This window comes from Streptomyces lichenis (assembly GCF_023218175.1).
Classification (GTDB): Bacteria; Actinomycetota; Actinomycetes; order Streptomycetales; family Streptomycetaceae; genus Streptomyces; species Streptomyces lichenis.
The window spans coordinates 57,194-112,336 of record NZ_JALPTH010000012.1 but is presented as its reverse complement, the minus strand read 5'-3'; the positions used below and the strand labels follow the sequence as shown (position 1 = coordinate 112,336).

The 55,143-nt window shown below is 73.9% G+C and carries 53 protein-coding genes and 2 pseudogenes (2 of these 55 only partly in view); 27 read left to right on the top strand and 28 right to left on the bottom strand.

The genetic code is table 11. The annotated features are described in order from the left end of the window. Both M1O15_RS14350 and M1O15_RS14345 read left to right on the top strand, forming a co-directional pair. On the top strand, positions 1 to 936 hold the 3' portion of the coding sequence (locus M1O15_RS14350) for an ROK family protein (protein ID WP_248634193.1). 222 nt of this gene lie to the left of the window's left edge; only the last 936 of its 1,158 coding nucleotides appear in the window; its start codon lies beyond the left edge, outside the window; the stop codon is at positions 934 to 936. A gap of 156 nt (positions 937 to 1,092) precedes the next feature. Further along, positions 1,093 to 1,470, top strand: coding sequence for a cupin domain-containing protein (locus tag M1O15_RS14345; RefSeq protein WP_248634271.1), 378 nt, complete (start codon positions 1,093 to 1,095; stop codon positions 1,468 to 1,470). 50 nt (positions 1,471 to 1,520) lie between these two features. On the opposite strand, the gene M1O15_RS14340 is transcribed toward M1O15_RS14345, so the two are convergent. Further along, positions 1,521 to 2,267 (bottom strand): GntR family transcriptional regulator, encoded by a 747-nt coding sequence (locus M1O15_RS14340; protein ID WP_248634192.1) that lies wholly within the window; start codon positions 2,265 to 2,267, stop codon positions 1,521 to 1,523. Between the two features lie 304 nt (positions 2,268 to 2,571). Here M1O15_RS14340 and M1O15_RS14335 point away from each other — a divergent pair, with 304 nt between their 5' ends. Together M1O15_RS14335 and M1O15_RS14330 are read left to right on the top strand one after the other, a co-directional pair. Continuing rightward, positions 2,572 to 3,402: an alpha/beta fold hydrolase gene (locus M1O15_RS14335; RefSeq protein ID WP_248634191.1), complete on the top strand. Its 831-nt coding sequence runs from the start codon at positions 2,572 to 2,574 to the stop codon at positions 3,400 to 3,402. Positions 3,403 to 3,713: 311 nt separating this feature from the next. Then, positions 3,714 to 5,201: a GNAT family N-acetyltransferase gene (locus tag M1O15_RS14330; protein WP_372499469.1), complete on the top strand. Its 1,488-nt coding sequence runs from the start codon at positions 3,714 to 3,716 to the stop codon at positions 5,199 to 5,201. On the opposite strand, the gene M1O15_RS14325 is transcribed toward M1O15_RS14330, so the two are convergent. Further along, complete coding sequence (locus M1O15_RS14325; RefSeq protein ID WP_248634189.1) at positions 5,092 to 6,345, bottom strand: trans-sulfuration enzyme family protein; 1,254 nt, start codon at positions 6,343 to 6,345, stop codon at positions 5,092 to 5,094. The genes M1O15_RS14330 and M1O15_RS14325 overlap by 110 nt on opposite strands. 59 nt (positions 6,346 to 6,404) lie before the next feature. Between M1O15_RS14325 and M1O15_RS14320 the strand changes: the two genes are divergently transcribed. After that, positions 6,405 to 6,968 (top strand): Lrp/AsnC family transcriptional regulator, encoded by a 564-nt coding sequence (locus M1O15_RS14320; protein ID WP_248634188.1) that lies wholly within the window; start codon positions 6,405 to 6,407, stop codon positions 6,966 to 6,968. A gap of 143 nt (positions 6,969 to 7,111) precedes the next feature. Beyond that, the gene (locus M1O15_RS14315; protein WP_248634187.1) at positions 7,112 to 8,800 is read left to right on the top strand and encodes a DUF885 domain-containing protein; all 1,689 of its coding nucleotides are present in this window, start codon (positions 7,112 to 7,114) and stop codon (positions 8,798 to 8,800) included. Positions 8,801 to 8,865: 65 nt separating this feature from the next. On the opposite strand, the gene M1O15_RS14310 is transcribed toward M1O15_RS14315, so the two are convergent. From M1O15_RS14310 to M1O15_RS14285, 6 genes are all read right to left on the bottom strand, one after another. Beyond that, positions 8,866 to 9,720, bottom strand: a complete 855-nt coding sequence (locus tag M1O15_RS14310; protein WP_248634186.1) for an SDR family oxidoreductase — start codon at positions 9,718 to 9,720, stop codon at positions 8,866 to 8,868. 83 nt (positions 9,721 to 9,803) lie between these two features. Continuing rightward, positions 9,804 to 9,938 carry a hypothetical protein gene (locus M1O15_RS31855; RefSeq protein WP_372499466.1) on the bottom strand — a complete coding sequence of 45 codons (135 nt, stop codon included), beginning with the start codon at positions 9,936 to 9,938 and terminating at the stop codon, positions 9,804 to 9,806. A gap of 120 nt (positions 9,939 to 10,058) precedes the next feature. Beyond that, positions 10,059 to 13,076: an AAA family ATPase gene (locus M1O15_RS14300; protein WP_248634185.1), complete on the bottom strand. Its 3,018-nt coding sequence runs from the start codon at positions 13,074 to 13,076 to the stop codon at positions 10,059 to 10,061. 46 nt (positions 13,077 to 13,122) lie between these two features. Continuing rightward, a complete protein-coding gene (locus M1O15_RS14295) occupies positions 13,123 to 14,292 on the bottom strand; it encodes an exonuclease SbcCD subunit D (RefSeq protein WP_248634270.1) in 1,170 nt (389 codons plus the stop codon). 363 nt (positions 14,293 to 14,655) lie between these two features. Next, positions 14,656 to 15,354: an alpha/beta fold hydrolase gene (locus tag M1O15_RS14290; RefSeq protein ID WP_248634184.1), complete on the bottom strand. Its 699-nt coding sequence runs from the start codon at positions 15,352 to 15,354 to the stop codon at positions 14,656 to 14,658. Between the two features lie 141 nt (positions 15,355 to 15,495). Next, the gene (locus M1O15_RS14285; RefSeq protein WP_248634183.1) at positions 15,496 to 16,122 is read right to left on the bottom strand and encodes a YigZ family protein; all 627 of its coding nucleotides are present in this window, start codon (positions 16,120 to 16,122) and stop codon (positions 15,496 to 15,498) included. A 148-nt stretch (positions 16,123 to 16,270) separates the two neighbouring features. On the opposite strand from M1O15_RS14285, the gene M1O15_RS14280 reads away from it, so the two are divergent. From M1O15_RS14280 to M1O15_RS14270, 3 genes are all read left to right on the top strand, one after another. After that, the gene (locus M1O15_RS14280; RefSeq protein WP_248634182.1) at positions 16,271 to 16,645 is read left to right on the top strand and encodes a CU044_2847 family protein; all 375 of its coding nucleotides are present in this window, start codon (positions 16,271 to 16,273) and stop codon (positions 16,643 to 16,645) included. 46 nt (positions 16,646 to 16,691) lie between these two features. Then, positions 16,692 to 21,005, top strand: a complete 4,314-nt coding sequence (locus tag M1O15_RS14275) for an nSTAND1 domain-containing NTPase (RefSeq protein ID WP_248634181.1) — start codon at positions 16,692 to 16,694, stop codon at positions 21,003 to 21,005. A 195-nt stretch (positions 21,006 to 21,200) separates the two neighbouring features. After that, positions 21,201 to 21,623, top strand: a complete 423-nt coding sequence (locus M1O15_RS14270) for a CoA-binding protein (RefSeq protein ID WP_248634180.1) — start codon at positions 21,201 to 21,203, stop codon at positions 21,621 to 21,623. Between the two features lie 18 nt (positions 21,624 to 21,641). Here the strand turns inward: M1O15_RS14270 and M1O15_RS14265 are convergent, their stop codons facing one another. Together M1O15_RS14265 and M1O15_RS14260 are read right to left on the bottom strand one after the other, a co-directional pair. Continuing rightward, positions 21,642 to 22,247 (bottom strand): helix-turn-helix domain-containing protein, encoded by a 606-nt coding sequence (locus M1O15_RS14265; RefSeq protein ID WP_248634179.1) that lies wholly within the window; start codon positions 22,245 to 22,247, stop codon positions 21,642 to 21,644. Between the two features lie 106 nt (positions 22,248 to 22,353). Continuing rightward, entirely contained in the window at positions 22,354 to 23,139 is a 786-nt protein-coding gene (locus M1O15_RS14260; protein WP_248634178.1) for an acyltransferase, read from the bottom strand. A gap of 160 nt (positions 23,140 to 23,299) precedes the next feature. Between M1O15_RS14260 and M1O15_RS14255 the strand changes: the two genes are divergently transcribed. Further along, complete coding sequence (locus M1O15_RS14255; protein WP_248634177.1) at positions 23,300 to 23,833, top strand: gamma carbonic anhydrase family protein; 534 nt, start codon at positions 23,300 to 23,302, stop codon at positions 23,831 to 23,833. A gap of 19 nt (positions 23,834 to 23,852) precedes the next feature. Here the strand turns inward: M1O15_RS14255 and M1O15_RS14250 are convergent, their stop codons facing one another. Further along, on the bottom strand, positions 23,853 to 24,548 hold the full coding sequence (locus M1O15_RS14250) for a DedA family protein (protein ID WP_248634176.1): 696 nt from the start codon (positions 24,546 to 24,548) through the stop codon (positions 23,853 to 23,855). A 154-nt stretch (positions 24,549 to 24,702) separates the two neighbouring features. Next, positions 24,703 to 25,155, bottom strand: coding sequence for a DUF4442 domain-containing protein (locus M1O15_RS14245; protein ID WP_248634175.1), 453 nt, complete (start codon positions 25,153 to 25,155; stop codon positions 24,703 to 24,705). 94 nt (positions 25,156 to 25,249) lie between these two features. On the opposite strand from M1O15_RS14245, the gene M1O15_RS14240 reads away from it, so the two are divergent. Together M1O15_RS14240 and M1O15_RS31850 are read left to right on the top strand one after the other, a co-directional pair. Then, positions 25,250 to 26,350, top strand: a complete 1,101-nt coding sequence (locus M1O15_RS14240; protein ID WP_248634174.1) for a DUF8017 domain-containing protein — start codon at positions 25,250 to 25,252, stop codon at positions 26,348 to 26,350. Then, a pseudogene (locus tag M1O15_RS31850) lies at positions 26,347 to 26,547 on the top strand (hypothetical protein); the annotation flags it as partial. The gene M1O15_RS14240 and the pseudogene M1O15_RS31850, both read left to right, overlap by 4 nt. A gap of 19 nt (positions 26,548 to 26,566) precedes the next feature. On the opposite strand, the gene M1O15_RS14235 reads toward M1O15_RS31850, so the two are convergent. From M1O15_RS14235 to M1O15_RS31415, 4 genes are all read right to left on the bottom strand, one after another. Then, positions 26,567 to 26,944 (bottom strand): hypothetical protein, encoded by a 378-nt coding sequence (locus tag M1O15_RS14235; RefSeq protein ID WP_248634173.1) that lies wholly within the window; start codon positions 26,942 to 26,944, stop codon positions 26,567 to 26,569. A gap of 355 nt (positions 26,945 to 27,299) precedes the next feature. Then, positions 27,300 to 27,485: a hypothetical protein gene (locus M1O15_RS14230; RefSeq protein ID WP_248634172.1), complete on the bottom strand. Its 186-nt coding sequence runs from the start codon at positions 27,483 to 27,485 to the stop codon at positions 27,300 to 27,302. 346 nt (positions 27,486 to 27,831) lie between these two features. Continuing rightward, on the bottom strand, positions 27,832 to 28,380 hold the full coding sequence (locus M1O15_RS14225; protein ID WP_248634171.1) for an RICIN domain-containing protein: 549 nt from the start codon (positions 28,378 to 28,380) through the stop codon (positions 27,832 to 27,834). Positions 28,381 to 28,618: 238 nt separating this feature from the next. Beyond that, positions 28,619 to 31,996, bottom strand: coding sequence for an RHS repeat-associated core domain-containing protein (locus tag M1O15_RS31415; protein WP_282576731.1), 3,378 nt, complete (start codon positions 31,994 to 31,996; stop codon positions 28,619 to 28,621). A gap of 506 nt (positions 31,997 to 32,502) precedes the next feature. On the opposite strand from M1O15_RS31415, the gene M1O15_RS14210 reads away from it, so the two are divergent. Beyond that, the gene (locus M1O15_RS14210; RefSeq protein ID WP_248634170.1) at positions 32,503 to 32,892 is read left to right on the top strand and encodes a peptidase inhibitor family I36 protein; all 390 of its coding nucleotides are present in this window, start codon (positions 32,503 to 32,505) and stop codon (positions 32,890 to 32,892) included. 119 nt (positions 32,893 to 33,011) lie between these two features. Here the strand turns inward: M1O15_RS14210 and M1O15_RS31845 are convergent, their stop codons facing one another. From M1O15_RS31845 to M1O15_RS14200, 3 genes are all read right to left on the bottom strand, one after another. Then, positions 33,012 to 33,266 (bottom strand): nSTAND1 domain-containing NTPase, encoded by a 255-nt coding sequence (locus M1O15_RS31845; protein WP_372499465.1) that lies wholly within the window; start codon positions 33,264 to 33,266, stop codon positions 33,012 to 33,014. Between the two features lie 144 nt (positions 33,267 to 33,410). Then, positions 33,411 to 33,962 (bottom strand): hypothetical protein, encoded by a 552-nt coding sequence (locus M1O15_RS14205; RefSeq protein ID WP_248634169.1) that lies wholly within the window; start codon positions 33,960 to 33,962, stop codon positions 33,411 to 33,413. Positions 33,963 to 34,031: 69 nt separating this feature from the next. Continuing rightward, a complete protein-coding gene (locus tag M1O15_RS14200; RefSeq protein ID WP_248634168.1) occupies positions 34,032 to 34,568 on the bottom strand; it encodes a DUF4142 domain-containing protein in 537 nt (178 codons plus the stop codon). Between the two features lie 344 nt (positions 34,569 to 34,912). On the opposite strand from M1O15_RS14200, the gene M1O15_RS14195 reads away from it, so the two are divergent. The 5 genes and pseudogenes from M1O15_RS14195 to M1O15_RS14175 all read left to right on the top strand — a co-directional run bounded on the left by M1O15_RS14195 (position 34,913) and on the right by M1O15_RS14175 (position 38,566). Continuing rightward, positions 34,913 to 35,200, top strand: coding sequence for a type 1 periplasmic-binding domain-containing protein (locus M1O15_RS14195; protein ID WP_248634167.1), 288 nt, complete (start codon positions 34,913 to 34,915; stop codon positions 35,198 to 35,200). A 67-nt stretch (positions 35,201 to 35,267) separates the two neighbouring features. Beyond that, positions 35,268 to 35,531, top strand: a pseudogene (locus tag M1O15_RS14190) (Mur ligase domain-containing protein); the annotation flags it as partial. 136 nt (positions 35,532 to 35,667) lie between these two features. Further along, positions 35,668 to 36,411, top strand: a complete 744-nt coding sequence (locus M1O15_RS14185; protein WP_248634166.1) for a DUF8817 family protein — start codon at positions 35,668 to 35,670, stop codon at positions 36,409 to 36,411. Between the two features lie 359 nt (positions 36,412 to 36,770). Next, entirely contained in the window at positions 36,771 to 37,769 is a 999-nt protein-coding gene (locus M1O15_RS14180; protein WP_248634165.1) for a dihydroxyacetone kinase subunit DhaK, read from the top strand. A 65-nt stretch (positions 37,770 to 37,834) separates the two neighbouring features. After that, on the top strand, positions 37,835 to 38,566 hold the full coding sequence (locus tag M1O15_RS14175) for a DAK2 domain-containing protein (protein WP_248634164.1): 732 nt from the start codon (positions 37,835 to 37,837) through the stop codon (positions 38,564 to 38,566). Positions 38,567 to 38,599: 33 nt separating this feature from the next. On the opposite strand, the gene M1O15_RS14170 is transcribed toward M1O15_RS14175, so the two are convergent. Continuing rightward, the gene (locus M1O15_RS14170) at positions 38,600 to 39,367 is read right to left on the bottom strand and encodes an HAD family hydrolase (RefSeq protein ID WP_248634163.1); all 768 of its coding nucleotides are present in this window, start codon (positions 39,365 to 39,367) and stop codon (positions 38,600 to 38,602) included. Positions 39,368 to 39,884: 517 nt separating this feature from the next. Between M1O15_RS14170 and M1O15_RS14165 the strand changes: the two genes are divergently transcribed. Then, positions 39,885 to 40,610, top strand: coding sequence for a ScbR family autoregulator-binding transcription factor (locus tag M1O15_RS14165; RefSeq protein WP_248634268.1), 726 nt, complete (start codon positions 39,885 to 39,887; stop codon positions 40,608 to 40,610). Positions 40,611 to 40,977: 367 nt separating this feature from the next. Here the strand turns inward: M1O15_RS14165 and M1O15_RS14160 are convergent, their stop codons facing one another. Further along, entirely contained in the window at positions 40,978 to 41,127 is a 150-nt protein-coding gene (locus M1O15_RS14160) for a hypothetical protein (RefSeq protein ID WP_248634162.1), read from the bottom strand. Positions 41,128 to 42,028: 901 nt separating this feature from the next. Between M1O15_RS14160 and M1O15_RS14155 the strand changes: the two genes are divergently transcribed. Then, positions 42,029 to 42,889 carry a trypsin-like serine peptidase gene (locus tag M1O15_RS14155; RefSeq protein WP_248634161.1) on the top strand — a complete coding sequence of 287 codons (861 nt, stop codon included), beginning with the start codon at positions 42,029 to 42,031 and terminating at the stop codon, positions 42,887 to 42,889. Positions 42,890 to 42,907: 18 nt separating this feature from the next. Here M1O15_RS14155 and M1O15_RS14150 read toward each other — a convergent pair whose 3' ends face one another. Beyond that, complete coding sequence (locus M1O15_RS14150) at positions 42,908 to 43,201, bottom strand: hypothetical protein (RefSeq protein WP_248634282.1); 294 nt, start codon at positions 43,199 to 43,201, stop codon at positions 42,908 to 42,910. A gap of 318 nt (positions 43,202 to 43,519) precedes the next feature. Here M1O15_RS14150 and M1O15_RS14145 point away from each other — a divergent pair, with 318 nt between their 5' ends. Continuing rightward, positions 43,520 to 43,945: a hypothetical protein gene (locus M1O15_RS14145; RefSeq protein WP_248634160.1), complete on the top strand. Its 426-nt coding sequence runs from the start codon at positions 43,520 to 43,522 to the stop codon at positions 43,943 to 43,945. Positions 43,946 to 44,132: 187 nt separating this feature from the next. Here M1O15_RS14145 and M1O15_RS14140 read toward each other — a convergent pair whose 3' ends face one another. Together M1O15_RS14140 and M1O15_RS14135 are read right to left on the bottom strand one after the other, a co-directional pair. Then, positions 44,133 to 44,837, bottom strand: a complete 705-nt coding sequence (locus M1O15_RS14140) for a hypothetical protein (RefSeq protein ID WP_248634159.1) — start codon at positions 44,835 to 44,837, stop codon at positions 44,133 to 44,135. 316 nt (positions 44,838 to 45,153) lie between these two features. Further along, positions 45,154 to 45,576, bottom strand: coding sequence for a hypothetical protein (locus tag M1O15_RS14135; RefSeq protein WP_248634158.1), 423 nt, complete (start codon positions 45,574 to 45,576; stop codon positions 45,154 to 45,156). A gap of 22 nt (positions 45,577 to 45,598) precedes the next feature. Here M1O15_RS14135 and M1O15_RS14130 point away from each other — a divergent pair, with 22 nt between their 5' ends. Then, a complete protein-coding gene (locus M1O15_RS14130) occupies positions 45,599 to 46,849 on the top strand; it encodes an MFS transporter (RefSeq protein WP_372499468.1) in 1,251 nt (416 codons plus the stop codon). A gap of 28 nt (positions 46,850 to 46,877) precedes the next feature. On the opposite strand, the gene M1O15_RS14125 is transcribed toward M1O15_RS14130, so the two are convergent. Beyond that, complete coding sequence (locus tag M1O15_RS14125; protein WP_282576756.1) at positions 46,878 to 47,669, bottom strand: spermidine synthase; 792 nt, start codon at positions 47,667 to 47,669, stop codon at positions 46,878 to 46,880. Between the two features lie 227 nt (positions 47,670 to 47,896). On the opposite strand from M1O15_RS14125, the gene M1O15_RS14120 reads away from it, so the two are divergent. Together M1O15_RS14120 and M1O15_RS14115 are read left to right on the top strand one after the other, a co-directional pair. Next, positions 47,897 to 48,688: a TVP38/TMEM64 family protein gene (locus M1O15_RS14120; RefSeq protein ID WP_248634155.1), complete on the top strand. Its 792-nt coding sequence runs from the start codon at positions 47,897 to 47,899 to the stop codon at positions 48,686 to 48,688. A gap of 176 nt (positions 48,689 to 48,864) precedes the next feature. Further along, complete coding sequence (locus M1O15_RS14115; protein ID WP_248634154.1) at positions 48,865 to 49,740, top strand: undecaprenyl-diphosphate phosphatase; 876 nt, start codon at positions 48,865 to 48,867, stop codon at positions 49,738 to 49,740. Positions 49,741 to 49,758: 18 nt separating this feature from the next. Here the strand turns inward: M1O15_RS14115 and M1O15_RS14110 are convergent, their stop codons facing one another. Beyond that, positions 49,759 to 49,974 (bottom strand): hypothetical protein, encoded by a 216-nt coding sequence (locus tag M1O15_RS14110; protein ID WP_248634153.1) that lies wholly within the window; start codon positions 49,972 to 49,974, stop codon positions 49,759 to 49,761. 128 nt (positions 49,975 to 50,102) lie between these two features. Between M1O15_RS14110 and lnt the strand changes: the two genes are divergently transcribed. Then, positions 50,103 to 51,653 carry an apolipoprotein N-acyltransferase gene (lnt, locus tag M1O15_RS14105; protein WP_248634152.1) on the top strand — a complete coding sequence of 517 codons (1,551 nt, stop codon included), beginning with the start codon at positions 50,103 to 50,105 and terminating at the stop codon, positions 51,651 to 51,653. Between the two features lie 207 nt (positions 51,654 to 51,860). Here lnt and M1O15_RS14100 read toward each other — a convergent pair whose 3' ends face one another. Further along, a complete protein-coding gene (locus M1O15_RS14100) occupies positions 51,861 to 52,769 on the bottom strand; it encodes a Gfo/Idh/MocA family protein (RefSeq protein ID WP_248634151.1) in 909 nt (302 codons plus the stop codon). Between the two features lie 58 nt (positions 52,770 to 52,827). After that, positions 52,828 to 54,063 carry an FAD-dependent monooxygenase gene (locus M1O15_RS14095; RefSeq protein WP_248634150.1) on the bottom strand — a complete coding sequence of 412 codons (1,236 nt, stop codon included), beginning with the start codon at positions 54,061 to 54,063 and terminating at the stop codon, positions 52,828 to 52,830. Positions 54,064 to 54,202: 139 nt separating this feature from the next. On the opposite strand from M1O15_RS14095, the gene M1O15_RS14090 reads away from it, so the two are divergent. Together M1O15_RS14090 and M1O15_RS14085 are read left to right on the top strand one after the other, a co-directional pair. Then, a complete protein-coding gene (locus M1O15_RS14090) occupies positions 54,203 to 54,853 on the top strand; it encodes a TetR/AcrR family transcriptional regulator (RefSeq protein ID WP_308282317.1) in 651 nt (216 codons plus the stop codon). Between the two features lie 38 nt (positions 54,854 to 54,891). Next, positions 54,892 to 55,143 carry the start of a hypothetical protein gene (locus M1O15_RS14085; RefSeq protein ID WP_248634149.1) on the top strand. 255 nt of this gene lie beyond the right edge of the window, so 252 of the gene's 507 nt are visible here — the first part of the coding sequence; its start codon is at positions 54,892 to 54,894; its stop codon lies beyond the right edge, outside the window.

The window sequence follows — 55,143 nt, the reverse complement described above, 5'->3', positions numbered from 1 at the left end:
CCGGCGCGCCGGTTCCGGTTCCGGGCGGAGGCCGGGCATCTGCTGGGCATCGAGATCGGTCCGCACCGGGTGGCCGCGCTGCTGTCCGGGCTGGACGGGCGGATCATCGGCGCCGGTTCGCGGGCGGTCTCCGAGACGGCGTCGGCGGACGAGCGGCTGGAGCGGGTCCGGGCGGTCGTGGCGGACGTGTTGCGGCGCACCGGTGTGTCGCGCGGCAATCTGCGGGCGGTGGGCGTCGGCACGCCCGGGGTGGTGGAGGGGGACGGGACGGTCCGGTTGAGCACGGCGCTGCCGGGCTGGACCGGGCTGGCGCTCGGCGAGCGGCTGAGGCGGTCGTTCCGCTGTCCGGTGCTGGTGGAGAACGACGCCAACGCGGCGGCGGTGGCCGAGCAGTGGAAGGGTGCGGCGACCGACTCGGACGACATCGTGTTCGTCCTGGCGGGGTTGAGTCCGGGGGCCGGTTCGCTGATCGGCGGGCGGCTGCACCGGGGGTTCGGCGGGGCGGCGGGCGAGATCGGGGCGCTCCATCTGCTGGGCCGGGAGGTCACGCCGGAGCGGCTGCTGTCGACCACGGACGAGCCGCTGCATCCGCTGGACGAGCAGGCGGTGGCCGAGGTCTTCGCGCTGGCCCGCAAGGGCGACGAGCGGGCCCGGGCGGCGGTGGATCGTTTCATCCAGCGGCTGGTGCACGATGTGGCGGCGCTGGTGCTGGCGCTCGACCCGGAGCTGGTGGTGGTGGGTGGCTGGGCGGCCGGACTGGACGGGGTGCTCCAGCCGCTCCGTGAGGAGCTGGCCCGGTTCTGTCTGCGGCCGCCCCGGGTGGCGCTGTCGCTGCTCGGTGAGGCGGCGGTGGCCACCGGCGCGCTGCGGCTGGCGCTGGACCATGTCGAGGAGCAGCTGTTCGCCGTCGAGGGCACGGTGACGGCCCGGCGCTGAGCGGGACAGGGGCCAGGTGACGGCCCGGCGGTGAGCGCGATAGGGGCTTGGTGACGGCCCGGCGGTGAGCGGGACGGGGCCTGGTGACGGCCCGGCGGTGAGCGGGGCGTGCCGCTTGGTGGGCGGTTGGTAGCGTCCGGCCGTGTGAACGACGGCGTGGACGACGGTGTGTATGTGAGCCATGCGGGCAAGGACGCGGCGCTGGATCGGGGGTGGCTGCTCGGCCATGTCAAGGACGCGGACGATCCCCGGCACAGCGAGGCGGTGGAGGTCAAGTGGGGTGTCCACCCGCGTGGTGAGCGGCGGGCGCGGTGGGTGGAGGGCGAGGAGCGGACGGCTCTGCTGGTGCTGGTCAGCGGGCGCTTCCGGGTGGAACTGCCGGGCCGTGACGTGGTGTTGGCCGAGCAGGGCGACTATGTGGTCTGGGGCCGCGGGGTTGGCCACTCCTGGTGCGCCGAGGAGGAGTCGGTGGTGCTGACCGTCCGGTGGCCGTCCGTGCCGGGGTACGCGGTGGAGGCGGACCCGGTGGGGTGATGCGGGACTCCCGGGGGCCCCAGGGAGCTCCCGGGAGGTGACCGCGGTGTTCAGGAGGCGATCTGGAGGTCTCCGGCGTCGCCGAAGGTGAGGCGGCAGGTGTCGGCGCGGTAGGTGCCCAGGGAGAGGGCGGCGGTGCGGCCGGCGGAGAAGTAGCGGGTGGTGACGACCAGCACCGGGGCGCCGGGCAGCCGGTCCAGCTCCTTGGCGTCCTCGGCCCGGGCGGAGCCGAGTTCGACGGCGCGGTCCTGGCCGTCCAGGGTGAGCCGCTGGAGTTCGCGCAGCACGGCGCGGGCCCTGGTGGGCCCGGACGGGGCGTCGATGGCGGTGAGGGCGGGCACCGAGGAGGCGGGGACGTAGAGCTGCTCGGCGGCCACCGGCTGACCGTGGGTCAGCCGGATGCGGCGGACCATGTGCACGGGCGCGCCGGCGGCGGGGTCGAGGTCCAGCAGGCGGGCCACCGCGGCGGGGACCTCGGGCAGACCGCAGTCGACCGGGCGCCAGCTGTCGTCCGCGGCGCCGGGCCACCGGTGCCGGGTGGTGGAGACGTCCACGCCGACGCGGGGCGGGGCGACCGTGGTGCCGACGCCGCGGCGGCGCTGGAGGCGGCCTTCCAGTTCGAGCTGCTCCAGGGCCTGGCGGAGCGTGGCGCGCGCGACGCCGAACCGGGCGGCGAGGTCGCGTTCGTTGGGCAGGATCTCGCCCACCGAGAAGTCGGTGTCGAGGGCTTCGCCGATGACGGTCTTCAGGTGCCAGTACTTCGGCTCCGGCACTGAATCCAGCTGCGTGGTCCCCACCCTGATCCTCCGCAATTCGCCGGCCGTGAGGCGGCTTTCCGTGCCTTGTTTATTAAAGGTTCCTGCACTAACTCTGCGACCATAGGGCGGCGCACCCCCTTGGTCAAGACCAATCCTCGGACGGTCACGGAGCGGAATCGCCCTCTGTCGCAGAGCGTTCACAAGGTGTTCGCGCCCCTGGAGGCCCCCTGGAGGCCCGGCGGCGCGGGCGCGCCTCTTGTCGTCGCGGGCGCCGGTGCGGAATTCTTGCTGACATCGCGTCTAAGGCCGGACGGGTCGGGACAGGGCAGGGACGGAGCGGCGGATGGCCGAGCGGGTCACCTTCGGTGTCGAGTCCGCGGGCGGCGCGGGCACCGTGTCGGTGGAGTACGAGCGGCTCGGCGCGGGCGCCCCGCTGCTCCTGCTGCACGGGATAGGGCACCACTGGCAGGCGTGGCAGCCGGTGCTGGAGATCCTGGCGGGCGAGCGCGAGGTGATCGCGGTCGATCTGCCCGGCTTCGGCGCCTCCTCCGCGCTGCCTGCGGGGTTCGCGTACGACCTGGCCACGGTCGGACCGGTGCTCGGGGGCCTGTGCGAGGCGCTGGACCTGGACCGGCCGCATGTGGCCGGAAACTCGCTGGGCGGGCTGCTCGCCCTGGAGCTGGGGCGGCGGAAGCTGGTCCGCTCGGTGACGGCGCTCTCGCCGGCCGGTTTCTGGAACGAGGCGGAGCGGCGGTACGCCTTCGGCACGCTGATCGCCATGCGGCGGGGCGCCGAGGCGCTGCCGCTGCCGACCATCGAGTGGCTGTCCCGCTCCCCTTCCGGGCGGGCGGCGCTGACCAGCACCATCTACGCCCGTCCCGGGCGGCGGTCGCCCGAGGCGGTGGTGGCCGAGACGCTGGCACTGCGCCGGGCGACCGGTTTCCGGGCGACGCTGACCGCCGGGCGCCGGGTGCTGTTCACCGACGATGTGCCCGGCCTTCCGGTCACCGTCGCCTGGGGCACCCGGGACCGGCTGCTGCTCCGCCGCCAGGGGCCGCGCGCCAAGCGGGCGCTGCCCGCGGCGCGGCTGGTGCGGCTGCCGGGGTGCGGGCATGTGCCGATGAACGACGACCCGGCCCTCGTGGCCCGGGTCCTGCTGGACGGGAGCCGCTGAGGGCGCCGGAGTCGGGGGTCACGGACCGCGGCCCCGCGCTCCCTGCATCAGGGGAGGGCGGGGCCTCGGATCCGGCAGCGCCGCAGCCAGCAGGCGCGAATGGATGGCTCCAACGTAGTGGGCGCCACTGACAGCCGGCCGGTTCGCGCAGCTCAGGGGGGTGGGAGGGGCGCGGGACGAGGTCCGGGGACAGATCGCGCCGGCGCCGCCCGAAACCGGCCATCACCTACCCAAATCCCCGCTTAACCGATCAGTCACAGAGCGTTTGTGATCGCGCAACACCGCTGGGTCACAGTGAGGTCATGGCTGAGATGACCGATGTGACGACCGACCCGACGACCGAAGCGACCCGGACGAGCGACCCGCGGGGGAAAGCGGCCTCCGCCCGCCGGCACCACTGGCGCCGCGACCTGGTGGAGCTGGCCGCGATGTTCGCCGCCGTGGCGGTGGTGGACCTGGTCGCCAAGATGGTGGCGCACGGGCCGGACGGCCCGTATCTGCTGGGGATCTCGGCGGTCGCGCTGGTCGCCACGGCGGCGTTCCACACCTGGTGGGCGCGGCGGCACCACAGTCATGCGCCGCCGCTGCTGGATACCGGGGCCGGTCCGGAGGCGGCCACAGAGGCGGTGGCCGGGCGGGCGACCGTGCTGTGGCGGATGCGCACCACCGTACGGGACGAGCCGGGCAGCCTGGCCGCGCTGTGCGGGGCGCTCGCCGGGCTGGGCGTGGACATCCTGACCCTGCAGACGCATCCGCTGGCCGACGGCACGGTGGACGAGTTCCTGCTGCGGGCGCCCGCCGGGCTGCAGGCGGCGGAGCTGTCCCGGGCGGTGGGCGCGGCCGGCGGCCGGGACACCTGGACCGAGCGGGCCGACGCGCACGACCTGGTGGACACCCCCGCCCGGGTGCTGGGGCTGGCCACCCGTACCGCGCTGGACGCGGCCGAGCTGCCACTGGCGCTGCGCCAGCTGCTGGGCCGCTGCACCATCCACTCGCTGCCCGCGGTGTCGCTGTCCGGGCGGCCGACCGGGGTGAGCGCTCCGGTGGAGGGCGCCTTGGAGGACGGCGACACGGTGATGCGGCTGCGCGATCCGCGGGGCGGGGTGCTCACCATCGAGCGGGCCTATCTGCCGTTCACCCCGACCGAGTTCGCCCGGGCGCGGGCGCTGGTGGAGCTGGACGCCCGGCTGGGGCCCCGGCTGCCGCGCGGCCGGGACACCCTGACGCTGCCGGAGGGCGGCGGTGAGATCACCGTGCGCCGGGTCGACCAGAAAGACGCGGTTGCGGCCCGGGCGATGCACGACCGGTGCTCCGACCGGACCCTGGCCGCGCGCTACCACGGCCCGGTCGGTGACGCCAGCCGCTATCTGGACCATCTGCTGAGCCCCCGCTTCGGCCGCACCCTCGCGGTGGAGGCGGCCGACGTGCCCGGCGGCCCGCGCCGGCTGGTCGCCCTCGGGCATCTGCTGTGGGACGGCGACGAGACCGAGGTGGCGCTGCTGGTGGAGGACGACTGGCAGCGCCGGGGCGTCGGCTCCGAGCTGCTGGGCCGACTGGTCGCGCTGGCCCGGGAGGCCCGCTGCGAGAGCGTGTACGCGGTGACCCAGTCGTCCAACACCGGGATGGTGGCGGCGATGCGTGCCCTCGACCTGCCGCTGGACTACCAGATCGAGGAGGGCACGCTGGTGATCACCGCCCGGCTGTCCACGCCTCCGGCAGCGGACCGCCGACCGCCTGCGGAGGAGCGTCCGCCGCATGCCCTGCGGCAGCCGGCCGCCGGTGGTCCGGCCGCGGGCTGAGCGCCTCGGTGAGGTCGCGCCACAGGTCCTCGACGTCCTCCAGGCCGACCGACAGCCGCAGCAGCCGGTCGCTGACCCCGGCGGCCCGCCGGTCGCCCTCGTCCACGATCCGGTGGCTGATGGAGGCCGGGTGCTGGATGAGGGTGTCCACGCTGCCGAGGCTGACCGCCGGGGTGATCAGCCGCACCCCGGCGATCACCTCGTGCGGGTCCCCGTACACCTCGAAGGCGACCATGGCGCCGCCGATCTCCGGGTAGTGGACGCGGGCGATCCGCGGGTCCGCGGAGAGCCGGCGGGCCAGGTCGGCGGCGGTCGCGGAGGCGGCCCGCACCCGTACCGGCAGGGTGGACAGGCCCCGCAGCAGCAGATAGCCGGCCATCGGGTGCAGCACCCCGCCGGTGGCGAAGCGGATGCGGCGCAGATCGGCGGCGAACTCCTCGTCGCAGGCGACCACCCCGCCCAGCACGTCGCCGTGGCCGCCGAGGTACTTGGTGGCGCTGTGCAGCACGATCCGCGCCCCGTGCTCGACCGGGCGCTGGAGCACCGGGGTGGCGAAGGTGGAGTCCACCAGCAGCGGCACCTCGCCGCAGGAGTGGGCGACGGCGCGGATGTCGGTCTCGGCCAGCGTCGGGTTGGCGGGCGTCTCCACCATGACCAGGCCGGTGTCGGGGCGGATGGCGTCGGCGATCCCGGCCGGGTCGGTCCAGGTGACCTCGGTGCCCAGCAGCCCGCCCTCCAGCAGATGGTCGCTGCACCCGTACAGCGGGCGGACGGCGACCACATGGCGCAGGCCCTTGCTCGCGCGGACCAGCAGTACGGCGGTCAACGCGGCCATGCCGCTGGCGAAGGCCACCGCGCTCTCGGTGCCCTCCAGCCTGGCCAGCGCGGTCTCGAACCGGGCGGTGGTCGGGTTGTCCAGCCGGGCGTAGACCGGCGGCCCGTCGGGGCGGGCGCCGGTGGCGGCGAAGGCGTCGATGCGGGCGGCCTCGGCGCGGGAGTCGGCGGAGGGGTAGGTGGTGGAGAGGTCGAGCGGCACGGCGTGCAGACCCTGGGCGGCGAGGTCCTCGCGCCCGGCGTGCACGGCCTCGGTGGCCAGCGCCCGGGTCGGGGCCGGGGAGGCGTCGTCGTACGGCGTGGCATCCATGGCGGCACTGTGAACAATTACCGGGTGGTAGGGCGATTGTCCCGTGCTACGTTCGGCCAATGACCGATTCCGTCGTACTGGACACGGTCGATCTGCGCATCCTGCGGCTGTTGCAGAACGACGCCCGGACCACCTACCGGGAGCTCGCCGCCGAGGTGGGCGTGGCGCCGTCCACCTGTCTGGACCGGGTGGCCCGGCTGCGGCGCACCGGGGTGGTGCTGGGGCACCGGCTGCGGCTCGATCCGGCCAAAATCGGCCGCGGTCTGGAGGCGTTGCTGATGGTGCAGGTGAGGCCGCACCGGCGGGAGTTGATCGGGCCGTTCGTGGAGCGGGTGCGGGCGCTGCCGGAGTCGCGGGCGCTGTTCCATCTGACCGGCGTGGACGACTATCTGGTGCATGTGGCGGTGGCGGACCCGGCGGACCTCCAGCGGCTGGTGCTGGACGAGTTCACCTCGCGGCGGGAGGTGGCCCGGGTGGACACCCGGCTGATCTTCCAGCAGTGGGAGTGCGGTCCGCTGCTGCCGCCGCAGCCCCTGCCCCCGCAGCCTCAGCCGAAGGGCGCGGTTCCGGCGCAGTCGTCGCCGAGCGGTACGGCGTCGCCGCCGGCCGCCGGTACGGCATAGCCACCTGCAGCGGTACGCCGTCGCCGGGTGCGGTGCGCGCGGCCCACCTCGAAGAGGCCGCGACCGGCGTCGAGGGGTCGGATGCGGCCCGGCCGGTTGCGGTGGGGTGGTGCGGGCCTCGGGCCCGTACCAGGATGGCCGGCATGCCAGCCACCTCCAGCGAAGCGCTCCCCCGGCAGGTCGCCGACGCCCATGTCGCGGAGCTCGTCGAACTCGACCCGATCACCGGCACCCATCTCGGGGTCGCCGCCAGCGCCGGTCTGCTGCCGGACTTCTCCCCCGCCGGTCAGGAGGAGGTCGCCGCCCTGGCCCGGCGGACGTTGCGCCGGCTCGACCGGGCCGAGGAGCTGCCGGGTGCCGGCGAGGACGCCGAACGGCGCTGCGCCCGGCTGCTGCGGGAGCGGCTGACCGCCGAACTCGCCGTCCACGAGGCGGGCGAGGGCCTGCGCGCGGTGAGCAACCTCCGCTCCCCGGCGCACAGTGTGCGGGTGGCGTTCACCGTGATGCCGACGGCCACGGCCGGGGACTGGGCCGCCATGGGCGAGCGGCTGCGGGCCGTGCCCGCGGCGCTGGACGGCTACCGCGAGGCGCTGGCCGAGGGCCTGGCGCAGGGGCTGCCGGGTGGTCCGCGGGCCACCGCCGTGTTCGGCGAGCAGCTGGCCGAGTGGTCGGGCGGCGGCGCGGCCGGCGGCTGGTTCGAGCAGCTGGTGGCGGGCGCCCCGGCCGGGGCGCGGGTGGAGCTGGACGCCGCGGCCCGGCGGGCCACCGCCGCGGTGGGCGCGCTGCGGGAGTGGCTGCGGGAGGTGTACGCCCCGGCGGTGCGGGACGCGCCGGACACCGTGGGCCGTGAGCGGTACGCCCGCTGGGCGCGCTACTTCAACGGCACGGACCTCGACCTGGACGAGGCGTACGCGTACGGCTGGGAGGAGTTCCACCGGCTGCTGGCCGAGATGCGCACCGAGGCCGGGCACATCCTGCCGGGCGCCGGTCCCTGGGAGGCGCTGGCCCATCTGGACCGGCGCGGCACCCACCTCAAGGGCGCCGAGGAGACCCGGGCCTGGCTCCAGGAGCTGATGGACGAGGCGGTCGAGGCCCTGGACGGCCGCTACTTCGACCTGGCCGGGCCGGTACGCCGGGTGGAGTCCCGCGTGGCGCCGCCGGGCGGGGCCGCCGCCCCGTACTACACCGGCCCGTCAGAAGACTTCTCCCGGCCCGGGCGCACCTGGCTGCCGGTGGACGACCGGGACCGCTTCCCGGTGTACGAGCTGGTGTCGACCTGGTACCACGAGGGGGTGCCCGGCCACCATCTCCAGCTGGCGCAGTGGACGTATGTGGCGGACCGGCTCTCCCGCTACCAGGCGACGGTGGGGCGGGTCAGCGCCAACCTGGAGGGCTGGGCGCTGTACGCGGAGCGGCTCATGGACGAACTGGGCTTCCTGCCCGACCCGGAGCGGCGCCTCGGCTATCTGGACGCCCAGATGCTGCGGGCCTGCCGGGTGATCGTGGACATCGGCGCCCACCTGGGGCTCGCCATCCCGGCGCACTCGCCGTTCCATCCCGGGGAGCGGTGGACGCCGGCGCTCGCGGAGGAGTTCCTCCACGGGCACTCGGCCTTCCCCCCGGCGTACGCGTCGAGCGAGTTCACCCGCTATCTGTCGATGCCGGGGCAGGCGATCGGCTACAAGCTGGGCGAACGCGCCTGGCTGCGGGGCCGGGCGGCCGCCCGCGCGGCACACGGCGACGCCTTCGACCTGAAGCGCTGGCACATGGCCGCGCTGTCGCTCGGGTCGCTCGGCCTGGACGACCTGGAGGACGAGCTGTCCCGGCTGTGAACCCCCGTACGGGACGGCCGGTACGGGCCAGCCGGGTCAGCGGACTCCCGTACGGGGCGGCCGGGTCAGCGCCGGAAGCCGCCCTCGGAGTCGACCACCTGGCCGGTCACCCACCCGGCCTCGTCGGTGGCCAGCCAGGCGATCAGCCGGGCCGGGTCGTCGGGCAGCCCCCAGCGGCCGGCCGGGAAGAGCCGGGCCATCTCCTCGTACGCCTCGCCGTCCAGGTAACCGGTGTCCACCGGGCCCGGGTTGACGGTGTTGACCGTGACGGCGAGGTCGGCGAGGGAGGTGGCGAGGGTACGGGTGGCGGAGGCGAGCGCCCCCTTGGCGAGCGCGTACGCCACCTCGTGCGGCATACCGGCGCCGTGGTCCTGCCCGGAGGTCATCATCACCACCCGGCCGCCGGGGGCGCCCTGGGACTGCCCGGCCCGCAGCCGGGCGTACGCCTGGACCAGCAGGACCACCGAGCGGGTGTCCACCGCCCAGTGGGCGTCCAGCATGGCGGCGTCGATCTCGTCCAGGGTGCCGTCCCGCCCGCTCAGCGCGTGGTTGGCGACCAGGATGTCGATCCTGCCGCCCAGCGCCTCGGCGGCGGCTGCCACCAGCCGGGCCGGGCCCCGCGGGTCGGCGAGGTCCCCCGGGCCGTGGTGGACGGCGGCCGCCGGGTCGGCGAGCACCGCGCGCACCCCCTCGGCGACCGCCTCGGGGCCGTCGGGGTCGGCGCCCCATGGCTGGTCGGCGTCGTGCGGGACATGGTGGTGGAGGTAGACGCTCGCCCCATACGCGGCGAGCCGCCGGGCCACCGCGTAGCCGATGCCCTGGCGCCGGGAGGCCCCGGTGACCAGCGCGGTGCGCCCGCGCAGCGGCAGCGGATCGCGGCGGAGGGAGTCGGCCGGGGGGATGGCGTACGGGCTCGTCATACCGCCCATGATCGGTGCGGCGCCCCGGGCCGGTCACCCGGTTTTCCGGCCCGCGCCGCGAACCGCTGCCGACGGTGGCGGCGTCAGCAGCCGCAACCGCGGTCGCCGTCAGCGGCGTGGGCGGGGGCGGTCAGCGGGTCGACAGGGCCGGTGCGGGTGCCGTCGGCGGTCCCGTAGGCGAAGCCCTCCCGCGCCCAGGACTCGAAGCCGCCGAGCATCTCCGCGACCCGCTGGCCGACATCGGAGACGTCCGTCCGGAAGGCGAGCAGGACGGTGAAGTGGGCGGCGGCCTCGGCCCGTGCGGCGGGCGGTCGGCGGCTGAAGGGAGGCGCCGCGGTTCAGCCGCCGAGCGCGCCCGCACCGGTGCGCAGCCGGACGGTGGAGCCGGAGCGCCCCTTGACGACCTCCAGTTGGACCGGGACGCGGCGGCGGAGGTCGGCGACATGGCTGACGATGCCGACGCTGCGGTCCCGCTCGCGCAGGGAGTCCAGGACGTCCAGCACCTCGTCGAGGGTCTGGTCGTCCAGGCTGCCGAAGCCCTCGTCGATGAAGAGGGTGTCCAGCCGGACCCCGCCGGCCTCGTCGGTGACCACGTCGGCCAGGCCGAGGGCCAGGGCGAGGGAGGCGAAGAAGGTCTCGCCGCCGGAGAGGGTGGCGGTGTCCCGTTCGGCGCCGGTCCAGGCGTCCACCACATGCAGTCCGAGGCCGGCCCGTTTGGTGCCGGAGCGGGCGTCGGAGTGGACCAGGGTGTAGCGGCCGGCGGACATCCGCTGGAGACGGGCGGTGGCGGCCGCGGCGACCTGTTCCAGCCGGGCGGCCAGCACATAGGACTCCAGGCGCATCTTGCGCTGGTTGTCGGCGGAGGTGCCGGCGGCCAGTCCGGCGAGCCGGGCCACCCGCTCGTACTCCTCGCGCAGCGGCCCCAGCCGCCCTGCCTCGGTGGCGGCCTCGGTGGAGAGCCGGGCCAGCTCGGTGACCCGGTCGCGGTGGGCGGCGAGGGTGGCGGCCGCCTCCCGGACGGCGCGCTCGGCGGCGGTGTACGCGGCCTCGGCGGCGGCCGTGCCGGCGGGCGGGCGCGCGGCGGCGGCCCGGATGTCCGGCTCGGCGAGCCGGTCGGCGACCGCGGCGGCCTCGGCCCCCCAGGCGTCCAGCCGGCGTTGCAGCTCGCGGTGCTGCTCGTCGGTGAGCAGGGCGTCCTTGGCGGCGGCCGGGGTGTCGAAGCCGGCTCGGTAGGCGGCGTCGCCGAGCCTGGCGTCGGCCTCCTTCAGCCGGCGCGCGCTCTGCTCCAGGGCGCGGACCGTCTCGGCGGCCTCGGCGAGCCTGGCGATGTGCGCCTCCAGGGCGGCGGCCCGTTCGGCGACCCCGCCGGCGGCGCCGCCCAGCAGCCGGGCCAACTCGGCGCCGAGAAGAGCCCGCTGCTCGTCCAGGGACTCCCGGCGGGAGGTACGGGCGGCGGCGCGCCGCTCGGTGTCCCGGCGGTCGCCGAGCCGCTGGTCGTGCTCCCGCTCGGCCGCGGCCAGCGCCTCCCGGGCGGCGTGCGCGCCACCGGCGAGCCGCCGGGCCTGGGCGAGGCCCCGCTCCAGCTCCGCCATCTCGGCGGTGAGCACGGCCACCGGCTGGTCGTCGGCCTCGGCCCGGGCGGCGGTCAGCGCCTCCTGGACGACGGCCGTCTCCTGCTCGGCGGCCGAGCGGGCGGCGTCCGCCTCGGTGTGGACGGTGTAGGCCACGTCCTCGGCGGCCCGGTCCACATGGCCGTCGCCGGGGCGGGCCGGGGCGGGGTGGTCGGGCGAGCCGCAGACGGCGCACGGCTCCCCGGCGGCGAGCCGGCCGGCCAGTTCGGCGGCGATGGAGCGCAGTCGGCGCTCGCGCAGGTCGAGCCAGGTCTCCTTGGCACCGGCGGCCCGTTCGCGGGCCTCGGTGAGCCGCTGGTGGGCGGTCTCGGCGCGGGCGGTGAGCTGGTCGCGGCGGCGGGCCGCGGTGAGCCGGCGCCCGGTCGCCTCCAGCCGTCCGGCCAGCTGCTCGGCGCGGGTGGCGGCCTCCTGCGCCTCCTCGATCCGGCGGTTCAGCTCGGGGCGGGTGGTCTCCCAGCCGTCCAGCCAGTCGGCGGTCTCCCGCAGCGCCTCCTCGTCGGCCCGGGCCTCCCGGTCGAGCTCGGCGCGCTCCCGGTCCAGCTCGGCGGCGCGCCGCTCGGCGCCCCGGGCGCCCTCCAGCGCGGCCAGCTCCTGGCGGGCCTCGCGCTCCCGGGCGGTCAGCCGCTCCTGGCCCGCGTCGGCGAGGGAGGCGGGCAGCATGGCGGCGGCCCGGTCGCGGGCGGCGCGGGCGGCCCGGTGCTCCTGCTCGGCCTCCTCGCGCAGGGCCAGGGGGCCGGCGACCCGCTCGGCCTTGCGGCCGCGGTCCAGCCGGGCCTGCCAGGCCTCGTACTCGGGGCGGCGGGTGTCCAGCTCGGCGCGGCGCCGCTGGGCCTCGGCGTGCCGCCGCTGGGCCTCGGCGAGCTCCCGTACGCCGTCCAGGGCGTCCCGGGCTTCGGCCTGGCCGTCCTCGACGCGGGCCAACCCGGCCTCGGTGTCGGCCAGTTGCTCCCGGGCTGCGGCGCGGGCGACGGCCGCCCAGCCGAGGACCGCCTCGGCGAGGCCCGGTTCACCGGGGCGGGCGTCCGGGGTGGGCCGGTCGGCGGCCACCGGTCCGGCGGCCTGGGCCATCCGGTGGGCCAGGGCGAGCAGTCTCTCGTCGCCGCTCTCGACCTGCCGCTGGGCGGACTTGCGCAGCTCGGCGAGGCGCTCCTCGACCTTCTGGAAGCGCGCGGTGTCGAAGAGCTTGCCCAGGAGCTTGCCGCGGGCCTCGGCGTCGGCGCGGAGAAAGCGGGCGAAGTCGCCCTGGGGCAGCAGCACGACCTGGCAGAACTGCTCCCGGCTCATGCCGACCACGGCCTCGATCTCCTTGCCGATCTCCTGGTGGGAGCGGCTGAGGTCGGTCCAGCGGCCGGTGCCGGGGCGGTACTCGCGCAGCCAGGACTGGGCGCGCTCGGTGGTGAAGCCGGAGCCGTTCCTCTTCCGGCGCTGCTGGGCGGGGCGGCGGGTGATCTCCAGCCGCCGGTCGCCCACGGTGAGGTCGAGCAGCACCTCGGTGCTGGTGCCGGCCGGGGTGTGGTCGCTGCGGAGCGGGATGCCGGCCGCCTGGCGGGCACCGGGCACCGCCCCGTACAGGGCGTAGCAGACGGCGTCCAGGACGGAGGTCTTGCCGGCGCCGGTGGGCCCGTGCAGCAGGAACAGCCCGGCCTCGGAGAGTGCGTCGAAGTCGACGGTCTGGGTGCCCCCGAACGGGCCGAAGCCGGTGACGGTGAGCCGGTGCAGTCTCATCGGGCCGCCTCGGGGAGGTCGCGGGGAGCGGCGGGAGGGTGCGGGCTCATCCGTTCGCCTCGCGCCGGGTCAGGTCCAGTCGTACGTGGTCGAAGGCGGCGCCGAGCACGGCCCGCTCCCCCGCGTCGGGGCCGGCGCCGCGGGTGTGGGCGACGAAGTCCTCGGCGATCTGCCGGTCGTCGCGGTCCCGCAGCCGCTGGGCGTAGGAGGCGGCCGCGGCGCTGTCCTCGGTCTGCTCGGGCTCGAAGCGGAGGCTGAGGGCGTGCGGGAAGCGGGCGGCGAGCCGGGCCATCGGTTCGGGCGGGCGGACCGGGTCGGTGAGGACGGCCTCGACCCAGGCGTCCTCATGGCGGGAGAGCGCGGGGTCGGCGAGCAACTCGTCCAGCCTGCCGCGCAGCCGGGCCAGCGGGCGGGGCACCGGGCAGTCGATCCGCTCGGCCGCGGTGATCTCCCCGCCGGCTCCGAGGTCGATGAGCCACATGGTCTTGCGGTGGTCGGCCTCGGAGAAGGAGTACGCGAGGGGGGAGCCGGAGTAGCGGACCCGCTCGGTGATGCGCTGGCTGCCGTGCAGATGGCCGAGGGCCGCATAGTCCACCCCGTCGAACACCCCGGCCGGGACGGCGGCGACCCCGCCGACGGTGATGTCCCGCTCGCTGTCGCTGGGCTCGCCGCCGGCGACGAAGGCGTGCGCGAGGACGACCGAGCGGGTGCCGGCGGGGCGGGTGGCCAGGTCGGCGCGGACCCGGTCCATGGCGGCGGCGAGCACCGCCTGGTGCCGGGCCTTCCGGACGCCGAACTCCTCGCGGACGAGCGCCGGTTCGAGGTAGGGCAGCCCGTAGAAGGCGACCTCGCCATGGACGTCGGTGAGCAGCACGGGGGTGCCGGCCGCCGCCGGGTCGGTCCGCAGATGGATGCCGGCCCGCTCGATCAGTCCGGCGCCGACTCCGAGGCGGCGGGCCGAGTCGTGGTTGCCGGAGATCATCACGGTGGGCACCCCGGCGGCGGCCAGCCGGTGCAGGGCGCTGTCGAAGAGCTCCACGGCGGCCAACGGCGGCACCGCCCGGTCGTAGACGTCCCCGGCGACCAGCACCGCGTCCACCTCGCGGGTCCGCACGGTGGCGACCAGGTGGTCCAGGAAGGCGGCCTGGGCGTCGAGCAGCCCGACCCGGTGGAACGACCGGCCCAGATGCCAGTCCGATGTGTGCAGGATCCTCAACGGACCGCCCCGCCCCGCGTCCGCACCACTGCCACCCCTCCGGTCGCTCTCCATGCCGTCGTCCACCGGGCCCGGCCGGGCCTCCGCCCCGCACCCGGCTCCGGCCCCGCCGCCCTCGCCGACCACTGCCGTTCCGGTCGACCCTGCCGTTCCGGTCGGCGCTGCCGTCCCGGCCGGCACGCCGCCGCGCCGGTGCCTCGGCTGCCTCGCCTCTTCCGGTGCCTCAGTCTGCCATCCGTCCGGGGGACGGATCACCCGAACGCCGCATCCCGGTCGCGCCCACATCCCGGCTGGGGGCACGGCGCAGCCCGACGGTGCGACGCATCCGGTCGCGGCCGAGCGCAGCCGGGAGGCAGCGAGCCGCTACCGGGGCGGCGGCGCCCCGTCTCCCGCCTCGGCGAGCAGCAGCCGGGCCAGCTCCTCCGGCTGGGAGAACATCGGCCAGTGGCCGGTGTCCATGGTCACCAGCCGCCAGCTGGGGCTCTCCAACAGCCGGGCGGCCTCCGGGCCCGGCTCGGGCCAGTCCAGCAGGCACTTCACATAGGTGGCCGGGAGGTCCGCCGGCTCGCCGTGCAGGGTGGCGGGCTCCGTGAGGCCGGCCCCCGGGTGCGGAACGGAGCCCGCGGTGATCCGGGCCACCTGCTCCGGGGTGAGCCCCTGCCCCTCGTACTCCTCGGCGGTGAGCGGGGGCCAGAAGCCGCCGTTCTCCTCGATCGCGGCCCTCACCCGGGCGGAGGCGAAGGGCTCGCCGTCGGCGGGCACCTCGGCGTCCAGGAACACCACCCGGGCCAGCCGGTCGCCGATCAGCTGGGCGGCCTGGCCCACGGGTATGCCCGAGTAGCTGTGGCCGACCAGCACCACGTCCCGCAGGTCGAGGCGCTCGACCTCCGCGACGACGTCCCGCACATGGGTCTGCTGCCCGGCGGGCACGCCCTGCTTCTCGGCCAGCCCGGAGAGGGTCAGCGGGTACGCGCCGTGGCCGGCCGCCCGCAGCGCCGGGACCACCGCGTCCCACGCCCATGCCCCGAGCCAGGCCCCGGCCACCATGACGAAGTTCACCATGCCCGAACCGTAGCGCGGGGGTCTGACAACGCCCCCGGGGCGGCCCACCCCGCCTCCTCCCCCGGCCCCCACCGGCGGAGCCGCGGTCCCCGACGAAGCCACGGCCTCCCATGAAGCCCCCGGGGGACCGATCGCGGCCGCTCAGCCCTCGCCGTACGCCTCGCCGCCGAGCTCCAGGTGGGCAGTGCCGGCGGTGGCGTCGGCCAGCCAGGCGCGGAAGGCGTCCACCTCGGCGTCGGGCAGCCCGATCTCGATGGTGACGGACTCCCCGTAGCGCACCTCGCGCACCGTGCGGCCGGTGGTGCGCAGGTCGTTCTCCAGCTTTCCGGCGCGCTGGTGGTCCACCTGGACGGTGGCCAGCCGGAACCGCCGGCGCACCACGGTGCCGAGCGCGTCCAGCGCCTCGCCGACGGCACCTCCGTAGGCCCGGATCAGTCCGCCCGCGCCGAGCTTCACCCCGCCGTAGTAGCGGGTGACCACGGCGGCGGTGTAGCGCAGTTCGCGGCGGAGCAGCATCTGGAGCATGGGCACCCCGGCGGTGCCGCCGGGTTCGCCGTCGTCGCTGGCCTTCTGCACGGCGGCGTCGGCGCCGATGACGTACGCGAAGCAGTTGTGGGTCGCCGTCGGGTGCTCCCGGCGGATCCGGGCGACGAACTCCTGCGCCTCCTCCTCGGTCGCGGCGGGCGCGAGCGCGCAGAGGAAGCGGGAACGGTTGATCTCGGTCTCGTGCACGCCCTCCCGGGCGACCGTGCGGTACTGCTCCTGCATCCGGCCACCCTAGCCCGGCAGGCGTGCCGGTCCGGACCCGTGTGCGGGCGCCGGCGGCCCACCGGGTCGCGACACCCCTGTCAACACCCCTCGTTGCCCGAGCTGTTGCCCCGTTACGATCAGCCCTCCCCGGATACTGGAGGTTGCGGTGAGCGAACGCCTGGTCCACACGGTGGAGGTTCCGCTGGGGGACGGCTCCGAGGAAGCGGTCCGGGTCCAGATCCGCGAGGTGGACGAGACCCTGGTCCGGGTGGGTCGCGGGGGCCGTTCGGTGGCCCGGGCGGAGCGGACCTTCGCCCAGATGCTGGACACCGTGCGGCCGGTGGCGGAGACCTTCGTGGGCAGGTTCCGGGGGATGGTCAACGCGCCGGACGAGATCACCCTGGAGTTCGGGGTCTCGCTCTCGGCCGAGGCGGACGTGGTCATCGCGAGCACCGCGACGGCGGCCAACTTCACCGTGAGTCTGACCTGGCACAAAAGTGACGTCCAGGAGCCGGGCGGAACCGCCTCGCCGGTAGCGTGATCCGATCGGCTGACGGGGGATCTGGGGGCCAGGGATGCCGGGGGAAGTGTCACGGGCCGCCGACGAGGCGCTGAACGCGGCGGCCGTCCGGATCCGCGGGGAGGACGGGGCGTGCGCCGGAGCGGGTGTCCTGGTCACCGCGGACCAGCTGCTGACCTGCGCCCATGTGGTGTCGGACGCGCTGGGGACGCCGCGCGGCGCGGAGGTCGCCGCGGGTGCGGAGGTGCGGGTCGACTTTCCGCTGGCCGGGGTGGAGGGAAGCCGTCCGGCCGTGGTGGAGCGGTGGATCCCGGAGGGAGCCGGGCACCGCGGTGATGTGGCGGTGCTGCGGCTCGGCGCTCCGGTGCCCGGCACCCGCCCGGCGCCCGTGGCCGACCCGGACGGCCTCTCGGACCGGCCGGTGCGCGCGGTGGGGTTCCCGGTCGGCGAGCCGGGCGTGCTCTGGCACCGGGGCCGGCTCAGCGGCCGGTCGGAGGGCGACTGGATCCAGCTCTCCCGCGCCGACCCGCACACCGCCCACATCACCCCGGGCTTCAGCGGCAGCGCCGTCTGGGACGAGGAGCAGGGCGCGGTGGTCGGCATCGTCGTCGCGGCGCAGAACCGGCGGGAGGACTCCCAGCAGTCCTTCGCCATCGGTGTGGGGGCGGTGCTGCGTCTGCTGCCCGGCCTCTCCGAGGCGCTGGCCACGGACCCCTTCCTCGGTCTGGAGACCTTCCAGGAGAGCCATGCGGGGATCTTCTTCGGCCGCGACCAGGACATCGAGGGCGTCGTCGCGGCCCTGCGGGGCGAGAAGCCGGCCGTCGTCCTCTGCGGCCCGTCGGGCTGCGGGAAGTCCTCGCTGGCGCTGGCCGGTGTGGTGCCCCGGATGCGGCGGGAGGGGACGGACGAGGTCGTGGTGGTGAACGCCGGGGCGGACGGCGCCTTGCCGGCCGGACTGGCGCTCGGCCTCTGCGCGGCCGTCCGCGGCGGACGGCAGGGCGACCCCGACCAGGTGGAGCGGTGGCTCGCGGACCACGGGGTGGTGTACACGCTGGACCGGCTGCGCGGTGGTACGGGCGGCGAGTACCTGGTCGTGCTGGACCAGGCCGAGGCGCTGCTGGACCGCGAGGAAGCCGAGGTGGCGGAGGTCGTCCGGCTGCTCCTCCCCCGCGGTGGTCCGGGCACCAGGTCGCGGCTGCTGATCACGCTCCGGTCCGACCTGCTGGACGCGGTGCTGCGGCACCCGCGGCTGGGCCCGCTGCTCGACGGCGAGCGGAGCCGGACGTTCCCCCTGGCGCCCATGTCCGGGCGGCAGTTGCGCCAGGTGATCAACGAGCCGCTGAGGAGGGCCCCGGCGGTCGGCTACGAACCGGGGCTGGCCGAGCGCATCCTCAGGGACGCCGGCGACCGGCCGGAGAGCCTGCCGCTGCTCGGGTTCGTCCTGAGGAAGCTGTGGGACGACCGGTTCGGCGGACGGCTGCGTACGGAGACGTACGAGGCGGTGCGCGGAGTGTCGGGCGCGCTGGAGGAGCACTGCGAACGGGCCTGGGCCGAGTGCGTCGGGGAGGGGCAGCGGGCGGCGGCGTCCCGGCTGCTGCGGGGGCTGGTCAGGGTGCTGCCGGGGAGTGAGACCCCGCTGCGGCGGAGGCTGCCCCGTGAGGAGGCCGGGGAGGCCGGCTGGCGGCTGGCGTGCGCGCTGGCCGAGCGGCGGCTGCTGGTCCTGCGCGGCGGCAGGGACGAGCCGGAGACCGCCGAACTGGCCCATGAGACCTTGATCGGCGTCTGGCCCGCCCTGCGGGAGCAGGTTCGCGACGACAGGGAGTTCCTGGCCGGCCGGGCGGAGCTCGGCTATGACCGCGAACGCTGGGAACGGGGCGCGGCACCGCTGCCCGGCGCGCCGCAACTGGCGGCCCTGCGGCACTGGTTGAAGGACCGCGAGGAGGAGCTGAGCCCGGCGGAGCGGGACTTCCTGGCCCGGGCGCGCGGCCGGCAGCGCGCGCGGCGCAGGCGGGTGCGGGCCGGGTGGCTCGCCGCCGCGCTGGTACTGGCCCTGATCGCCGCGCTCGGCACCTTCCTGGTCTACCAGTCGCGGGTGAGCGAGCGCCGGGACGCGGAGGCGCGGTCGCGTGCGCTGGCCAGCCTCTCGGCGGAGGCCGCCGAGCAGGATCCGGGGCAGGCCGCCCTGCTGGCCATGGCGGCCTACGAGCTGTCGCCGACCCAGGAGGCCCGCAACGCGCTGCTGCGCCGCTACGACCAGTCCAAGGACACCAGCTGGGTGCTGAGCGGTGTCCAGGGCGGTATCGACGCCGTGGCGACGAGCAACGACGGCACCGTCATCCTGGCGACCAGCCGGCTCGGCCGGGCCACGCTGTTCGTCCGCCGGGACGGGGGCGGGGCCTCGCGGGTGCCGCTCCGCCTCTCGGCTCAGGCCTTTTACCCGATGGTCAGCCGGGACGGGCGGCGGATCGGCTATCTGTCGACCGACGGCGCCTTCGTCTGGCACGACGTGGACCGCGGGGCGGGTACGGCGGACAGGCTGCTGGGCCGGGCGCGGGCCGTCCGCGACCCCGTGCTCCGGGCGATGGCGGAGGGCAAGCGGCGTACCAGCGACCAGGTCCACCGGGCCGACTTCTCCCCGGACGCCGGGCAGGTGGCCATGGTGGTGGACGAACGGCTCCGGGTGTGGGACCTGGAGGCGAGGACGTCCCGGCGGGTGCCCACCCCGGCCGCCGTCGAGGCCGTGTGGTTCGGGCCGGACCAGGGCGTCCTGGTGGCCCACTCCACGCCGGAAAGCGGGTCCGGCCGGCGCTCGGTCCTACGGGTGGACGTCCGCACGGGCGGCACCCGGACCGTGGCCGAGGGGGTGGACACCTACGTCGCGGAGACGGAGGGCGCCTACAACCTCCCGGCACTGGGGCTCTCCGGGGACGGCGGTGTGCTCGTCCACTGCCGCGAGGACGGCGAGCGGGACCGCGCCGTCTACCGCACCGTCCGGGTGGCCGACGGGAAGACGCTGAGCACCCACCCGAGCGACGGCTACAGCTGCGGCGGCCTCGCGGTGGACGAGACGGGACGACGTTTCGCGGCGGGCACCAGGCGCGACTGGTCGTTCGCCGACCGGGACCGGGACGGCGGCGCCCTGCGGTCGGCGGGCGGGGCCAAGCCCGCCGGTATCACCGCCCGCCTCCTCGGGGGCGCCGAGCACCCCGAGATCACCTCCTGGGACCCGACCTCGCTGTGGGGGCACCCCCTGAGCGCGGACGACGGCCCCCCGGTGCGGATCGCGGTGGCCCATCCGTATCTGGTCGAGGGCGGGAACACCCTGATCGCCCAGCTGGACTCCGGGGCCGACCTGCCCGGCGGGCCGGACCGGCTGGTGCTCCTCGACGCGGAGACCGGAGAGACCAGAGCGCAGGTGGAACGCCCCGCGGCCGACCGCGCCGTCCTCTCGGAGGCCTTCCTCGGGCTGGCCACGGACCCGGCGGAGACCCTGGTCGCCGATGTGGTGGCCCGGAACAAGGTCGTGGTGCGTGCTCTGCCGACGCTGCGCCGGATCACCGAGATCACCACGCGGACGCCTCCGGTCGGCGCCCCCGGGATCGCGGAGCCGCTGACGGTGTTCTTCCCCCGCAGCGACGAGTTGGTCACCGTCTCCGGCAGCTGGATCGAACGCTGGAGCACCCGGGACGGGCGGCGGCTGTCGAAGCCCGTCGACGCGCGTGCGCTGGGGCTGGTGGCCGAGAACCCGCCGCTGACCACCGACGGGGGACGGCCCGACTCGGGGTTCGGGGTGGGCCCCCGTCCCGAGCCCGGACATGTGCAGATCATGGTGCGGGGGGACTCCGCGATGCACGCCGTCGATCTGCGCACCGGAGTGGAGGACGAGCGGCTGCGCTTCCGGCTCGGCCCGGACAACGACCGCGCCCGCCTCGATCCCGGCGGCCGGTACGCGATCGCCAAGACCAAGGGCGCCATGTGGGAGCTCTGGTCCGTACATCCGGGACGGCCGGCCGAGCGGCTGGTCGGGCCGCTGGGGCCGCTGGGGGACAGCAAGGCGTCCTGGTCGGAGGGGTTCGTGTTCGGTTTCACCGGGCGCGGCAGCGAGCTGTTCGTGGCGAACGGGGACTCCGTACGCTTCCAGCAGGCCGCCCGGCCCGACCGGTTGGAGTCCTACGACTTCGCCGAGGACCAGTTCTTCCTGGCGGCCTCCCGGGACGGCAGGGTGCTGCTGCGCACCGACGGCGCCGGCTACACCGATCTGTTCCGCCTCGACCCCGGTCTCTGGAAGCGCCAACTGTGCGAGGTGCTGGGGCGCGAGCTCACCGACGAGGAGCGCCGCGGGCTGCCCGCGGGGCTGCCCCGGACGCTCTGCCCGGAGTGAGCCCTACCGACGCGGGCGGGAATCCCGGCGGCCGGCCGGCGGTTCGCAGAAGAGGACCGGGACCGGGACCAGGACCAGGACCAGGACCAGGACCAGGACCAGGACCAGGACCATGATCCAATCCAATCAGATCGGATCAGATCAGATCCGTTTCGGTTCCATTTGATCCGGACGGCAGTCGAGAGGCGGGCTTCGATGAGCGGGGCGAACACGACCGACGAGCGGGAGACGGTGCGCAGGATCCTGACCGGGTCCGGTGACACCTGGGCCGTGGTCGGCCTGTCGAACAACCAGAGCCGGGCGGCGTACGGGGTGGCGGCGGTGCTGAAGCGCTTCGGCAAGCGGGTCGTGCCGGTGCACCCCAAGGCGGAGACCGTGCACGGGGAGCAGGGGTACGCCTCGCTGGCCGAGATCCCCTTCCCGGTCGACGTGGTGGACGTGTTCGTCAACAGCGAGCTGGCGGGCGCGGTCGCCGACGAGGCGGTGGCCGAGGGCGCCCGGGCGGTCTGGTTCCAGCTGGGGGTGGTGGACCAGGCCGCGTACGAGCGGACCCGGGCGGCCGGGCTGGACATGGTGATGGACCGCTGCCCGGCCATCGAGATCCCCCGGCTGGGCTGAGCCCGCGCCCCGGACGACTCAGGAGCCGGAGTCGGACACCGGGCCCGGCCGGCGCACCGGCGGGATGGCGGCGGCCAGGGTCATCCGCACCGTCTCGGTGCCCTCGTTGCGGTAGGCGTGCGGTACGTCGGACTCGAAGCAGGCCGACGCCCCGGCGGGCACCCGGTGCGCCACCCCGTCCACCAGCAGGGTCAGCTCCCCGGAAGTGACGTGCAGCAGCTCGGTGGTGCCCTCGGGGTGCGGGTCGGAGGCGGAGCCCTCGCCCGGGGCCAGCGTCCACGCCAGCAGCTCCAGCGGACCGCCGCGCCCTTCGGTGCCGACCAGCAGCACACTGCTGCTGCCGCCCGGGGTGGACCACATCCGCACCGCCCGCTCGGCGGGGACCAGGCGCACCCGGGGCCCCGGCTCCTGGTCGAGCAGGGTGGCGATGGAGATGCCCAGGGCGTCGGCGAGCTTCACCGCGGTGCCGACGCTGGGGTTGGTGCGGGCCTGCTCGATCTGGATGATCATGCCCCGGCTGACGCCGGCCCGGGCGGCGAGCGCGTCGAGCGTGAACCCCCGCTCGCTGCGCCAGCGTTTGAGGTTGCGCGCGAGCGACTGGGTGAGCTGGTCGAGGTCCGGCACGTTCCGTCCAGGAGAGAAGCCATGAGAGGCGGAGGAGCACCGGGGGCCGGGCTCGCCGCCCGGAAACTCTACTGCCTGCCGCGGACGGCGCCCCGGCCCCGGCGGGTCAGCGGGGGTCGGCCGGAGCGGCGGAGATGGCGGCCTCCGGCTCGGGGGCGAGTTCGGCGAGCGCGGCCAGTTGCTCGGCGGTGAGGCCCGCCGGTACGGGGACGGGCACCGGTGTCCGGATCGGCGGCTGCCAGCCGCGTACCGGGTCCCAGTGGCGTACCGCCCGCGCCGGGGCGCCGGCGACCACCGTGTGGTCGGGGACCTCTCCGCGTACCACCGCCCCGGCGGCGACCACCACGTTCCGGCCGAGCCGGGCGCCGGGCAGGATCACCGCGCCCGTACCGAGCCAGCAGCCGGGGCCGATCTCCACCGGCGCCGAGCGCGGCCACTGCCGGCCGACCGGCTCGTCCGGGTCGTCGTAGCTGTGGTTGGTGGAGGTGATGTAGACGTACGGGCCGCAGAAGGTGTCCGCCCCGATGCGCACCGGCGCGTCGGCGACCACATGGCTGCCGCGGCCCAGGACCACGCCGTTGCCGAGGGTCACCACCGGGTCGGGGCCGAGGTCCAGGTCGGGCAGCATCCCGGCGGTCAGGGTGACCTGCTCGGCGATGATGCAGCACTCGCCCAGCTCGATCCACGGCTCGCCGAAGACGGTGCCCTGCGGGAAGGCCAGCCGGGTGCCGGCGCCGATCCGGCGGAACCGCAGTCGTCCGGGGCGCTCCGCGGTGACCGCGCCCGCCTGCTGCACCCAGCGCCAGCCGCCGTGCACGGCCCGGGTCACCGCGCGCCTGCGCCAGGCGGTGAGGGCGGCCAGGGAGGAGAACGTGTTTCTGTTCTTCGGCACTCCGTCACGGTAGTCGGCCCGCCGGAGGGCAGGCCCGGCCGGGACCTGTGATGTTCGCCCCACCGGCCCCTGGCGGCGCGGGCGCGCGGGGCGTCGCCTACGGTTCACCACGGCGCGGGACACCCGGAGCGGACGAGCGGCGGACGGACGAGGAGCGGCGATGACGGAGCGGGCACTGATCACCGGGGTGGGCGGCAAGCGGCCCGAGGTGCATCCGGAGGCGTTCGCCGCCCCGACCTCGGTGGTGGTCGGCGAGGTGGTGATGGCCGCCGGGTCGAGCGTCTGGTACCACGCGGTGCTGCGGGCGGACTGCGGTCCGATCGTGCTGGGCGCCGGCAGCAACATCCAGGACAACTGCACGGTCCATGTGGACCCGGGCTTTCCCGTGACGGTCGGCGAGCGGGTGTCGGTGGGGCACAACGCGGTGCTGCACGGCTGCACCGTGGAGGACGACGTCCTGGTGGGGATGGGCGCCACCGTGCTCAACGGGGCGCATATCGGGGCCGGTTCGCTGGTGGCGGCGCAGGCGCTGGTGCCGCAGGGCATGCGGGTGCCGCCGGGTTCGCTGGTGGCCGGGGTGCCGGCCAAGGTGCGGCGGGAGCTGACGGCGGAGGAGCGCGAGGGCATCAAGCTCAACGCGGCGATGTACCTGGAGCTGTCCCGGACCCACGCCGAGGCCCACCGGGCGGACTGACGGGCCCCCGGGTCCGGGCTCAGTCCGCCGTGGCGGCGGCGGGGACCGGGCCCGGGGCCGCCGTCTCCGTGTCCATGGGAAGAGCCTGCGCGGAGCGGGCCTCAGCCGCGGCGGCGGCCTTCCGGGCGCGGTTGCGCAGCACCAGCATGGAGGTGAGGCCGATCAGCACCGCGAGGACCAGGCCCAGCCAGGAGAAGCGCTTGAGCCAGGCCTCGGCGACCACGCCGACCGTGTAGATGACGGCGGTGGTGCCGCCCGCCCAGAGGATGCCGCCGAAGACGTTGGCCACGGCGAACTTCCAGTAGGGCATGCGCAGTACGCCGGCCAGCGGGCCCGCGAAGATCCGCAGCAGGGCGACGAAGCGGCCGAAGAAGACCGCCCACATGCCCCACTTCTGGAAGGACCGCTCGGCCAGCGCGACGTTCGCCTCGCTGAAGTGCTTGGGGAACCGGCGGCCCAGCCGGGCGAGCAGCGGGTGGCCGCCCTTGCGGCCGATGGCGTAGCCGATGGAGTCGCCGACGATGGCGCCCGCGGTGGCGCAGGCGCCGAGGACGTACGGGTTGATCTCGCCGTGCTGGGAGGCAAGCAGCGCCGAGCTGACGAGGACGATCTCCCCCGGCAGGGGGATGCCCAGGCTCTCCAGCCCGATCACGACGCCCACCAGGACGTAGACGCTGACCGCGGGTACGGTCTCCAGCCATTCCTGGACGTGCACTGCCGACTCCTCCGTCGCGCTCCGCGCCACCTCGGACCGAGGGGCCGCAGCAGCCTACCGGGCCCACCGGCCCAGCCGACCGGAGCACTGGCGGAGGGAGACGACCCCGCCCCCGCACCGAGGGGAGGTGCGGGGGCGGGGTGGGCCGGGCGGGTCAGCCCTGCGGGCGGAGCGTCCAGACGATGGTCATCTCGCCGGTCACCGCCCCGTCCTCACGGGTGATGGCGATGTGCACCGGGAACTCGGGGCGCTCCCCGGCGTCGAGTTCGGCGACGACCTCGGCCTTGGTGCGGCCGAGTGTGGCGGTGGCCGTGACGGGTCCCATGGCGAGCTTCCGGTAGCCGATCTCGGCCTTCACGGCGAGCGGGACGGCCCGGCCCAGCTGGTCGGCGAAGGCGCCGATGACGATGGCGCCGCTGGCGGACTCGCCGAGGGTGAACATGGCCCCGGCGTGCGGACCGCCGACGTGGTTGTGGAAGTCGGGCTGGTCGGGCAGGCGGAGCACCGCGCGCTCCTCGGTCGCCTCGATGACCTCCAGGTTCAGGGTCTTGGCCATGGGGACGGTGGCCAGCAGCATCTCGCCGATGTTCGGCTGGGTGTCGGACATGGCCCGAAGTTACCAGGCAGTAGCCGACGGGGGAACGGGGGCGGCCAGGGGTGGCCGTGGCAGCCGTCACCCCACCCCTCTATGGTTACTCGCCATGTGGCCAGGACAGCAGCCGCCCGGGGGCGAGCAGAACCCGCAGGACCAGAACCCGTACCAGCAGCCGGGTTACCAGCAGCCCAACCCGTACGGGCAGCCGCCCACCCAGCCCGGCGGCTACGGCGCCGGGCAGCAGGGCTACGGACAGCAGGGCTACGGCACGGGCCAGCAGGGCTACGGGACCGGGCAGCCGGGTTACGGGGCGGGGCAGCCCAACCCGTACCAGCAGCCCACCGTGCCCGGCTACGGCATGCCCGGAGCGCCCCAGCCGGGCGGCGACGGGGGCGACGAGCGGCGCAAGACGGTGATCACGGCCATCGTGGCCGCCTTCGCCGTGCTCACCACCGCCGCGGTCACCGGCTATCTGGTGCTGGGCAAGGACGACGAGGGCAAGCCGGTGGCCGGAAAGGACGCCAAGCCCTCGCAGAGCGCCACCACGTCCGCGGAGCCCACGGCTCCGCCGCTGGACAACCCGCGCGGCGGCGGCGGTTCGAAGCCCACCATCGAGGGCTGGAAGGTCGTCTACAACCCCAAGCGCGGCACCCAGTTCGACGTGCCGGGCGACTGGGAGGTGGTCGGCGCGGGCACCAGCGTCGGCTTCGAGGACGAGAAGAAGGGCGACGGCAGCCCGGTCGTCACCATGTCCGCGCCGGCCGAGTACAAGAGCCGCTGGTGCGTCACCAACGACCCGAAGAACGGCCGGGAGGACGAGACCGGCCTCGCCATGGTAGGCACCAAGGGCGGCCAGGGCGCCAAGGACACCGCCGAGGCCGCGTACAACGAGGCCGGCAACTGGGTGTGGGCGGGCTACGCCCAGACCGAGCCCAAGGGCACGGTGAAGATCACCAAGGCGAAGCCGTTCACCACCACCTCGGGGCTCCAGGGCCATGTCGCCACGGCCACCGCCACGGGCACCAAGAAGGAGGGGAAGTGCGACACGGACGGCAAGTCCATCGCCTTCTCCTACAAGACCGAGAAGGGCGACTTCGCCAGCTGGGTGCTGTACGCCAACGCCGGGATCCCCGACGAGCTGGACGACGCGGTGATCCAGAAGATCCTCGGCACCGTCCGGCTGGCGGGCTCGGGGTCGGGCTCCTGACCTCCGGCCGCTCCCGGCTCCGCCCCTCCGCCCGCCGTACGAAAGGGGCGGGCCCCCGGCCGGAGTGGGCCGAGCGCCGTCCGGAGTGGGCGGGGCGCCGTCCGGAGTGGGCGGGGCGCAACCACACCCTGCTGACCGCCTCGGCGATCGTCACCGGACTGGGCTCGCACGGGGCGCTGATCGCCGCCGCCTTCGCGGCGCGGCGGTACGAACGGGTCAGCGGGTGGTGAACTCGCGCAGACGGTCGACGAGGCGGCGGTCGGGCGGGCCGCTGATCTCGTCGGTGTCGGCGAGGCGGTCGACCTCCATCTCCAGCCGGCCGGTCGGCGGGGTGCTGCCGGTGGAGCCGTTCTTGCGGACGTAGGCGGCGACGGCACCCAGGCAGTCGAGGAGGACTTCGTCGATGCCGCTGCCGCCGGGGCCAGGGGCGGTGACCTCGTGCCGCCAGTGGGCGGCCTCGCGGTGCTCGCCCAGGGCGAGGTGGTGCAGGTGGAGGCAGTAGGCGGCGATCCGGTTCCCGGCGCCGGCGGACAGCTGCCACCAGAACTGAGCGCTCTCGGGGTGGCCGGTAAGGAAGAGCAGGCAGGCGAACACCGCGGCGCCGCCTCGTCGAACTCGCCGTCCGTACCGCGAGCAGGGGCATCGGCCAGGCGGCTGATGTCGCCGTGGGCGCCCGGGGCGTTGATGGCCCACCGGCACACGGTCGACAGCTGGCGTCCGGCCCGGGCCGCGCCGACGAGGTGGGCGGAGGGCGCGGCGGCGTGGCGGCCGGCGTCGGCGGCCAGGCGGCGCAGCGAGGCGCCGACGTCGAAGCGGGGGTCGCGGGTGAGGGGGACGGCCGCCTCTTGCAGGAGGTCGTCGATGGTGCGGGTCACTGCTGGCCTTCCTTGTCGGAGCCGTACGTGCCGCACACCCCTACACTCCCGCGACAGAGCCGGACCCGGGCACCTCACGATCCCCTCAGGGCGGCACCGTAGAGGACGGCCCACACGACGCAGCCCAGGAAGATCACTGCGAGTAGCAACCAGATGGCCACCAGCCCCACCCACGCTGCTGCCGGGCGGGGCGGGGTGGCGGTGGCCAGGTCCGGTCGGCCTGCCGGGTAGCGGACCGCCACCAGAGCTCCGACGCCCACCGTGGGAGGTCCGCTCTCGTGGAACCGTACGGGGTGACCGTCCGCGGTGATGAACTCGTAGAGGTTGTACCGGTACCGCCTGCCCGGCGTGGAACGAAGGCAGCGGCCCGGCACAGGGGGCTGGGCCCAGATGCTGATCAGCCGCTGAACGTACCGGTAGCTCCAGAAAGCGAGGAGTACACACCCAATGGTGATCAGTAACGGGAACAGCAGGAGCAGATGGACCACTGGGCCTCCCGAGGGCGCGAAGGCGACTGTGCCGCAGAGTACCCAGGTACGGCGAGAAGCAGCACCACCTCGCTTCCATCGGGGTCCCGGCCGGGACCCCGGCGGAGGCCGGCGATGGTTACCAGGCGCCGGTGGTGGTCCACTTCTGACTCGCGTAGCTGTCCTCGTAGCGGCAGGGCGCCATGACCACCGGGCCGCCGGCGGTGGGGGGACGCTCGATGCACAGGCCGTTGGAGTTGCGGAAATTGCGCAGCTCTTCGCCGACCGGATACCACTTCTGGCTGCGGTAGCTCTCCTCGAAGTGGCACGACGCCATGATCACGCGGGCGCCGACGTCGTTGGTGCGCAGGTCCATGCACAGTCCGTTGACGTTTTGGATGTTGTGGACGCTGGGGGCGTCGATGCTGCGGTACCACTTCTGGCTCAGGTAGGTGGACTCGTTGTGGCAGGTGAACACGCCGACCTCCGTGCCCAGTGCGTTTGAGGCCAAATCCCAGCACTGGCCGGCGTTGGCCACGTTCGCCGGCCCGCTGAGGGCGAGCGCGCCGGCCTCGGCCGTCGCACCGGTGCCCGGGGCACCGAGAAGCAGAGCGGCCACGGTGGACGATGCGACGACTAGTCGGCCGAGTACGCGGTCTCGGGCCTTGGTCGTGGTGTTTCCTGCCATGAGGAGGTCCTTTCGGGGTAGGCGCGACCAGCGGTTGCTCGTCGCCGGAAAGTGAGCTGTGTGCGGTGGCGACGCAGGTAGAGGCGGCATCGTCGTCATTCCCGGCGCCATCGAGGGGCTGGCCCGTGCACGACGCGGCGTCACAGACCCTGAGGTAGGGCGGCTTCGCCATACCAAGGCCCACCACCAGGGCCGGTATGCCTGCCTGGCGGTGACGGAACTCAGCCGCCCTACCTGCCTACCCGAATGGTTGATACCACTGCCGCTTGCGCTTCTTCCACAGCTTGCTGCCCACCTCCACGGTGGTGACGGCAGCGGCCGCGGTAAGACCGATTGCCGCGCCGATCGCCGTTCCGATGGCAACCCCGGGGCCCACGCCCACCCCTGCGAAGGCAAGGCCGACCAGTCCTCCGATGGCTCCACCCACAAGGCCGCCCAACCCGCCGTAGGTCCCGAATCTGCCGACGATCTTGTCCACAGCGTCGACCGCCGCCAGGCCGTTGGGATCCAGCCTGTTGACGGGGTCGCCTTCGGCGTAGAGGTAGGGGTTGACCTCTTGGCCGGAGGGGTCGGGCTGGGTGAAGCGGACGGTCTGGGGGTCGTAGTAGCGGGCCCCGAAGTGGTAGAGGCCGGTGGGGTCGAGTTGGCCGCCGGCGAAGCGGAAGGGCTGAGGCACCGTCTCGGTGGTCCCGGTCCGGCTCTGGCCGTCGGGGGTGTAGAGGTAGGTGTTGACGCGCTTGCCCGACTCGTCGACCAGGCCGATGACCGAGCCCAGGGCGTCGGTGAGGTAGTAGTGGCTGCTGTTGCCGGTGGCCACGGAGTTGAGGGTGCCGCCCGGCTCGCGGATGAAGTCGGTGTCCTTGCCGCCGGTGGTCTGCCCGGACAGGCCGAGGGGCCCGTTGTGGAAGACGGTGTCGCCCAGCCGGGTCCGCTCGCTGCTGTCGGTGCTGGCGTACTGCGCCTGGTAGGTGGTGCCGCCGGTGGTCAGGGACTTCAGCTGCCCGTATCCGGTGTACTGCTCGGCGCTGCGCCCACCCTGCGCGCCGGGACGGCCCGCGGTCTCGTTGCCGGCGGCGTCGTAGGACCATCCCGTGGTGATGCCGTTGCGGGCGGTCAGCTGGGAGGCGTCGTTGTAGGTGTAGGCGGTGTAACCCGGGCAGCCGGGGCTTTCGCCCCGGGAGGTGAGGTTGCCGGCCGGGTCGAAGCAGTACTGCCAGGACCTCAGCCGGCCCGTCGGGTCGACTTCCTTGGCCAGCGACAGCCGCCCCGCCCCGTCGTAGGAGTAGTCGGTGCGGGTCTTGGTCAGCTGGTCGGTGCGGCTGCGGATCTTCGTGCCGTCCGTCGCGGTGCCGCCGGCGGAGTAGCCGTAGGTGTAGGCGAGGTGGTTGAGGATGATGCCGGTGGGCGAGATGACCCGGATGTCCTGCGGTCGGCCGGAGGTGTCCAGGGTCTGGGTCTGCTCGGTGCCGCCGGGATAGGTGGTCTTGGTGCGCCGGTCGTTGTCGTCGTAGGCGTAGGTGGTCTTCTTGCCCTGCGGGCTGGTGAGTTGGGTCAGTCGGTTGGCCCCGTCCCACTGGTAGCTCGTGGTGCCGCCGGGATCCTTGTACGTCTCGATGTTGCCGTCGGCGGTGTAGGCCAGCACGGTCTGGGAGCCGTCCTGAAGGGTGCGGATGGTCTCCCGGCTCAGGGCGTCGAACTGGTAGCGCTGGGTGCCGGTGGCGTCGCTGCGGGCGGTGAGGTTGCCGTCCCCGTCGTAGGTGTAGGCGACGGTGCTGTCGCCGCTGGAGGTCTCGGCCTTCACCACGCGGTCGCGCTTGTCGTAGGTGTAGGTGCTCTTGACCCCGCGCCCGTCGGTCGTGCTCACCGTACGGCCGAGCGCGTCGTAGGTGTAGGTGGTCTTGCCCAGGGGGCCGGGCGGGGTGGCGCTGTCCAGGTTGCCGGCGGCGTCGTAGCGGAACTCGGTCTTCTTGCCGTTGCCGTCGGTGGCCGTGCACACCTGGCCCTGGAAGCCGCCGCAGCGCGGGCCGGCCTCGTTGTAGTCAAGGGTCCGGGTGGCGCCGCCGGTGCCGGTGGTGGCGACGGTCTTGGTGTTGCCGACGGAGTCGTAGGTGTAGCTGGTCTTCTCGCCGTCGGCGCTGGTGGTGTCGCGGGGCCGTTCGGCACCGGCGATCGTCTGCCACTGGGCGGTGGCGTTGGCCCCGGTGGGCAGCTTGGCCGACGTGGGGTTGTTGCGGTCGTCCCAGCCGTAGCTGGTGACGTTCCCGCCGCCGGAGCCGGTGCCCATCGCATCGGTGGCCTTCTGCAGTAGGTGGTTCTGGTACGTCTTGGAGCGGGCGTGGCCCAGCGGGTCGGTGACCTTGAGCATCTCGCCGTCGGCGTTGTGCTCGTAGCGGGTGGTGTGGCCGAGTGGGTCGGTGACGATGGTGGTGCCCGCCTCCAGCGCCCCCGCGGCGCTGTAGGCATACGTGTACGTGGGCCCGCTTCCCCCGGTGCCGTTCTCGGCGTAGCGGCGCATGGAGGTGACCCGGTCGGCCGTGTCATAGGTGAAGGCGGTCGAGCGCCCCTCGGCGCTGGTCACCTTCACCACCCGTCCGTCGCCGTCGTAGCCGAAGGCGGTGGACTGCCCGGTGGTGTCGGTGGTGCGCACCAGGTTGCCGCGCTCGGCGCTCAGGTCGTAGGTGACCGTGCGGCCGGTGTTGTCCTTGGCGCTCCATCGGGTGGTGCTGGTCTTGGTCAGGTCGACCCAGCGGCCGGAACGGGTCTCGGTCAGCTTGAAGCCCGCCGAGCCGCCTGCCCCGTCGAGGTGGGCGGTGACGTTCAGGACCCCGGCGTTGCGGTCGGTGACCTTGGTGAGGCGGCCGCCGGCGTCGTAGGTGTCGGCCGAACCGGACCCGCGGTCGGTCAGGGTGTAGGTGCCGTCCGCGTTCTTGCGCAGGTCCTTGGAGTACCCGGCGGGGGTGGTGTAGGTGCCGTCGGGCTTGCGGGAGAACTCCACCGTGGCGCCGGTGTCGTCGTAGTCGAGCACCGAGTTCGCACCCGAGACGTCGAGGTTGCGTTCCCAGTTCAGCCACCACGGTCCGCTGACCTGGCCGACCGGCGCGGCGAAGGCGTTGAAGGTGCGGTTGAGCTGGATCGTCTGCCCCACGCCCGCGACGTCGAAGTCGGTGGCGGCCAGCATCAGGTTGCCGGTCGAGTAGTCGATCCGCCCGGTCAGCGCGTCGGTCATCCGGAAGCCGAAGACCTGGTGCCAAGGCACCTCCCCCTGCCCGCGCGGCACGAACGCCGCAGCACCGGAGTTGCGGCCCTCACCGGACCGGGCCTTGTGCCCGGGTGCGGCCAGCGCACGCCCGGTGCGCAGCCGCTCCAACGCCCGCTGCCGCCACGTGTGTTCCGCGGCTGTCGGGGCGGCGGAGGGCAGGCTGCGGGGCGGGGTAGTGGTACCGGCGAGGACCGGGGGCATGGCGGCCCGTCCGTGGTCACCCCAGTGCGAGCCGCCCGGAGTGCGCGGCGGGGCCGGCTCGGCGGCCGCGAGCGGGACGGCGGTGGCACACAGGGCGACCGTGCCGAGCAGCGCGGTCAGCAGCCGACCGCGGCGCAGCGCGACGGAGCGTGGCATGCCTGGGGCGGGTAAGGAGCGCCCGGGGCTCGCGGGTGTGCGGACAGGTGACACGTTCCCCCCATGGGTGCAGCAGGTCTCGACCCAAGCACGGGCGTCCAACAGCCGGTCCGGCCGGCGGTTCGCCGCGAGTGGGCCAGGTGCTAGTGGTTGTGGTGCCGGGTCGGACTTCAGCACCGAGCGGACCCAATCTGACACGCAGAGTCGTGATGCTGCACGGACCATCTGGTCACGGTCGCCCGGTATGGCCTGCTTCTCGCCAACCGCCAAGCAGGACGTTCGGTGCTGCCGGGCGTCCGGCACCCTGGGTGACCTGCTGGCGCCGGGGGCGCCGGCGGGGCGCCAAGTCGGCGGGATCGAGATCCAGGAGCCGTCGCCTCCGCTCTCGACCACCGGGTACAACGGTCACACGGCCAGCTCTTCGAGGGGCCGGCCCCATGCTGCCGCCACCCGGACTGCGTCCCGTCCGCGTTTCTGACATCCCGCCCCTTCCTCCCTGGAGCTGCATGATGCGTACCTCCGCGTTCACCGCGGCCACCGCCGGCGCCGTCATCGTCCTCAGCGCGATCACCGCGCCCGCCGCACTCGCCGAACCCAGCCCCGTGGGCTGCGAGAAGGAGTACTTCTGCGTCTTCGAGCGCCCGGGGCAGACGGGCCACCTCATGGTCAAGGCCAAGGGCAACTGGACCGGCAGCATCGACGGCCAGTCGATCTTCAACAACGGCACCACCCACCCCAACGCCGACCACGTCCAAGTCACCTACACCTACCGCGGAAACACCTACGAGAAGTGCGTCCACAACAACCCCGGCCCCGGCGAATACAAGATGGACTTCACCGAGGGCGTCACCTTCAAGAAGGCCACCTGGCGCGGAGAGTGCGGCCCCGACGAGTAAGCCCACAGGATGCCCGGGAGGCAAGAGCACTGGACAGGGCAAGGGCCGGCGCCGGGTACGGCCGGCAGCCCCTCAAAAGCCCGGGCGAGAACACGCCGCCGTACGGTGCGCACCGAGTGTCAGCGATCCGGAAGCGACTGGCTCGCCAGTGAGTGCCGGGGTGCGGCTGACACGGGCGGCCAGGGCGAGACGCACACCTGCTGCTCAACCGGCACCCGGCAGCGGCTTCCCGCCGCCAGGGCCAGGGCAAGCAGGGCGTCGACGAACTCAGAGCGCTCCGCATCGGCCCGGCACAGCACGAAGACCTCCTCGGACTGGTCGACGACTACGAGGACTTCACTCCCGGCCGGGGGGGCGTAGTTAGCTGACGACATACGGCATGGTCCAGTGAACGGGAACCGAGCCGATTACCTGCCGCGCAGCCATGCGGCAACGACGCGTCCCGAGGAAGGCCGCCCCCGGGGAGGGCCTTGTCGGGGCCTCCCGGCTTGGGCGGGTCCTGCATCGGTCCACACGGGTCAGGCGCGGATGCGCCGCCAGACGCCGAGCAGTTGCCGGCCGGGCCGCTGCTGCTCGCCGTGCAGGGCGTTGAGCACCACCAGGCTTCCCGTGGCGGCGGGGACCGCCCACTGCGCCCAGGCCAGCCGCTGCCGGGCCTCGTTGAGGTCGATGGGGTGCTCCCGGGCCTTCTCGGCGTCCTGGGGGTCGGTGGAGGAGGCCAGGCCGATCTTCCTGCCGAGGAAGCCGGAGTAGGCGGTGGCGGCCAGGGCGGCGGCGGTGAGAACGGTCTTGGTCGCGGTGGAGGCGGCCACACCCTTCTGCGCTCCTACCCGGCCCGCGTTCGCGGCGAGCAGGCCGCCTCCGCCGAAGAGGTGCGCGCCGATGGCGGCCGCGTTGACCGGTGTCCACTTGGCCCACCCGGACGAGGAGACGCGGTCGGTGGCCTCCTGTGTGCCGCCTTCTTGCTCGGCCGCGCCGTTCAGGCCGACCGCGCCCATCAGCGAACCGCCGAACCACGCGGCCAGCCCGACATCGTGCAGACTGCGGATCAGAGTGCTGCGTTCCGCCATCAGGGAACTCCTTCGATGGGAGGGATGGGAGGGAGGGGGTGGATCGGGCGCCTCAGGTACGGGGGTGGGTCAACTGGTGTGGTGTCCGGCCATCGTGTCGCAGGTGCCGTCGCGGACCATGTCCAGGTGCATGGCCACCACGGGCCTGGCCGACCGTGCCGCGGCCACCGCGCTGTCGTTCGACCCCTGGTCGATCTCCTTGTCGATGACGGCCAGCGTCTTGCGGTGGGCCGCGTCCTGCGCCTTCAGCCACGCTGTGTCGTAAGCGGCGCTACCCGCCTTGGCCTGCACGGCCTTCAGCTGCTTCTGCTGCGCTGCGGTCGGCGCGGTGGGAAGGGCGGTGTTCGTGTCGGCGGCCAGCTTCCGCACCGCGGTGTCGAGCTTGGTGTGGTCGCGCACCAGGGCCTTGCCGACCACCTTCACGCAGGTGGTCGTGGCATGCTTCCCGGCATCCTTGCCGGCCGCGATCTCGGCCAGATTGCCCTGGTGGGACTGGACCAGGAACGTCTGGTCCTGCGTCGCGCCGGGGGCTGCCGCGAAGGCCGGTGCGCACAGGCCGGTCAAGGCCGCGGCGGCCACCGCGGAGGTCAGGAGGTGTGAACGCATGGGAATCGTGCTCCTTGCCCGTCGGCCCGCGCATACGGGTCGTCCGGGAGGTGGAGAGACGGACACAGGTCCGCATGGGCGACGGGTGCCACGGATACGCCGTTCCTCACACGGACACCGACCCTGATTCCCGCGGATCATCTCGTAGAAGTGAGGATCGGCACGGTGCTGCCGGAGCCGGCGAAGGCAGTGCCGGTTGCGGCAGGTCCTCTGTCCCAGCGGGACCTGGCGTCCTGGTCACCTCCCCGGGCCGGTCCTCGGTGGATCCACCGCGACCCGCCCACCCGTCTCCCGACGGATCGGACGCACCGACGGAGTCACGTCACGGCCTGGAGGCATCCCTGGTGTGGCCGCTGCGCGAACTGGACGGCCTGGTGGTGACCCCCGCCGGGTCCGACCACGCCCACCTGGACAAGGCCGTCGCCTCGGGCATCCCGGTGGTCCTCCTGGACCGCGCGCTCGGCGGCGCCGGACTCGACAGCGTGGTGGTCGACAGCCGGGACGCCGCCCAGGCCGCCGTCGCGGGCCTGACCGACCGCGGGCACACCGGTATCACCGTCATCACCTGCACGGCGAGCAGCAGCGCCCCGGCGAGCAGTTCCCCGGTATGTGGGAGCGCACCCGCTCCATGACACCGTTCGTGCCGTAGGGCCCTTGGCCGGCCGCTCGGGTCGCGCGTGAGATACCCGGAGGTGGGCGATGACCTGTACCCCCCGACGGGAGGCCCGCCCAAGAACGGTGGCCCTGCGCCTGGACGACCTCTTGGGCATCGTGCACGGGCTCGCCCCGGAGGTCCGGCTGGTCACCCGGTCCGGCAGCGGCCGGGCCCGGCTGAACGGAATCACGCTGGACAGCGCCGACGTCGAGCCCGGTGACCTGTTCGCCGGCCTGCCCGGCAGGCTGCGGCACGGGGCCGACTACGCCGACCGGGCCGCCGCGGCCGGCGCGGTCGCTCTGCTCAGCGACCGTCCCGAGCCCTGCCTGCCCTCCCTGGTCGTCCGCGACCCCGCCAGGTGGTGGTCCAGGAGAGGCCGACCAACGGCCGTGGCCATGTGCAGGTTTCGCTGGAAGGTGCCATCATCGCCGGACGATCCAGGGGGTGAGCGGTGTGGGCCCATCGACGGTCCGACCGAACGAGGTGACCGTGCCGTTGATGCCGTGCGCGTCGGTGGAGGAGCACCTGGAGTTCTACGAGATGTTGGGTTTCGAGGCCACGTACAGACAGACCAAGCCATACGTGTACGTGGCGTTGCGGTGGAGCCGGTTCGAACTGCACTTCGGGCCGGCTCCCCAGGACCTGGATCCGGCCCGGGAGACGTCCGGTGGCTGTCTGGTCATGGTCGACGCGGTGGCGCCCTATCACTCGGCGTTCGTCGCGGCGATGCGCCGGGCTTACGGGAAGGTGCTCGGCTCCGGTCTGCCGCGGATCACCCGCTACCGGCCCGGCGCGTCGCGTTTCACGCTGATCGACCCGTCGGGGAACTCGATCATCTTCATCCAGCGTGACGAGCCCGCCGAGCTGGAGTACGGCGGGTCGAAGAAGCTGACGGGCCTGGCCAGGGCGCTGGACAACGCCCGCATCCTGCGCGAGTTCAAGAACGACGACCGACAGGCCTTCCGGGCGCTGAAGTCCGCGGTCCGCAGGCACGGCCCGGACGCTCCGGTGGTCGATCGGGCTCTTGCCCTGTGCCGGCTCATCGACGCGGCCACGGTCCTGGGCGAACCGACCGCTCTCTGGCTCACCGAACTGCGCGGACTGGATCTGGCGGACGTCGACCGGCAGCGCGTCGAGGCGGAGCTCGGCCACCTCGACGATCTCCAGCAGTGGCTGCCGGCCAAGTGACGGATACCGCCCCGGCACGGGTCGCCGCCCTGCCACCCCGGCCCGTCGGGGGCGCCTCACCAGGTCGGAGGCTGAGCCGGTTCGGTACGCCGCCTCGGCCGGCCGGGTGACCGACCGGCTCTGGCCTCAAGCACCCTCCTCCACCAGCAGGTGGCCGGCCAACCCGCCCCCTGGAGATCGTCTTCCGGCCGAGCGGGACCGCTACGACTCATCCCGACCCACTTCCACATCCTGCGCTCGCCCAAACCCGTCTCGGAAACCAGCACTCGAAAAGACGAGCGATGCACCGTGCGGCTTGCCTCGGGTGGAACTGGAGCCCAGCATGAAGGGACTCGGGCGGAAGGCGACGGAGGATTCTCATGGCTCCGTACTTCGTCAACAGCACCGACACCCTCGTGTCCGATGCGCTCGCGGGCTTCGCGCGGGCCCATGCGGACCTGCTCACCCTCGATCCCGACCACGGGTTCCTGACGGCCCGCACCGCATCCCCGCACCGACGGGTCGCCCTGCTCTCCGGCGGCGGTGCCGGGCACGAGCCGATGCACGCCGGGTACGTCGGCCGGGGCATGCTCGACGCCGCCTGCCCCGGCCGCCTCTTCGCCTCACCGCACAACCGCCAGGTCTATGAGGGCTCGCTTGCCGTCGCTCGTGCCGAAGGCGTCCTGCACATCGTCAAGAACTACACCGGCGACCGCATCAACTTCGGCATCGCCGCCGAGCGCCTGGCCCACCGGGCAGTACCTTGCGCACGCGTCCTCGTCGACGACGACCTCGCCTCCGACTCCGAGGAGATAGCCGCTGGCCGTCGGGGAACCGGCGGCACCGTCCTCATCGAGAAGATCCTCGGCGGCGCCGCCGACACTGGCCTCGGGCTCGCCGAACTCCAAGAGCTCGGCACCAACCTGGCCGCCCGCTGCCGCACCCTCGCCGTCGCCTCCGCCGCCCACACCGCCCCCACCCTGGGCGAGCCCGCCTTCCACCTCGCCGCCGGCGAACTGGAGTACGGCGTCGGCATCCACGGCGAGCGGGCCAAGGCGACCACTCGCCACCATCCGCTCGCCTCCCTGATCGAGCGGATGACCGGCGAGCTCCTCGGGGCCCTCGCCCCGAAGCCGGGCGCCGCCGCCATCACCCTGGTGAACGGACTCGGCGCGGTGACTTTGCTGGAGCTGTACGCCGCCCACGGCGAGTTGGCCCGGGTCCTCGACGCCCGGGGGATCACCCTGGCCCGCAGCCTGGTCGGCGACTACGCCACGGCCCTCGACATGCGCGGTTTCTCCCTCACCGTCCTCCTCGCCGAGCCGGCCGATCTCGCCTTCTACGACGCGCCCGTGCACACTGCCGCCCTGCGCTGGTGAGCCGGTGCGATCCGGCAACCCGACCACACGCTCGGCCCGTCCGGGCACGACCACGGGAGCAGCCCTTGACCACCGCTGACAAGGCACTCTCCACCGGCGCCTGGATACGCCGCTTCGCCGACACCGTCCGTAGCACGCAGGCCCAGCTCACCGCCCTCGACCAGCAGGTCGGTGACGGCGACTTCGGCACCAACCTGGTCGCGGGCACCGCCGCCGCCCTGGTGCGCCTCGACACCCTCGCCTCCCTCGACGCCCGCGGCGCTCCTGGGGATGCCGCGGCCTTGGAGGCGGCGGCCACCGCCTTCCTCGACGAGGTCGGTGGCACCAGCGGCCCCCTCTTCGGCCTGCTGCTGCAGTCACTCGCCGCGTCCGTCACCGAACTGGGCCCCACCACCCCCGCCCTGAGCCGAGGGGTCGCAAAGGGCTTGGCCGCCATCTGCCGTGTCGGCGGCGCCGCGCCCGGCGACAAGACCCTGGTCGACGCCCTCGCCCCCGCCGCCGCGGCGCTGGAAGCGCTTCCTGCCCGGACCCGGCCCGCCGCCGCTTTGGACGCCGCCGCCGAGGCTGCCTGGCAGGGTGTGCGCGACACCGCCCGGCTCCGTGCCCGTATGGGCCGCTCCAGCTACGTCGGCGAACGCGCGGCCGGCGTTCCCGACCCGGGAGCCGTCGGAGTCGCCCTCCTCTTCGCCTCGGCCGCCGGGTCCGTCGAGGACCTCACCCCGTACCTGTACGCCTCCTGCAACCCCGCGGCCGGTCACGATGTCCGGCACACTCCGTCCGGTTCACCGCCGCCGTAGAAGGGCGCTCGTGCTCGGAGTCGGGCCTGGGGCCTACTTCTTCGGGGCGTCCGCCTGCCGCGGCCCCAGCTTCCGTGCCCAGGCCAGCAGCACCGGTGAGTGCAGTGCGGCCACCCACAGGTCGGCGCGAGAGGCGTCCTCCTCGCTCGGTCGCGGTCCCACCCCGAGCACCCGGAGCCCCGCCCGGCGGGCCGCCTCGATCCCGGTCAGCGAGTCCTCCACCGCCAGCGCCCGCTCCGGCTCGGTGCTGCAGAGCCGGGCGGCCATCGCATAAACGTCCGGCCAGGGCTTGGGGCGCACGGCCCCCGGGACGGCGGCGTCCGAGCCGTCCGGTACGGCCTGCGAGGGGGAGGAGCCGGGGGCCTGCGTGGGGACGACCACGTGGGCGAAGTGGCGCAGCAGGCCGGCGCGGCCGAGGCTCTCTTCCACGACCTCCAGTGGGCAGTTGCTGGCCACCGCCAGTGGCAGCCGTCCCGCGAGGAGCCGGACGAACTCGACCGCCCCGGGCATGGTCGCGGGGTTGTCGGCGACGAGGCGGAGGAAGTGCTCCAGCAGGGACCGGGCGAGGTCGTCGGCGAGGTCCGGCTTGTGCGTCTCCTCGGCCATCAGCCGCCCGCAGTCGGCGTAGTGCACGCCCTTCGCGCGGTCGGCGAACCCGGGCGGGGACGTCAGCCCGAACTCGCGGAAGGCGCGGTTGCGGGCGTCCTGCCAGTGTCGTTCGCTGTCCATCAGGGTGCCGTCGCAGTCGAGGACGACGGCTTCGGGCGACCAGCCGAGAAGCGGATGAGCCTGGGTGGTCATGAGTCCTCCAGGAGAGAAGCAGTTCGCGCTCGTGACGTGATCGTTTCGGATGAATCGGGGGTCTCCCGGCCGACGGGCGGCGCGACGGGATTCGGCGTCGCCCTACAAGGCACAGACATCGCGGCTATACCGAGACGAACGCGAAACATCATTGGCATTACGTTATTTTGAGCCCTTCACTGGTGCAATCACTGATTCGAGCTATCGACAGGGGAAGCGGAAAGAGATAGCCGCACACGATACTTCTGGGTGATCTCTATGGATTCCCGCCAAGTCCCGCTCAATCGAACCCTGTTGTCGCATATGCTCAGGGCAATCGACGAGCGGCGAGCAGAGAGCGGTGTGTTCACCCAGGTGGCCGACTGGCGTGCAGTAAATGGGCAATAAGCACCCGCAAGCATGGGCACTCGAACAAAGAAGCAAGAGGCCGTGCGAGAGGACGAATTAGCACCGGCGTGCGCGGGCGCATTATTTTCTCGGTCATCACCAAGAAGGCCGAGTGAAAACGAGCAGCACATTGCAACAGCGCGCCAAAGCGACCCGCCGGTCGCTACTGGAGACGGCCGCCCACCTCTTCGCCGAACGGGGATACGCCGGGACCAGCATCAACGACATAAGCCGCAGGTCCGGCCGCACCAGCGGCGCCGTGTACTTCCACTACGCCAGCAAGGAGAGGCTCGCCCTCGCCGTGGTCGAGGACGCGTTCGCCACCTGGCCCCACCTGACCACCCGTTACACGGACTGCTCCGTACCACCGCTCGACCGGCTGGTGGCCCTTAGCTTCGAGATCGCGCACGCCCTCATGAAGGACACCGTCGTCCGCGCCGGCGCACGCCTCTGGGCGGAGCGCGACGCCATCGACGCCTCCCTGCCCGATCCTTTCGCCCTGTGGACCACCGCCACCACCCGCCTTCTCGCCCAGGCACGCACCACACGGCAACTCGCCCAACAGGCTCGCCCCGCCGCCGTCGCGCCCACTCTGGTCCGCGCCTTCTACGGGCTCTGCACCCTTACCGAAGCGCTGGAAGGCCGCCACGGGATCGCCGACCGTCTCACCGACTGGTGGCACATCACCCTCCCCTTCCTCCAGCACGACACCGATGCGACGAGCGTCCTGGGCCGGGTGAGAGCGGCGGGAAGCGGCGGCCTTCCCTGGGCAGACGTCAGCGGGCTGGGTACACCAGGGCCAGCAGGACGATGCCGGCCGACAAGGCCGTCATCGCCGTGCGGAAGACCGCGGTGAGGACAGCCAGCGATCGGGCGGGGCGAGGCGGGGGATGAGGGGGCGGTGTGATGCCGCAGAGCCAGGCGCCGCCACCCAGCCACTCGTCCTCGATCTGCCGCCTGACCGTCCCTGTCGCACCGTCCACGCTTCGTACGAACGACCCGCCACCGTGTACGTCACCCACCCGGCGAAGGCGGACTGGCGCCCTCCGTGCTCCACGGGATGGCCATGACGGCGCGGATGCGTTGGCGGGTGCCGCCGGGACGGCTGATGGTGAGGGTGTCCGCGAGGCCTCTCCCGCTGCTGAGGAATCCACATACCCGGTGCGTCTCGGACGGCGGCCTCGTGGTCGGAGGCAGTCGGGCGGGTCGTGACGGAGGGATGCTCAGCGGCGGTGGGCGTCGCGCCGGCTTCGAGGGGCGTGGGGCGGGCAGGTCGGCCCGGCGTGGACGGGCCCGGTCGGGTCCCAGGCGAGGTCCAGGGTCACCGGCTGGTGCCCGGTGACCTGCTGGATACGGCGGGTCACGGCGGACATCTGGTCGGCGAAGGTACCGTCCAGGGGCCAGGGCGACGACTGAGGGCCTGCGGCCGCGGGGTGAGCCCGTAACGGCTGGGAGGGACGGGACGACTGGGCCGGTGGGCAGGTCGTCGCGGACGCCGGCGATGACCGCGAGCCGGGACCGCGCCGCCTCGCTCACCGCCCGGGTCAGCACGGTCCCGGGGCGGGGTGGCCAGCGCCAGCGAAGACGACCGGGTGGTCCTCGGGCCAGAGGCAGGCCGCGCACACCGGTAGCTCGTACGGGCCGCTGACCACGGCGAGGCCCAGCTCCATACCCGCGGCCACGGGCCGGACGAGCACCTCCCGGCCGTGCGGGTCACTCACCATGGCCGGATCGATCCGGGTCCGGCGCCACCCGCCGACCGCAGCGCCGCAGGTGCAGCACCTCGCGCTCCACCACCTCCAGCACTCAGCCGGTAGGCGCGCTCGGTCGGCGTCCTCGTACCGACGCTGTAGAGGCGGTAGCCCTCGTACAGGATCACCATCCCTTCGGCGGTGAGCTGCTGAAGCGCAGGGCGGACCACGTCCGTCGGCAGTCGGCAACCGCAGATCCCCGGCGATGCTGGCCAGCGCGGGCAGGTTGGTGCCCGGCTCAGTACCGGAGAGCCTCACCTAGCGGCGCACCGCCTGGACGCCGCCGTCACCCGCCACCGCGTTGCCCACCCTCACCATGCCCGCGCCCCTGTCCTCCGGCGGTCAGTTGCCGGGGACCAGCCTGGTGGGCGGCGCAGGGCGGGCGCCAGGAACCTGCCCGTGTGACGGGAGCCGTCCCGCGCCCGCCTTCTACTGTTTCCCTTCCCCTCTTTGACGTGTCCTTGTCGCAGGGGCCTCGCATCCGCACAATGTGCATGACAATCCGTCAATGAGGGGACCCCCCATGAACAAGCCTCTCCTTGCCGCGCTCGCGATCCTGGCCACCGCCGGGACGAGCTTGGCACCCGCGGTCGCGGCACCCACGGCGACCGCACCCACCGTGACCGCCCCCGCTCCCGCCCCCGCCGTGCGGGCCGTCACCTTCGCCGGCACCGTCTCGCTCAGCAACTGCTCCGGCTCCGTCGTCCGCCTCCCCGCCTCCGAGGACGACGACCCGGCGCTGGTGATGTCCAACGGCCACTGCCTGGAGACCGGCTTCCCGGCGGCCGGCCAGGTCATCGTCGACCGCCCCTCCAGCCGCACCTTCGGCCTGCTCAACTCCGCCGGCACCAAGGTCGGCACCCTGCGCGCCAACAAGATCGCCTACGCCACGATGACCGACACGGACGTCGCGCTCTACCAGCTCACGACGACCTACGGCCAGATCCGGAGCACCTACGGGATCAACGCGCTCACCCTCAATGCCACCCATCCCGTGGCCGGTACCGCGATCACCGTCGTCTCCGGCTACTGGAAGCGGACCTACGCCTGCAACGTGGACGGCTTCGCCTACCGGCTGAAGGAGGGCCAGTGGACCTGGAAGGACTCGGTCCGCTACACCTCCGCCTGCCAGACCATCGGCGGTACCTCCGGCTCGCCGGTCCTGGACACCGCAACCGGAGGGGTCGTCGCCGTCAACAACACCGGCAACGAGGACGGCGCCCGCTGCACCGACAACAACCCCTGCGAGGTCGACCAGAACGGCCGGGTCACCGTCCGCAAGGGCATCAACTATGCCCAGGAGACCTACCAGATCCCGGCCTGCTTCGGCCTGGACAGCAAGCTGGACCTGAGCAAGTCGGGCTGCGTGCTGCCCAAGCCCTAGCCCTGGCCAGGGCGCGCGTCAGCGCGGGGTGCTCCGCACTGGGCGCCTCGCGAGGACGTCCGTGCGCCACCCGTCCTCGATGACGAACCGCCCGTCCACCAGGACGTGGCCGGGCGGTTCGTCATCGGGGACGTCGGTCTCCGGCCCGGCGGCCGCGGTGTGAGTGAAGACGGCCCAGTCGCGCATAGTGCCGTGTCCGTAGGAGTTGTCGACGTCGACAAGGAGTTCGTCACTACCAAGCCCGCTGACCGCCGCCGTCGACCACAGCCGCTCGGCGATGCCCGAGTCGTCTTCGCGGTGCCCCGACGACATCGCCGAAGCAGAAGCGTAGGGGTGGCCGCAGAAGCTCCGGACGCCCGCGGCTGGCCCTCACCGGCCGCGACCGTCTGGTGGCGTGCGTGGGTCAGGGGCTCGGGGCGTACACCGTGGAGGGCACCGAACAGAGGATCATCCCGATGACCGACGCCCTCTCCTCCCCGCCGCCGGGCCATCCGCCCCTTTTACGTCTGCATCTCCACTCGGCATGCGCCCCGGGCATTGCGCCCACGCGCCGCCCCATGCGACTGCCGCCCCACCGCACATACGGACAGCCTGTGATGCCCGCCCCCCGGCCGACCGCAGGAGGTCACCATGTCACCGTCCACTTACCGCGCTGTCGCCGCGCTGACCTGTATGGCCGCGGCCGCCTTGGCGATGGCCACGCCCGCCGCCTCGGCCGCGCCCGCCACCGAGCAGGGCGTCAAGTCGATACAGCTGCAGTGGGCCTCCGCCTCGCCGGCCGATCCGCCACACCTCAACGGCTACCTCACCATCGGCGGCACCTACACCTGCACCGAACCGACCGGCACCACGGTGGACGTGTCCTTCACCGCCATGCAGATCCTGCCGCTGGCCATGCCCTCCGGCGTCGGCTCCCTGCCCTGCGGCCCCGGCGTGGTCGACGCCAACTGGGAGGTCACCAGCCTCGCGAGCGCCGACGTCCACCGCGGGTGGACCAACGTCTTCCTCACCTTCGACGGCCAGACCTCGCTCCCCCAGCAGCTCGACGCCGCCTAGGGCGCACCCGACCATCCCCTCACAGGCGACGAAGGCCAGGGACAGCAGAACAAGCTCAGCTCAGTCGAGCCGTTCGAGTTGAACATCCAGGACGCGGCGGCCGGTGAGGACTGCGGCAGGGTGAACAGCGAGGAACTCCTCTGCTCGGCCGGTCCTGCGCGCTCTGCTATCAGGCCACCGACGCGGGTCAGGCCCAGCGGGTGAGGTCGTAGACCGCCTCGCACATAGGGTCCCCGGTGTCGGAGATCCTGTAAACAGCGAGGGAAGCGGGGTCATCGGGGCGGAGAAGGGCCGTGAGTTTGGCGGAGGCCCACCAGCCCACGGTGCGCGGTTGTCCGGTCTCACCGTCCCGTACAGCGAGATCGACACCGATCACCCGGTTCTGGTGGAGCAGGTAGACGCGCAGAGTGTCGGAGGTGCGCAGGTCAAAGCCCATCATGCGGTACAGGCCTGACGCGGCGGACGCGGGAGTCTCGTGCCACAGCGCGTCACCACACAGGTCACCGATGACGTAGTCCACTGCGTCCTCCAGCGTCACCTCCGGCTCGTCCGGGAAACTCTCCTCCTCCAGGACGGCGGCAGCGTCCACCACCGCCACGCCGTCATCGTTGTACGCGAGCGGGATCCCGGTTTCGGAGATGAGGCGGGTGATACGGCGCAGGGCTCCGACGTACCACCACCAGCCGCGCTCCTCCGCGGCACTCTCCGGTAACGGAAGGTCGACCAGGAGAGAGCCGGCGGGATCGGCCGGGTGGCCGGGGCCGTTCAGCCGAACCCTGAAGACAGTGTCCCCGAGGGGGTGCGCGCCGTAGACGTACCAAGCTGTTCCTGGCAGCGGGACCCCGATGAACCGGCGCAGCGCCAGCAGAACGCGGGAGGAGAAATCTTCCATGGCGCAAGGATCCCTCTTCCGATGTCCGCCGGCGCTGCATCTGGTCGCTCCGGCACACCGTCGTGCCGACGGCCGGTGCGTCGGAGACCACATCCAGGCGGCCGGTGCCGACATCGAAGCCCGCGCCTTGGACCCGCCCGGCGAGCTCGGGGACGGCCGCGGCCACGATGGCGTCGAACCGGATCCGTCCTCGCCCGAGAACGGTGCCACCGCCAGGAAGCTGACGGCGTACCACCACGGTCGTTCGGCGCGACGGGCGCGAGCGGCTCGGGCTCGGCGCGGCGATTGGAATGATGATGATCGAGCACGGCCTGGCTCATGCGATCACCGTCCCGGTGGCGTCGCCGTCCAGCGGGCGCGCGGCAAGCTCGGACAGCCGCTCCGTCCAGGGCGCGGCCGCGGTCTGCCCGGTGCGGGCGGCGGCCTGCTCGCGCAGCTGTTCCAGCCGCGCCGCCAGCAGGTACTGCGCAGTGCGCTCCCTGGCATCGTCGGCGGCCTTCGTCGCGGCGGCGACAGCGTCCGTGCCGCGCGGGTTGTGCCGGAACCAGCGCCGTCCCTGCTCGGTCCGGTACGCCCGGCTCGCTTCCGCTTCGGCTTCCTCAATCCGCCCGAGCCGTCCCAGCGCGCTGGCCCGGTACTCCGGCAGCGCCGCCTGAACGGCTTGGAACGCGGCGAAGGCGAGCACGGAGGTCGCCCCGGCCGGGTCCTGGTCCAACTCGCCGGGCTCCACCATCGCCATGAACTCGCCCTGCGCCTTCGCGATGCCGACCGCCAGCGAGGCCCGGATGTGGTCGGTGATGGTGGCGACGTCCTCCGCGGTGCTGGAGGCCGGTGGCGACGGCGGGGACGTCGGACTGGTCGCGGCCGCCCGCACCGTACCGCTGCTGCTGTTCCTGCTGGTCGGCGGGGCGCTCGCGGACCGCTTCCCGCGCCACCGGGTGATGGTCGCGGCCAACGCGCTCAACTGCCTGTCCCAGGGCGCCTTCGCGGTGCTGGTGCTGGCCGGCCGGCCCCCGCTGTGGCAGATGGTGGTGCTCAGCGCGCTCGGCGGCACCGGGCAGGCGTTCTTCAGCCCGGCCGCCGAGGGCATGCTGATGTCCACCGTGGGCCAACGGCACGCGCACCGGGCCTTCGCGGTGTTCCGGATGGCGAAGAGCGGTTCCGGGATCGGCGGCGCGGCCCTGGGCGGGTTGATGGTCGCGGCGGTCGGCCCCGGCTGGGTGCTCGCGGTGGACGCCGCCGCCTTCGCGGTGGCGGGCGCGCTGCGGGCCTTCCTGGACGTCGGCCATATCGCCGCCCGGTCGCCGGGCGGCGGACTGCTCACCGATCTGCTCGAGGGCTGGCGGGAGTTCACCGGGCGGCCCTGGCTCTGGTCGATCGTGGCCCAGTTCTCGGTGGTGGTGGCGGTGGTCGGCGCCGCCGAGGCGGTGTACGGGCCACTGGTCGCCCAGGAGCACCTGGACGGGGCCCGGCCCTGGGGGCTGGCGCTCGCCGCGTTCGGGGTGGGCACCATCGCCGGCGCCCTGGTCGCCCTGCGGTGGAAGCCGCACCGGCTGCTGCTCGTCGGCACCCTCTGCGTCTTCCCGCTGGCACTGCCCTCGGCGGCGCTGGCCGTGCCGCTGCCGGTCGGCGGGCTGGTCGCGGCGATGTTCGTGTGCGGGGTGGCGCTGGAGACCTTCGGGGTGGCCTGGATGACCGCCCTGCACCAGGAGATCCCCGAGGAGAAGCTGTCCCGGGTCGCGGCGTACGACTGGTTCGGCTCGACCGCCATGCTGCCGCTCTCCACCGCGCTGGCCGGCCCGGCGGAGTCGCTGTTCGGCCGCTCCCAGGCGCTGTGGGGAGGCGCGGCGCTGATCGTGCTGGTGACGGCGCTGGTGCTGCTGGTGCCGGACGTGCGGCGGCTGACCCGGCGCACCGAGCCGGTGGGCGGAACGGAGGGCGGCGCGGAGGCGGCCGGCGCTCCGGTCACCGGGCCCGCCCAGGGCACTCCCCCGGCCTCCGCGGTGCCCTAGCCGTTCGGCGGCCTTCCCGGACCGGTCGTCAGCCGATGCCGAAGGCACCGTCCGGCGGCACCGGTGAGGGCACGGCGTCCTCGTCCCGTACCACCGCCGCGTCCCCGGTGAACCGGGCCAGTGCGGCACCGTGCTGCACCCGGGCGGGGAAGGCGTCGGCGGCGGCCCGCCGGGCCAGCGCGGCGGTGTCCAGCGGACGGTGCGAGGCGACCAGCACCGCGTTGCCGAAGCGCCGGCCGCGCAGCACGCCCGGTTCGGCGATCAGCGCCAGCTCGGCGAAGACCGCGCCGAAGGTGGCGAGCTGGGAGCGGAGGAAGGCGAACGGCGCCCCGTCCGCCAGATTGGCCACATAGACCCCGCCGGGGCGCAGCACCCGCTCGGCGGCCCGGGCGTAGGGCAGCGTGGTCAGATGGGCGGGCACCCGGGAGCCGCCGAAGACATCGGCCACCAGGACGTCCGTCGAGTCGGCGGGCGCGGCCTCCAGCCAGGCCCGGGCGTCGGCGTGGTGCACGGTGATCCCCGAGTCCGGCGGCAGCGGAAGGTGCCGGGCGACCAGCGCGATCAGCCCGGCGTCCGCCTCCACCACCTGCTGGCGGGAGCCGGGCCGGACGGCGGCGGTACGGCGCGGCAGGGCGAGCGCCCCGCCGCCGAGGTGGACCACGTCCAGCGGCCCGTCGCCCGGGGCGGCGCAGTCCGTCGCGAGGGCGAGCCGACGGGCGTACTCGAACTCCAGACGGGCCGGGTCGTCGAGGTCCACATAGGACTGGGGCGCCCCGTCCACGGTCAGCAGCCAGGCCCGGTCGCGGTCCACGTCGGGCATCAGCTTGGCGGTCCCGTGGTCGGTGGCGGCGAGGACGGGCAGCGGCTCGGTCACTCCGCCATTGTCCCCGGGGCGCGGACCGGATCCTCACCCGGTCGGGCGATCGTTTTCCGGCCACGGCGGAAGGGCGTTCGGGCCGCTCGGAGGCGGGGAGCATGGGGAGGGTGGGACGTGAAGTGAGGCACGGATTACGGCGAACACCCCGCGATGTCGGTTACGCTCCCCGAATGTTCGAGCCCGTCCCCCCACCCCCGGCCGGTCTTGCCCTCCGCTGCTCCCGGGTGCTGATGTCGCCCTGGGCGCGCCTCTCCCTGCTGGTCGTACTGCTCGTCTGCGCCGCGGTCGCGGTGGTGCTCTTCGAACCGCAGCGGCTGCTCGCGGACGGCTGGCCGGCCAGAATGGACGGCGCCGGCGCGGTGCTGCTGTTCGGCCTGGCGTACGGGCTGTGCACCGCCGCCTTCGTCCCCCGGCCGCTGCTGAACCTGGCCGCGGGCGCGCTGTTCGGCGCGCAGGCCGGACTGGCCGGTGCCGTCGGCGGAACGGTGCTGGGCGCGGGGATCGCGTTCACCCTGGGCCGGCTGCTGGGGCAGGACGCGCTGCGGCCGCTGGTGCGCGGGCGCATGCTGAAGGCGGCGGACGGGCAGTTGAGCCGGCACGGCTTCCGCTCGATGCTGGCGCTGCGGCTGTTCCCCGGGGTGCCCTTCGCCGCCGCCAACTACTGCGCGGCGATCTCCCGGATGGGGTACCCGCCGTTCCTGCTGGCGACCGGTCTGGGCTCCATCCCCAACACGGCCGCCTATGTGATCGCGGGCAGCCAGGCCGCTTCCCCCACCTCGCCGGCCTTCCTCATCGCCATGGGGTTCATCGTGCTGACCGGGGCGAGCGGCGCGGTCGTCGCCTGGTGCAAGCGGCACCGGCTGGGCGGCCGGCAGCGGCCGGAAACCGTCGCCGACCCGCTGGCCCTCGAAGCCGCCGCCCTCTCGTCGGCACTCGAACCGGTGCCGGCCGGACGCGGCTGACGGACCGGCATCGACCGCCCACAACCGGGGTATCCGCCGGTCACCCGGCGGACGGCCGGGCGCAGCCTTCCATTCATCTGGGGCCGGTACCCTGCCCCGGTCCGGCGGCGGTGATCAACCACCGGCCGGACCACGCCAACTGACCGCACGCTGACATCCGGGACGGCCCAGGCTCCATGAATTGGTTCGAATCGCTCATCCTCGGACTCGTCCAGGGGCTGACGGAGTTCCTGCCCATCTCGTCCAGCGCGCATCTGCGGCTGACGGCGGCCTTCGCGGGCTGGCACGACCCGGGTGCGGCGTTCACGGCGATCACCCAGATCGGCACCGAGGCCGCGGTGCTGATCTACTTCCGCAAGGACATCGCGCGGATCGTCTCCGCCTGGTTCCGCTCGCTGACCGACCGGGCGATGCGCTCGGACCACGACGCCCAGATGGGCTGGCTGGTGATCGTCGGCTCGATCCCGATCGGCGTGCTGGGCGTGACCCTGAAGGACCACATCGAGGGGCCGTTCCGCGATCTGCGGCTGATCGCGACCACGCTGATCGTGATGGGCCTGGTGCTGGGCTTCGCCGACCGGCTGGCGGCCCGGGTGGAGGAGGGCGGCCGGCACCGCGCGGCGCGGGAGCGCAAGTCGCTCCGGGAGCTGAACGTCAAGGACGGCCTGATCTTCGGTATGTGCCAGGCGATGGCGCTGATCCCGGGGGTGTCCCGCTCGGGCGCGACCATCAGCGGCGGTCTGCTGATGAACTACACCCGTGAGGCGGCCGCCCGCTACTCCTTCCTGCTCGCCATCCCCGCGGTGCTGGCCTCCGGGCTGTTCGAGCTGAAGGACGCCACCGAGGGCGGGCATGTGTCCTGGGGGCCGACGATCTTCGCCACGATTGTCGCGTTCGCGGTGGGATATGCCGTGATCGCGTGGTTCATGAAGTTCATCACCACCCGCAGCTTCATGCCGTTCGTGATCTACCGGGTGCTGCTGGGGCTGCTGATCTTCGCCCTGGTCGGCTTGGGCGTGCTCAGCCCGCACGCCGGCGAGTCGGCCGGCTGAGTCCGGGACCCCGTACGCTCAGGCCGCCTCGAAGTGGTGGGCTCGCCCGCCGCGCCACTCCACCAACTGCGGGTCGTCCAGTGAGATGTCCGCCTCGTCCAGTCCGGCCCGGCGCAGGAACTCCACCAGGTCGGCGTCATGGTGGGCCAGTCCGGCGATCTGTCCGCGGATGGTGACGCGCCGGCCGCCGCCCGGAGAGGGGCGGTGGACGACGACGGGTGCCTGCCAGGCCATGCGTCCAGGGTGCGCCGGGCCCCCCAAGATCGCACGGGGGCCGGGACCGCCTGATGGCCCGCACACTGGAGTGGTCTGTTCCTGTGGCGATGCCGGGCCGGGCGGGCCGACGGCGAGGAGGCGTGCCGATGCGGTGGGCGGGGACCGGTGGGCGGCCCTGGTGGCGGGCGGTGGCGGCACTGGTCGCCGGAGCCCTTCCGGCGCTGGCGTTCCCGGCGCCCTCGCTGTGGTGGTTCGCCTGGGTGGCGCTGGTGCCCTGGCTGCTGCTGCTCCGCTCGGCGCCGGGCGGGCGGCGGGCCGCGTTCGAGGGGTGGCTGGGCGGGGCCGGTTTCATGCTGGCGGTGCACCACTGGCTGGCGCCCGACCTCCATGTCTTCATCGTGCCGCTGGCCGCGCTGCTGGGTCTGCTGTGGCTGTCCTGGGGGTGGCTGGCGCACCGGATGCTGAGCGGTGGGCCGGGGCGGGCGCTGGTGGCGCTCGCGGTGGTGCCGTCCGGCTGGCTGATGGTGGAGCTGATCCGTTCCTGGCAGGGGCTGGGCGGCCCTTGGGGCTTGCTGGGGGCGAGTCAGTGGCAGGCGGCCGGTGCGCTGCGGCTGGCGTCGGTGGGCGGGGTGTGGCTGCTGTCGCTGCTGGTGGTGGCGGTCAACACGGCGGTGGTGCCGCTGGTGGCGGGCGCCCGGACCCGGCGTACCGGACTGGCGGGGCTGATCGTGTGCGCGCTGGCAGGCCTGCTGGTGAGCCGGTTCGCCTGGACCCCGGAGCCGTACGGGACGGTCCGGGTGGGTGTGGTGCAGCCGGGGGTCGTCAACGGGGTCGGCGGGGCCGGGGCGCGGTTCGACCGGGAGGAGGAGCTGACCCGGCGGCTGGCCGGGCAGGACGTGGACCTGGTGGTCTGGGGGGAGAGCAGTGTCGGCACCGACCTGGCGGCCGAGCCCGGGCTTCAGCGGCGGTTGGCGGCGCTGGCCCGGGAGACCGGGGCGGAGGTGCTGGTCAATGTGGACGCGCGGCGGTCGGACCGGCCGGGCATCCACAAGAGCAGTGTGCTGGTGGGACCGGACGGGGCCACCGGGGACCGGTACGACAAGATGCGGCTGGTGCCGTTCGGGGAGTACGTCCCGTTCCGCTCGGCGCTGGGCTGGGCGACCTCGGTGGGCGAGGCGGCCGGGGAGGACCGGCGGCGCGGTGAGCGGCCGGTGGTGATGGAGGCCGGGGCTACGGAGGGCCGCCGGGTGCTGCGGTTCGGCCCGCTGGTCTGCTTCGAGACGGCGTTCCCCGACATGAGCCGGGCGCTGGTGCGGCAGGGGGCGGAGCTGCTGGTGGCGCAGTCGGCGACGTCCACCTTCCAGCAGAGCTGGGCGCCGGACCAGCACGCCTCGCTCGGGGCGCTGCGGGCCGCCGAGACGGGCCGCTCGATGGTGCACGCCACGCTCACCGGGGTCAGCGCGGTGTACGGGCCGGACGGGCGGCGGATCGGCCGCCCGCTCGGTACGGAGGCGCGTACGGCGGCGGTGTACGAGGTGCCGCTGGCCACCGGGACCACCCCGTACGTCCGGCTGGGCCCCTGGCCGGTGTATCTGGCCCTGGCGGTCCTGGCGGCGTACGCGGGGACGGAGGCACGGGCGGCGTTACGGGCCTCCCGGCGGGCGCGACGACGACCTGGTACGCGCGGGGCGTCCTAGGCGGGCACCCGCCCGGTCCACCGGCGGCGTCTCAGACGCACGCCCGGCCGTGTACGGCGGCGTCGCCGTGTACGGCGGCGTCCTGGCCGGGTACCGCCCCGCCCCTGTACGGCGGCGCCCTGGACGGCAGCGCCCGGCCCTGGACGGCGGCGCCCTGTACGGCAGCGCCCTGTACGGGCACCGCCCCTGCCCTGACCGGCGGCCGTCCTAGACGGCGGTCTGCTCCTCGCACTCCCGGACGATCCGCTCGCACAGCTCATGGGTGGCGAGGGCGTCCCGGGCGCTGACCGTCTCCCCGGCACGGACGGCGTCGAGGAACGCGTGCACGGTCTGCTCGATGCCGCGCTGGCGGGCCACCGGCACCCAGTCGCCGCGCCGCCGCACCGTGGGCTGGCCCTTGTGGTCGACGACCTCGGCGAGGTTGAGGACCTGGCGCTTGGTGTCCTGACCGGAAACCTCCAGGATCTCCTCGGCGGAGCCAGAGCGCCGGTTCATCATGCCGACGGCGGTGAACCCGTCGCCGGAGAGCTGGAGCACCACATGGTGCAGCAGCCCGTCCTGCACCCGAGCCCGGACGTCGGTGTGCTCGACGGGGCCGGGCAGCAGGAAGCGCAGGGTGTCCACGACATGGATGAAGTCGTCCAGCACCAGGGTGCGCGGTGCCTCGGGGAGCCCGACGCGGTTCTTCTGGAGCAGGATCAGCTCGCGCGGGTGGTCCAGGCACTGGAGGTAGCCGGGGGCCTGGCGCCGGTTGAAGCCGACGGCCAGGCTGGTGGAGCGGTGCTCGGCCAGCTCGACCAGCCGGCGGGAGTCGGCGAACTCGTAGGCCAGCGGCTTGTCCACGTAGGTCGGGATGCCGGCCTCCAGCAGCCGGGTCACGATCTCGGCGTGCACGGAGGTGGGGGCGTGCACGAAGACGGCGTCCGGCTCGGCGGCCAGCAGGGAGTCCAGGTCGGTGTGGCGCCCGGCCTCGGGGACCCGGTACGTCTCGGCGGTACGGGCCAGGGTGGCCGGGGTGCGGGTCTGCAGGTGCAGTTCCGCCCCCGGCAGCGCGGCCAGCACCGGCAGGTACGCCTTCTGGGCGATGTCTCCGAGGCCGATGCAGCCGATCTTCACGTGGTGCCCCCTGTTTCGGGTACGTCGATGCCGTCGGTGCCCCGGCGCGGCGGTCCGGTCAGCAGGTGGTGCTGCCGGCCGGGTGCTCGGGTGCCAGGTCAGCATACGTGCGGGTGGGCGGCCGCCAGTCGGCGATGGAGTCGAAGGTGCGCAGCGCGAGGCCGGGCCCCAGTCGGCCGGCCAGGACCATCAGGGCGGTGCGGAGGGCGACGGCGGGCCCGCTGCCGAGGGTGGCCAGCCGGGCGATCCGGGCGGACTTGGCGGCGATGGCGGCGGTGCGGCCCATCCGGTCGGCGGAGTAGCCGGCCAGCCCGGGCCCGGGGTCGGCGCCCGGGGCGAGGTGGTGGGCCAGCACCACGGCGTCCTCGATGGCCTGGTTGCCGCCCTGGCCGAGGGTGGGCGCCATGGCGTGCGCGGCGTCGCCGAGCACGGCGGTGCGGCCCCGGTGGTAGGCGGGCAGCGGGCGGGCCGGCTGGCGGACGTCGTGGCGGAGGATGGCGTCCGCCGGGGTGGCGGCCAGGATGCTCGGGATCGGCTGGTGCCAGTGGCCGAAGCGGCGCAGCAGCTCGGCGCGTTCACCCTCGCCGTCGGGTGCGAAGGAGCGTTCGGGGGCGGCCGCGGCGGCGTACGCGTAGACGCGGCCGTCCTTCAGCGGCTGGGTGCCCCACAGGGCGCCGCGCCCCCAGGTCTCGTGCGGGGCGAACGGCTCGCCGGGGGCGGGGATGACGGTCCGCCAGGTGGTCATCCCGGTGTAGACGGGGCCCGGGTGCTCGGGGAAGAGGGCGGTGCGCACGGCGGAGTCGATGCCGTCGGCGCCGACCAGCAGTTCCGCCTCCAGCTCGCCGTCCGGGAAGGCGACCCGGGCGGGGCGGCCGCCGGGGGTGCCGGGGTCGGCGAGCCGGGCGGGCGCGCCGGTGCGGACGGTGCCCTCGGGGAGCCGGCCGGCCAGCAGGCCGATGAGGGTGGACCGGTGGAGCATGACCAGCGGTCCGCCGAACCGGGCGGCGGCGGCCCGGGCGTCGGTACGGGAGAGCCAGCGGCCGCCGGGGGTGCGCAGCCCGCCGTCGCCCTGCCAGGTGGCGAGCTCCCGGAGCTCGTCGCCGAGGCCGAGGGTGTCCAGGGCGCGCAGCGCGTTGGGGGCCAGGCCGATGCCGGCGCCGACCGGCCGGAGCGAGGCGGCCCGCTCCAGCACGGTGACCTGCCAGCCGCGCCGGTGCAGGGCGAGAGCGGCGGTCAGCCCGCCGATACCGCTGCCGACGACGACGGCGCGGGCCTGGGGCCGGGACTTGTCCATGGGCGGGTCACTCCTCCGTAGCGGTGTCACCGGGGCCGCGCGCACCGATGGCGCCGGTCCGGCCGAATCGGTAACTACATCCGTAGTGCACTCGACCACTAAGCTACTACGGCTGTAGTGCGGGCGGTAGTCTGGGGCGGTGACCGCACGCGCCGAGCTGATCGCCGACACCGCCCTCGCCCTGCTGGTGGAGCGGGGCATGCGGGGGCTGACCCATCGCGCGGTGGACGAGGCGGCCGGGCTGCCGCAGGGCTCCACCTCCAACCACGCCCGCACCCGCCAGGCGCTCCTTGAGGCGGCGGTACGGCGGCTGGCCGACCGGGAGGCCCGGATGCTGGCGCTGGAGGAGATGCCCGGGCCGGACGGCGGCTTGGACGCCCTGACCGACGGGCTGGCGCTGGCGCTGCACCGCTATCTGACCCGCCACCGCGAGCTGCTGGTGGCCCGCTACGAGCTGGGCATGGAGGCGACCCGGCGGCCTGCGCTGAGGGATTACTACGACCGGATGGGGCAGCGCTTCCGGGAGCCGCTGACCGCCCTGCTGCGCGGCGCCGGGTCGAGCGACCCCGAGCGCCACACCCTCTCCCTGGCGGCCTGGTGCGAGGGGCTGCTGTTCTCCTGCGCGGTCGGCACCTTCCACACCTCCGTGCCCGGCTTGGCGGAGGTACGGCGGGGCATGGCCGAACTGCTGGGCGGCATGCTGGGCGGCGGGGCGGCAGCGGCGGGCACCGATCATCAGCCCGTCAGCCCGTCGCATCCATCACCCGTCGGGGCCAATAACGGCGGGTAGTGCCCCCGAAAGCCCGCGCGGACCAGCAGAGTTGGCGGGTGCGACGAACGAGCATCACCACCATGGCCCTGTCCGCCCTGGCGCTGGCGGCGGTGGCCGGCTGCGTCTCGGTGGACCAGGGTGCCACTCCCCCGCCCTCCGGCCCCGGCGGCTCCCAGGCCCACCCGGCCGACGGCCACCGGTCCCCGCCCATCCCGCCACCCGTCGAGGGCCCGGCCCAGGAAGCCCTGGAGGCGGCCCCGCCGGCCACCCCGTCCCGTACCGCCCCTCCGGCGGCCGCCACCGCCCCC

Bases quoted from the DNA above. Each gene is read 5' to 3' on its own strand.
- M1O15_RS14335 (WP_248634191.1), top strand. From the start codon at position 2,572: ATGGCCGAGCGGGTCACCTTCGGTGTCGAGTCCGCGGGCGGCGCGGGC.
- M1O15_RS14330 (WP_372499469.1), top strand. From the start codon at position 3,714: ATGACCGATGTGACGACCGACCCGACGACCGAAGCGACCCGGACGAGC.
- M1O15_RS14325 (WP_248634189.1), bottom strand. From the start codon at position 6,345: ATGGATGCCACGCCGTACGACGACGCCTCCCCGGCCCCGACCCGGGCG.
- M1O15_RS14320 (WP_248634188.1), top strand. From the start codon at position 6,405: ATGACCGATTCCGTCGTACTGGACACGGTCGATCTGCGCATCCTGCGG.
- M1O15_RS14315 (WP_248634187.1), top strand. From the start codon at position 7,112: ATGCCAGCCACCTCCAGCGAAGCGCTCCCCCGGCAGGTCGCCGACGCC.
- M1O15_RS14310 (WP_248634186.1), bottom strand. From the start codon at position 9,720: ATGACGAGCCCGTACGCCATCCCCCCGGCCGACTCCCTCCGCCGCGAT.
- M1O15_RS31855 (WP_372499466.1), bottom strand. From the start codon at position 9,938: ATGCTCGGCGGCTTCGAGTCCTGGGCGCGGGAGGGCTTCGCCTACGGG.
- M1O15_RS14300 (WP_248634185.1), bottom strand. From the start codon at position 13,076: ATGAGACTGCACCGGCTCACCGTCACCGGCTTCGGCCCGTTCGGGGGC.
- M1O15_RS14290 (WP_248634184.1), bottom strand. From the start codon at position 15,354: ATGGTGAACTTCGTCATGGTGGCCGGGGCCTGGCTCGGGGCATGGGCG.
- M1O15_RS14285 (WP_248634183.1), bottom strand. From the start codon at position 16,122: ATGCAGGAGCAGTACCGCACGGTCGCCCGGGAGGGCGTGCACGAGACC.
- M1O15_RS14270 (WP_248634180.1), top strand. From the start codon at position 21,201: ATGAGCGGGGCGAACACGACCGACGAGCGGGAGACGGTGCGCAGGATC.
- M1O15_RS14255 (WP_248634177.1), top strand. From the start codon at position 23,300: ATGACGGAGCGGGCACTGATCACCGGGGTGGGCGGCAAGCGGCCCGAG.
- M1O15_RS14245 (WP_248634175.1), bottom strand. From the start codon at position 25,155: ATGTCCGACACCCAGCCGAACATCGGCGAGATGCTGCTGGCCACCGTC.
- M1O15_RS14240 (WP_248634174.1), top strand. From the start codon at position 25,250: ATGTGGCCAGGACAGCAGCCGCCCGGGGGCGAGCAGAACCCGCAGGAC.
- M1O15_RS14225 (WP_248634171.1), bottom strand. From the start codon at position 28,380: ATGGCAGGAAACACCACGACCAAGGCCCGAGACCGCGTACTCGGCCGA.
- M1O15_RS31415 (WP_282576731.1), bottom strand. From the start codon at position 31,996: ATGCCACGCTCCGTCGCGCTGCGCCGCGGTCGGCTGCTGACCGCGCTG.
- M1O15_RS14210 (WP_248634170.1), top strand. From the start codon at position 32,503: ATGATGCGTACCTCCGCGTTCACCGCGGCCACCGCCGGCGCCGTCATC.
- M1O15_RS31845 (WP_372499465.1), bottom strand. From the start codon at position 33,266: ATGTCGTCAGCTAACTACGCCCCCCCGGCCGGGAGTGAAGTCCTCGTA.
- M1O15_RS14205 (WP_248634169.1), bottom strand. From the start codon at position 33,962: ATGGCGGAACGCAGCACTCTGATCCGCAGTCTGCACGATGTCGGGCTG.
- M1O15_RS14200 (WP_248634168.1), bottom strand. From the start codon at position 34,568: ATGCGTTCACACCTCCTGACCTCCGCGGTGGCCGCCGCGGCCTTGACC.
- M1O15_RS14180 (WP_248634165.1), top strand. From the start codon at position 36,771: ATGGCTCCGTACTTCGTCAACAGCACCGACACCCTCGTGTCCGATGCG.
- M1O15_RS14170 (WP_248634163.1), bottom strand. From the start codon at position 39,367: ATGACCACCCAGGCTCATCCGCTTCTCGGCTGGTCGCCCGAAGCCGTC.
- M1O15_RS14160 (WP_248634162.1), bottom strand. From the start codon at position 41,127: ATGTCCGCCGTGACCCGCCGTATCCAGCAGGTCACCGGGCACCAGCCG.
- M1O15_RS14155 (WP_248634161.1), top strand. From the start codon at position 42,029: ATGAACAAGCCTCTCCTTGCCGCGCTCGCGATCCTGGCCACCGCCGGG.
- M1O15_RS14150 (WP_248634282.1), bottom strand. From the start codon at position 43,201: ATGTCGTCGGGGCACCGCGAAGACGACTCGGGCATCGCCGAGCGGCTG.
- M1O15_RS14145 (WP_248634160.1), top strand. From the start codon at position 43,520: ATGTCACCGTCCACTTACCGCGCTGTCGCCGCGCTGACCTGTATGGCC.
- M1O15_RS14140 (WP_248634159.1), bottom strand. From the start codon at position 44,837: ATGGAAGATTTCTCCTCCCGCGTTCTGCTGGCGCTGCGCCGGTTCATC.
- M1O15_RS14135 (WP_248634158.1), bottom strand. From the start codon at position 45,576: ATGGCGATGGTGGAGCCCGGCGAGTTGGACCAGGACCCGGCCGGGGCG.
- M1O15_RS14130 (WP_372499468.1), top strand. From the start codon at position 45,599: ATGCCGACCGCCAGCGAGGCCCGGATGTGGTCGGTGATGGTGGCGACG.
- M1O15_RS14125 (WP_282576756.1), bottom strand. From the start codon at position 47,669: ATGCCCGACGTGGACCGCGACCGGGCCTGGCTGCTGACCGTGGACGGG.
- M1O15_RS14120 (WP_248634155.1), top strand. From the start codon at position 47,897: ATGTTCGAGCCCGTCCCCCCACCCCCGGCCGGTCTTGCCCTCCGCTGC.
- M1O15_RS14115 (WP_248634154.1), top strand. From the start codon at position 48,865: ATGAATTGGTTCGAATCGCTCATCCTCGGACTCGTCCAGGGGCTGACG.
- M1O15_RS14110 (WP_248634153.1), bottom strand. From the start codon at position 49,974: ATGGCCTGGCAGGCACCCGTCGTCGTCCACCGCCCCTCTCCGGGCGGC.
- lnt (WP_248634152.1), top strand. From the start codon at position 50,103: ATGCGGTGGGCGGGGACCGGTGGGCGGCCCTGGTGGCGGGCGGTGGCG.
- M1O15_RS14095 (WP_248634150.1), bottom strand. From the start codon at position 54,063: ATGGACAAGTCCCGGCCCCAGGCCCGCGCCGTCGTCGTCGGCAGCGGT.